Origin of the sequence: Bacillus cereus group sp. BcHK124 (genome assembly GCF_027712065.1) — a bacterium.
GTDB lineage: Bacteria > Bacillota > Bacilli > Bacillales > Bacillaceae_G > Bacillus_A > Bacillus_A pacificus.
This window is the reverse complement of the sequence record NZ_JAQFPJ010000006.1, coordinates 113,914-171,584: the sequence shown is the minus strand read 5'-3', so window position 1 is coordinate 171,584 and position 57,671 is coordinate 113,914. Positions and strand designations below refer to the sequence as shown.

Here is a 57,671-nt window from a genome sequence, read left to right as displayed (position 1 = left end):
AAATCCGGAGCAACCAACACTTTCGCAAATGACGGAAAAAGCAATTCAAACGTTATCAAAAGATAAAGATGGGTTCTTTTTATTTGTGGAAGGAAGTAAGCCAGATTGGGCTGCACATGTGAATGATCCAATTGGGATGATTAGTGATGTATTGGCATTTGATAATGCAGTTGCAGAAGCATTAAGATTTGCAAAAAAAGATGGTAATACGATGCTAATAGCCGTAGCGGACCATGGTAACAGCGGTATTTCTATTGGCAATATGAATACGACAAAAGGTTATAATACTACGCCGGTCTCTACATATATTGATCCATTGAAAAAAGCGAAAATGACACTTGAAGGGACTATCAATAATTTGAAATCTGATATATCCAATGTAGAAGAGGTAGCTAAATTATACGGGTTGGACAATTTAACTTATGATGAAAAAGAAAGGTTAAAAGTGGTTAAAAAGAAAATAGATGTAGGTCCAATTTTCACTACATTATTGGCTAACCGTGCGAACATAGGCTTCACAACAGGAGGGCATACTGGTGAGGATGTATTTTTATATTCATACGGTCCTCAAAAGCCAGTTGGTTTGATTCAAAACACGGACGTTGCAAAGACAATGGCGAAAGCGATGGGCTTTAATTTAGAAGAAGTAACAAACAAATTATTTGTAGAGAGTGAATTAGCCTTTAAGCAGAATGGTGCGACTGTAACAGTAGATAATACTAATGCAGTAAATCCTGTGCTCATAGTAAAACGTAATAATGTAACAGCTCAATTATTTGTTAACAAAAATATAATTCGTATTAAGAATAAAGATTATGAATTAGGAAGTGTTGTTGTAGAAAGCAATGGTAAATTCTATGTACCAGAAGAAGCAAGTCGTTTATTCATAAAGCATTCTCGTTAAAAAAACGCCAATTCCTTAGCTACTACTTAGGAATTGGCATTTTTGTGTAGATGAGATTTCACTTGAAAAAAGAGGAAAGAGAACCACAAATTCTAGAGTGAACTTCTTGTAAATTCACCTATTTATGTTTTTCATCCTAGAAAAAATATTTCTCAACATTTTAGTACTTTAAAAAGATTGAATATTCGTATTATAACGAATATTATATTGCTATCGGCAAAAATCGATAATTTGCAGACACTGGGGAGGAAATACATTGAAAAAGAAAAAGAAATTAAAACCTTTAGCGGTATTAACAACAGCAGCAGTGCTAAGTAGTACGTTTGCTTTTGGAAGTCATGCAGCGTATGCTGATACGCCACCATCTCTACCAATTGATGAACATTTAATACCAGAGGAACGCTTGGCAGAAGCGCTGAAGCAACGGGGAGTAATCGATCAATCTGCATCACAAGCTGAGACATCAAAGGCTGTCGAAAAATATGTTGAGAAAAAGAAAGGGGAAAACCCTGGAAAAGAAATCTTGACAGGAGATAATCTTACGCAAGAAGCTTCAGATTTTATGAAAAAAGTAAAAGATACAAAAATGAAGGAAAATGAACAGGCGCAGCAACCCGAAGTAGGATCAGTAGCTGGGCAAGGTCTAGGATTGAACCCAGGAAAATTAAATGGAAAAGTACCGACTACACCAGCGAAGCAAGCTGAGTACAATGGGGCTGTTCGAAAAGATAAAGTACTTGTATTACTCGTAGAATTTAGCGATTTTAAGCATAATAATATTGATCAAGAACCGGGTTATATGTATTCTAAGGACTTTAATCGTGAACATTATCAAAAAATGCTATTTGGTGATGAGCCATTTACGTTATTTGATGGATCGAAGATTAATACATTTAAACAATATTATGAAGAACAATCTGGCGGAAGCTACACAGTTGATGGAACTGTAACGGAATGGCTTACTGTTCCAGGAAAAGCGTCAGATTACGGTGCTGATGCGGGAACTGGCCATGATAACAAGGGACCTTTAGGACCAAAAGATCTTGTGAAAGAAGCATTAAAAGCAGCGGTAGCAAAAGGTATCAATTTAGCAGATTATGACCAATTTGATCAATACGATCAAGATGGTGATGGAAATAAAAATGAGCCAGATGGAATTATTGATCATTTAATGGTAGTACATGCAGGCGTGGGTCAAGAAGCTGGCGGTGGTAAATTGAAAGATGATGCAATTTGGTCTCATCGTTCAAAACTAGGGTCGAAGCCATATGCGATTGATGGTACAAAATCTTCTGTTTCGAACTGGGGCGGAAAGATGGCTGCATATGATTATACAATCGAGCCAGAAGACGGAGCGGTTGGTGTGTTTGCACATGAGTATGGTCATGATTTAGGCTTACCAGATGAATATGATACAAAGTATTCAGGACAAGGTGAACCAGTTGAATCATGGTCTATAATGAGCGGCGGTAGCTGGGCCGGAAAAATTGCAGGTACAGAGCCAACAAGTTTCTCACCGCAAAATAAAGAGTTTTTCCAAAAAAATATGAAGGGGAACTGGGCGAATATTGTTGAGGTAGATTATGATAAACTTCGTACGGGAATCGGTACTGCAACATATTTAGATCAAAGTGTGACAAAATCAAAACGACCAGGAATCATTCGTGTTAACTTGCCAGACAAAGATATAAAAAATATTGAGTCAGCATTTGGTAAGAAGTTTTATTACAGCACGAAAGGAAATGACATTCATACAACACTTGAGACACCAGTATTTGACTTAACGACTGGAACGGATGCTAAGTTTGATTATAAGGCATTTTATGAACTGGAAGCGAAGTATGATTTCCTTGACGTATATGCGATTGCAGAAGATGGAACGAAGACACGCATTGATCGAATGGGTGAAAAAGATGTAAAAGGTGGTATAGATACAACGGATGGTAAGTGGGTTGATAAATCATATGATTTAAATCAATTCAAAGGAAAGAAAGTAAAACTGCAATTTGAGTATGTAACAGATATTGCGGTAGCTTATAAAGGATTTGCGTTAGACAATGCAGCATTAACTGTAGATGGAAAAGTTGTTTTCTCTGATGACGCAGAAGGCCAGCCAGCAATGACATTAAAAGGATTTACTGTGTCTAACGGATTTGAACAGAAGAAACATAACTACTATATCGAGTGGCGTAATTACGCTGGGTCTGATACTGCATTACAATATGCACGTGGTCCAGTATTTAATACAGGAATGGTTGTATGGTATGCGGATCAAAGCTTTACAGATAACTGGGTAGGCGTTCATCCAGGTGAAGGGTTCCTTGGAGTAGTAGATTCTCATCCAGAGGCAATCGTAGGAACATTAAACGGACAACCTACTGTGAAGAGCAGTACACGTTATCAAATTGCCGATGCGGCATTCTCATTTGATCAAACGCCAGCATGGAAAGTAAATTCACCAACTCGCGGTATCTTTGACTATAAAGGATTACCAGGAGTTGCAAAATTTGATGATTCTAAGCAATACATCAACAGCGTTATTCCAGATGCGGGACGTAAGTTACCTAAACTAGGATTGAAGTTTGAAGTAGTAGGTCAAGCTGAAGACAAGTCTGCAGGTGCAGTTTGGATCCATCGATAAAATAAAATGAAATGAAGAGGAGCTGCCATAAGCTGGTGAAACTGACTTATGGCAGCTCTTTTCTGCTTGTGAAAAAGTTTGTAGAAGTTCATTTTATAAATGAAATGCTCCATTTGTCCAATTATAGCGCTATTTTGGGAGTAAGTAATTTGTAAGTATTGAGTAAGAAAAAAGAGATTTTTATAGTATATAATATTTATTATATCTACTTTTAACACCTGATACTAATAGTATGCTATAATATGAATTAGCAACAAAAAGGAAAGGAATTAGAAAAATGACATTAGAAAATACTAAAAATTTAAAAAAACAAGTTGCTCCGTATGAAAAATCAACGATTAAAAAAAGTGTGTGGCAACTTATTAACACAGTCGTGCCATTTGTTATTTTATGGTACCTTGCTTATAAAAGTTTGTCTGTTTCTTATCTGTTAGCATTAGTTCCATCTTTGTTAGCTGCTGGTTTTATGACAAGAATTTTCATAATTTTTCATGATTGTACCCATTATTCATTCTTTAAAAGTCGACCTGCTAATAGAATAGTAGGGACATGTATGGGGGTGTTAACGTTATTCCCATTTGATCAATGGGGGCATGAGCATGCGATTCATCATGCTACAAGTGGTAATTTAGATAAGCGAGGTACAGGAGATATTTGGACGCTTACAGTCGATGAATATGTAGCTGCACCATTTAGACTTCGTTTAGCATATCGTTTATATCGCAATCCATTCGTTATGTTTGGATTAGGTCCGATTTATGTTTTCTTGCTTAAAAATAGATTTAACCGAAAAGGTGCAAGACAGAAAGAACGTATGAATACGTATTTGACGAATATTATTATCGTTGCTGTAGTAGCAATACTTTGCTGGGCAATAGGGTGGCAATCGTTTCTGTTCGTACACGGTACGATATTCTTAATAGCAGGTTCAGTAGGGATTTGGCTGTTTTACGTACAGCACACTTTTGAGGATTCTTATTTTGAAGAGGATAAAGATTGGGAATATGTAAAAGCGGCAGTAGAAGGAAGTTCATTTTATAAACTTCCAAAAATCTTGCAATTCTTAACTGGTAATATTGGATTCCATCATGTTCACCATTTAAGCCCAAGAGTACCTAATTATAAGCTAGAAGAGGCACACAATAATACGCTTCCGTTAAAAAATGTACCAACAATTACACTTACTACAAGCTTACAATCACTACGCTTCCGTCTTTGGGATGAGAAAAGTAACAATTTTGTTAGCTTTAAAGATGTAAAAAATATAATTAAAAATAATGTTTCTGTTCGGGTGAAATCGGAATTATAATTTCATCGGCTATAAAACTCCCCTTAATCATTTTCGATTTAAGGGGAGTTTTTGTTATATATGACGGATATTGAGGACGTGGAATACTCATATGTATGTATAAATTCAAGGGTACGGTAATCATATTATGTAAATAAGATAAAACATCATTATTTTTTATTATTGTGAAGGATATCATACATATATAATGGAAAGCAGAAGGTAGAGGAGAGTAATGATAAGAACAGAAACAACGTAATAAAATAATTCTTTCAAAAGGGAGGGGACAGGAAAGATGTTGAAATTACAAGGAAAATATAATGAAGCGAAAGTATTTACAAATAACGTTGATGAGACGGCGACTGGGCAGATTATTGATCTTTGTAATCAAGAATTTGTAAGGGATAGTCAAATTCGTATTATGCCAGATACACATGCGGGAGCAGGGTGTACGATTGGAACAACAATGACAATACAAGATAAAATTGTTCCTAATCTTGTAGGGGTAGACATTGGTTGTGGTATGGAAGTTGTTGTAATTGATAAGAAAAAAGAAGAAATTAATTTCGATTATTTAGACGAAACAATTCGTAAATTTGTTCCAAGTGGTTTTCGTATCCGAGATAAAGAACATCGATTCTCAAAAATGATTGATTTTGATGGTGTGAGAGCTCCATTTACATTACAACGCGCTCAAAAAAGTATAGGTACTCTTGGGGGAGGGAATCATTTCATCGAACTAAATGAAGACGATAAAGGGAATGTATATATTGTCATTCATAGTGGTTCTCGTAATTTAGGAAAGCAAATAGCAGAGTATTATCAGAACTTCGCATATGAACAACTCATTGATGTTACATCAATGAAAGATGAGATTATTAAGAGATTAATGAAAGAGGGGAGAGAAAAAGAAATACAAGAAACTTTACGTGGAATAAAGAAGCCTAATATTCGAAAAGAATTAGCTTATTTAGAAGGACAGGGATTCAAAGATTATATGAATGACATGAATATTGCTCAAAAGTATGCTGAGTTAAATCGTAAAGCAATGATTGATGAAATTGTTACGAGAATGGACTGGAAAATTACGGATCAGTTTACTACAATACATAACTATATAGACATAGAAAATATGATTCTACGAAAAGGTGCTATTTCAGCTCAGAAAGGTGAACGAGTCATTATTCCAATTAACATGAGGGATGGTTCAATTATTGCATTTGGTAAAGGTAATGCAGACTGGAATTTTTCTGGTCCGCATGGGGCAGGACGTATCATGAGTCGTAAGAAGGCTAAAGAATCATTCAGTCTAGAGGAATTTCAAAATACGATGACAGAGGTGTGGACTACATCAGTGGTAGAAAGCACAATTGATGAGGCACCAATGGTATATAAGCCAATGGGTGAAATTATCGAAAATACGAAAGAGACAGTAGATATAAAGCATATTATTAAGCCATTATATAATTTTAAAGCGAATTAAAATGATAAAAGACCGCACATGAAGTGAAAGCCATGTGCGGTCTTTTATATAAGCAGGGTATTACATCGTCTCGCTAATTTTAGTCTCACTATTAGTGTTAGTAGAAATTCTTTTCTTAACTTTTAAGTGATAATAAGTGTAGCAAAAGATAATAAATGGTACAGTGCAATAGATTCCAAGTCGTTGTTCTGGGATAAAGATTAGACTGATTAATATAATGCCGTACAATCCAAAACCAAGTATTGGTACAAGTGGATAAAGTGGAGTTTTGAACTTTAAGTCCTCTAATTTTCCGCCGTCTGCTAAATAATGTTTACGGAAAAAGAATTGAGAGACACAAATTGACATCCAAACAATGATTGTTATGACGCCAGAAATGGAAATGAGCCATAAGTAAACCGTTTCAGCAGCTACAACGCTTGTTAAAAGAGAAAAAGCAGAAATAGCAATTGTCATAATTAAAGCATTCAAAGGTATTCCTCGTGATGATAATTTCTTTAAAAAGGCTGGAGCCATTTCATTTTTGGATAATGACCAAAGCATACGAGTTGCCGCGTACAGTCCTGAGTTTGCGACAGAAAGAACAGCAGTAAGAATAACAAAGTTCATAATATCAGCCGCATATGGAATGCCGATATTATCAAAAACAGCAACGAACGGACTTTTTGTTAATCCTGCTTCTTCCCAAGGAATTAAAGCAACGAGAACAAAGATTGCTAAGACGAAGAAAAACATCGTGCGCCATATAATATTTCTAATAGAACGAGGTAAAGTTTTTGCTGGATCTTCACTTTCACCTGCTGCGATTCCGACAAGTTCTGTACCTTGGAAGGAATAATTGACTGTAACCATTGTTAATAGGATAGCTGCAAGTCCATTTGGGAATAAACCACCATGATTTACGAAATTTGATAATAGCGGAGCTGGTTCGTCGCCTTTTAAATCGATAAAACCGAACATAGCGGCGCCGCCAAGAATAATAAAAGCGATAATGGCAGATACTTTTATACTTGAAAACCAAAATTCTGTTTCTGCATAACTACGAGCAGATAGTGCGTTAATCGTGAAGATCGTAACGCCAAATAGTAAACACCAAACCCAAACAGGAATATCAGGAAACCAGCGCTGCATTGTAATGCCGGCAGTTGTAAATTCAAGGCCGGTCGTATTCGCCCAGCTTAACCAATACAACCATCCGATTGTAAAACCAGTTGCAGGATTAATAAACTTAGTGGCATATTCCTGGAATGAACCTGAAACAGGCATGGCTACAGCAAGCTCACCAAGACATAGCATAACGAAATACATTAATAATCCACCAGCAATAAAGGCAAGTACGGAACCACCAGGTCCAGCCTGACTTATAATAAAGCCAGATCCGTTAAATAACCCCGTTCCAATCACACCACCGAGTGCAATCATGAATAAGTGTCTACTTTTCATCGTACGTTTTAATTCATTGTTTGTATTATTTACTTGCGCCATTGTTTTCCTCACTTTCGTAGTTGATAGAATAAAGTTTGATGTTTTTCCGTATTGTGGAATATATTCCGGGATGTGAAATCTTGTTATAATTTTCAGATAATTAAAAAGAAAAGTCAATATTTTTTTGTTTGCGTTTTCAAATTATCGTTCGCAGTATATTTTTATTTTTAGAAAATTGAATAAATAGATTGATTTCATTTCGGATTTTTGTTACATTGATAGGTAATTGAGCGTACTAATATATTACAAGTGAAGTAGAGGTGAGTTATGGTACAGTCCATTGATCGAGCGATAAGTATTATAAAGTTATTAAATTCTACTAATGAAAAAGAGTATTGGGCCATTTCTGATATAGCGGACAGAACACATCTCCCAGTTAGTACAGTACATAGATTACTTAATTCTCTAATCGAGCATGGGCTAGTTATGCAAATTTCAGAAACGAAACAGTACAAAATTGGACCGATGTGGATGGAAATAGGATTACGACAATTGGAGAAAGTAGACTACAGATCTGTGGCAAGAGAAGTGATGAAGCGATTAGCCTCTGAAGTGGAAGAAAGTGTGTATTTGAACATTCCAAATGGAACACATTCTATTATCATTGAAAGAATTGATAGCCCATTAAAAATTCGAGTTATTGATAATCTAGGGGAACAGATTCCTCTTTCGATTGGTGCCGCAAATAAAACGATGCTTGCCAATATGAAACAGAATGAGATGGAATATATTGTTGAGCAGCTACTTTCTGCTTTACCAGAACAAAAGCAAATTCTTCTTGAGCAAATAAACCAAATAAGAAACGAAGGATATGCTGTCAGTTATGGAGAAAAAACAGAAGGGACAGCTTCAGTAGCTGCACCTATTATCGGATTTAATCATAAAGTAGTAGGAGCATTAAGTGTGGGGTTAATTAGTCATCGCATTAATGATGATCGACTTTCTTTTCTTATTAGTAAGGTGAAACAAGCAGCTCATGAAATATCAATAAAAATCGGCAGTACATCAGAACTATAGTTTTGATAGCTGTCGTCATTTTTTATTCATATACTGGAATTCGTTTTCATAATACGGAAAAATAGGGGGATTTATATGTCAAAGTGGCAATCAAAAGAACAATTGATTCAATTATTAAGCGGTCTTGTTGAAATTCCTAGTATTACAGGTACAGAAGCTGAAGTGATATTGCCAGACTTCGTTGTGGAACAATTATCTGATTTACAGTATTTCAAAGAAAATCCGCACCATTTGCAAAAAAATCCGACAGGGGACGGAAGATATTTTGTTACAGCACTAGTAAAGAAAAGCGATCGTACAAAAAATACCGTAATTCTAGTAAGTCACTTTGATGTTGTAGATGTACAAGATTACGGAGTGTGGAAAGAAGATGCATTCAATCCTAAAAAGTTAACGTCTATGTTTTATGCTCATAAAGATGAGCTTCCAGACCATGTACGTGAAGATATAGAACAAGGAGAATGGTTGTTTGGTAGAGGAACAATGGACATGAAATGCGGTCTAGCTTTACAAATGGCAATGATTGAGCAAGCTTGCGAAGGAAGATTTGATGGGAATGTTCTTTTATTGGCTGTACCAGATGAAGAAGTAAACTCGGTAGGGATGAGAGCTGCTATTCCAAGATTACTAGAATTAGCAAGAGAACATGATTTAGAGTATAAAACGGTACTAAATTCAGAGCCTATGTTTGCAAGACATCCTGGTGATCAAAAGAAATATATTTATACTGGTTCTATTGGTAAGGTGTTACCTGGTTTTCTTTGCTATGGTAAAGAAACACATGTAGGTGAACCTTTTGCAGGCTTAAATGGGAGTTATATGGCTTCATTAATAACAGCAGAATTAGAGTTAAATACAGACCTTTGTGATATTGTAGAAGGAGAAGCGAGTCCTCCGCCAACTAATTTACTTCAAAGGGACTTAAAGGAGGATTACTCTGTACAAATTCCGCATCGTGCCGTCACGTTATTTAATTTGTTTTTATTAGAAAAATCAATGACAGATGTCGTTTCATTGCTACGTCAAAAAGTAACGAAAGTAGCAGAGAAAATAGAAGAGCAATATGAAAAGCAAGCATATCGTTTTTCTAAATATAATCCGTTTATACCGCCTAATATGAAGGTGAATGTATTAACGTATGAAGAGCTTATCGCATATGCAATTGAACAACATGGGCAAGAGAAAATAAATGAAATTCAATTTAGCATTATAAAAAATAGAGAAGATAAAGATGATCGTGCGGTAACGATTGATTTAGTAGATAAATTAGCCATCTTATGTAAAGAAAAAGCACCGATGATTGTACTTTTCTTTGCTCCGCCATATTATCCAGCTGTAAGTTCACGCAACAACCAATTAATTAAAGAGGTAGTTGGAGAGATGGAAAAGTATGCAAACTTCAATCATAATATTTCATTTGAAAACCAAAACTATTTTGGAGGAATTTCAGATTTAAGCTATGTGGGCTTACAAAATCCATTACATTCAATGAGTTCACTTGTAGACAATATGCCATTATGGGATAAAGGTTACTCAATTCCACTTCAGGAACTAGAAGAATTTGACGTTCCAGTATTAAATATGGGGCCGGTAGGAAAAGATGCCCATCAATGGACAGAACGTCTAGATGTAAATTACGCATTTGAAATGTTATTAGATATGTTACCGATTTGCATTGAAAAATTACTTGTTTCTAATAAAATTACACAAGTATAGTAGGGAAGGGGAAAATGAAATTATTTTAATATAATTAACAACTAAAACGGCCAAACTCAAGTAAATTCGAGTTTGGCCGTTTATCATGTAGTGCATTTCTAATTACATTCATGTGAATTTATAGTTTTACTTTTTCGTTTGACCAGATAGTTCGACAGACTTTTGTGTACAACGTTGCATAGCTGAAATGATGGCTGTTCGTAAGCCTTTTTCCTCTAAAGTTGCTACAGCTTCTATCGTTGTTCCGCCAGGAGAACAAACCATATCTTTCAATTCACCTGGATGTATTCCTGTTTCTAGTACCATTTTTGCAGAGCCTAATACTGCTTGAGCAGCGAATTTATATGCTTGATTTCTTGGCATACCATCTAGTACAGCAGCATCTGCCATCGCTTCTATAATCATATATACGTATGCTGGTGAAGAGCCACTTACAGATGTTACAACATCCATTAACTTTTCACTTACAATCTCTGATTGACCAAAACTATTGAAAATGTTTAGCACATCTTCTAAATCTTTTTCTGTCACCATTTCATTCGGACATAATGCTGACATTCCTTCTCCAACAAGAGCAGGAGTATTAGGCATTACTCGTACAACTTTTAATTTTTTATTAAAGGCATTTTCAGTACTTTCAATACTTTTACCAGCAGCGATCGTAACGATGATAGCATCGTTTTTTATCACTTCTTTAATTTCGTTAATTACTGATGGGTATAAGTCTGGTTTAATTGATAAAATTAAAATATCAGCATTTTTAGCGACTTCATTGTTGTCAGTAGTTATAGTTATTCCGTACTTTTCACTAGCATTTTCTAAATTCGTCGTGTTTAAATCTGAACACATGATTTTATTTGAAGACACTATCTTTTTGTTTAGCATCCCGCCAATTATAGCCATTCCCATATTTCCGCATCCGATGAATCCAATTTGTTTATCCATAATAATTCAATCTGGCTCCTTTTTAATAAATTATATCATTTCGAAAGTGTTATCTTAATATAACAATAACATCTCTGTGCAATATAAAGAAACATTCTAAGAGAATATATTCCTTTTTGCAACACCAAAAGATAAAAAATTAATTATATTCGACATTATGTAAATATATACACTATAATGTAAGGTTTATGTTTATAAATATGAGTTGAACTTATATCGATTTGTATTTTCATTCAGTAGAGCAATCTTTTCATGCAAGTAACTTGCTACTCTATTTATTTTTTAAAATACCTCTTGACACCAAATCGAACTATATCGCATAATATAAAAAAATTAAACCGAAAATCGTTGAAGGGAAATAGTACATATGTCTTCTTGCGACAGAGAGTGGAATTCACCGGCTGAAAGATTCCTCGTATAGAATATATCGAACCTATCCCTGAGTCTTAAATGAAAGTTTAGGCGTTCGCCTGCGTTATAGGCACCAAGTGGATATCTATGTATATCAATTAAGGTGGTACCGCGGAACAATGACCGTTTCGTCCTTTTTATTTTATTAAGGGCGAAGCGGTCATTTTTATTTTGCTCTTAAATAGGCTACGTGCAGCACTCATAAGAATAGAAATCGCTGCAAGCTGTATGAATAGAAATGTAATGTATAAAAAACTTTGATTTTAGACTTGGGGGATAAAAAAGTGAAGAAACAGCGAATAGTTGTAAAGATTGGGAGCAGTTCTTTGGCGGATAGTCATGGAGGCATTTCTAAAGAACAACTTTCAGATCATGTTGCCGCATTAGCTCGATTGAAAGAGGAAGGGCATGAAGTGTTGTTAATTACATCTGGGGCCGTTGCTGCAGGTTTTTCTGCTCTAGGATACCCTAGCAGACCTGTAACAATTAAAGGCAAACAGGCTGCAGCGGCTGTCGGACAAAGTTTGTTAATGCAGGCATACACGGAGGAATTCCGTAAATACGGTATCGTTACTGCGCAACTATTGCTGACGAGAAGTGATTTTTCTAGAAAAGAACAATATAGTAACGCTTACGCGACGTTAGGAGAGTTACTAAACCGTTCTGCTCTTCCAATCATTAATGAAAATGATTCCATCTCTTTAGAGGAGTTAACGTTCGGTGATAATGATATGCTGTCAGCTTTAGTAAGCGGACTTGTTTCGGCAGATATGCTTATGATTTTTACAGATGTGAACGGTTTATATGATAAAAATCCTCAGAAAAATGAGGATGCGAAAAAATATTATTTCCTTCCTGAAGTTACAGAAGAAATTGCTTCTCTTGCTGGAGATGCTGGCTCAAAACTTGGGACTGGCGGTATGAAATCAAAAATTGATGCTGCAAAGACGGCGCTATCTCTTGGGGTAAGTGTATTTATCGGTACAGGACGTGGACAAGAGAAATTTGTTGATGTTTTGAAGGGGAAAGGTGACGGAACGTATGTCGGAAATGCCCCTCAAAAAGAAATGAAGATGAACAAGCAGTGGATTGCCTTGCATTCGGTTGTTAGCGGTCAAATTGAAATAGACGCCGGAGCAACTACAGCTATCATTCAGCATGGTAAAAGTCTTCTTCCTGCTGGTGTTACAAATGTGTCAGGATTTTTCAAAGTTGGCGATGTTGTAGAAGTAATGACGCAACAAGGGCGCGTAATTGGAAAAGGACAATGCACATATAGTGCAGAGGAATTAAGAGAGATAAAAGGTATGCAAAGTCAACATATTCAAGCAAGAGGCGAAAGGCATAGTTATGAAGTCATCCATAGAGATCATTGGGTTTCACTTTAAGAAGAGGGATCAAAAAGGAGGAAATAAAAATGAATGAAGTGTTAGCAAAGGGAAAAAAAGCGAAAGAAATCGCTGGAGAACTTGTGCTTAAAAATACGGATCAAAAAAACGAAGCACTTGCTGCAATTGCAAATCAATTAATAAATGAAACAGCTTATATTTTAGAGGAAAACAATCGAGATATAGAAGAAGGTAAGGCAAAAGGGTTTTCTGATTCTCTCCTTGATCGCCTTATGCTGAATGAACAGCGTATTGTTGATATGACAGAAGGGATTAAGCAGCTAGTTGAATTACGTGATCCTGTAGGGGAATGTGTAAGTGCATGGGAAAGGCCAAATGGAATATCTATTCAGGAAATGCGTGTACCACTTGGTGTTGTTGGGATGATTTACGAGGCAAGACCGAATGTAACAGTGGATGCTGCTACTATTTGTTTGAAGACAGGAAACGCAGTCATATTACGTGGTAGTTCTTCTGCTATTCATTCTAATAAAGCCATTGTTGCCGTTATTCACAGAGCGCTCAAACAAACAAGCTTACCAGAAGAAAGTGTACAGCTTATAGAAGATACAACGCGAGATAGTGCGAAGCAGTTGTTTACAATGAATGATTATCTAGACGTTCTTATTCCAAGAGGTGGCAAACAATTAATCGATACTGTTGTGAGGGAAGCGTCTGTTCCAGTACTTGAAACAGGTGCGGGAAATTGTCATATTTTCATTGATGAAACAGCGGATAAACAAATGGCATTTGATATTATTATAAATGCAAAAACGCAGCGTCCATCTGTATGTAATGCAATTGAAACGATTGTACTTCATGAGAAGTGGGCAGAGCAATATGGTAGCGAGTTGTTTTCTTCTTTGAAGGCAAGAGGCGTGGAGCTACGTGGTGATCAAAAAGCATTGGCAATTGATTCATCAATTGTACTTGCTTCAGAAGAAGACTGGGGGACAGAATTTTTATCTCTCACGCTAGCAGTTAAATTAGTTTCTTCTATAGAAGAAGCGATTCACCACATAAATACGTATGGATCTATGCATTCTGAAGCGATTATTTCAGAAAACGAGGAAAACGTCAGCAAATTTTTCGTATCTGTTGATGCTGCTGCGCTGTATCACAATGCATCAACTCGTTTTACTGATGGATCTGAATTCGGATTCGGAGCTGAGATTGGCATCAGTACACAAAAGCTACACGTAAGGGGACCAATGGGGCTTCCTGCATTAACTTCTACAAAATACGTCATTCGTGGAAATGGACAAATTCGAAAATAAAAATAAAAGACACTCAATTCGTTTGGGTGTCTTTTATTTTAAAAATTATTTACCATACAAAAAGCCCAACAAGCATAGCGCTTAATAAGGAAACAGCCATTCCGCTCACAAGAAGCTTCCAAACATTTTTCCCGATGACTGATGATTTTTCGCCGCCAAATAATGAATTGTAAGTTCCATAAATCATACCTACCGTACTAAAGTTAGCAAAAGAAGCTAGAAATGTTGTGGCAACCGCAACCGTATGCGGTTGTAAAGACTTTAAGTTTGATTTTAAATCCATCATTGCAACAAATTCATTCGTCGTTATTTTGATCCCCATTAGTTCAGCTACATACATAGCATCACTGCCCGATAAACCGAGTAAAAAAGCGAAAGGACTAAAGATAATAGAGAAGATTTTTTGAATTGTTAAACCCGTTACAAAAAATCCTAAAATCCCATTTAAACATGCTGTTAAAGCTACATATCCAATTACCATAGCTAAAATAACGATAACCATATTCATCCCGACTAACATACTGTTGGAAATAGTAGAAAAGAAATCCTTTTTTTCATGTTTGGAAGGTGAATAAACAACATCTTCTTCTTTCGAAACTTCCACAGGATTTAATACATTGGCTAAAATTAATGCGTTAATACAGTTTAATGGGATTGCGCTGAAAATATATGTTGCTGGAACCATTGATAAATAAGCACCAAGAATGGATCCGCTGACGCTACTCATACTCATAATTCCAAAAGTCAGCAGACGATTTTCTTTTAAAACAGATAATTGATCCCGAACAACAGCAAGCGCTTCGGTGTTCCCTAAAAACATCATTTGAATCGAAAAGAAGCTTTCTAACTTTGGTAAACGAGAAATCTTTGAAATAATTGCACCTACTTTATCAATAATCCAAGTTAAGATTCCAAAGTAAGAAAGAATATCAAAGAACGTGATAACAAAAATGATAGGAAGTAATGCGCTAAAGAAGAAATCAATTGTTTGATTTTCCATAGCAGAAGGAAATGCAAATCGAATTCCTTCATTCGCACATGCCAGTAGCCAACTGAAAAATGAAGCAATTTTATTAATGATAATACTGCCTAGCTTTGTGCCTAACATAAACCACGTAATAAAAAGCTCCAATATGATGAGAATTACAATTGGTCTCCATTTTATATGTTTTTTATTAGGCGAACATAAGTAAACAATTAATATGACAACGAAAATCCCTAACATATTCAATATGAAATACATGTCAACAACTCCTTGAGGCTTATTATTTGTATATAAAAAAGCTCCTATTCTTCTTAATTTAGAATGAATGTATTTCAACTAAAATTTTGTTAATTCTAAAAATGCAGAAGGTAAAATTCGATAAACATAGAATTTAATATATAACAAACAAGGAGGGATAAAAATGGAGGTCTATCACATAACGAGTAGAAAGAGGGAAACTTATAACGTTCAAGTGAAATATTCGATACTTTTCGAATGTGCGCTTGGAATTGCTGCGATTACTCATAAGCGGTTAATTGATACTCTTGAAAAGAGCCAAAATGAATGGGAAGAAATTAAGAATTCATTAACAGAAGAAATGAGAGAGCACTTACAATTTGTCGAAGAACATAATACGTGGAAAGCATTGCTTCAGTTGTTGTATGAAGAAGATTTTCACGATGTATCGCAGTTTCATACTACAATCGATTCACTTTCAGAAGAAGATTTGAAGTATATATGTTTACCGTTTTTAGGGGAGAAGTATGAGGAGAAAAGACGTTTGGCTGCAAGTACAGATGTAACTGCAATACATGAACTAATGGAACTGACAAAAGATCATCAGTTTTTCTCTACTTATATTCGTTTTATATGCGATGTTGATGTACAAGTGCTGAAAGCCCATTTAATTGCTGTTATGACAGGTTGGTATGAGAGCGTTATTCAGAAAGAGGAAGAAGAAATACTTTCTATATTCAAACGAGATTATGAAGCAAAGAATGAAATGAATAAAAAGATGAAACCAGAAGAGTTTGTCGAGTGGGCTACAGGTGGCGTTCATTATATGCCAGAACCAAGTGTTCATCACGTTCTTCTTATCCCGCAAATAACGTACAGACCGTGGAATATTGAGGCGGATGTTGAAGATACGAAAGTATTTCATTATCCAGTTGCAAACGAAAGTATCCATCCTGAAGATCCATATGAACCGAACTATTTTTTAGTTCAAAAACATAAAGCTCTTGGAGATGAAGCGAGGTTACGCATTGTAAAAATGTTGTTCGAAAAAGAACGAACATTGCAGGAAATTACAGAAAGATTGCAACTTGGTAAATCGACTGTACACCACCATTTGAAATTGTTACGTGCGGCGAAGTTAGTGGATATACATGACGGAAAATATGTATTAAGAAAGAAAGCAGTACAGTCTTTAGCGAAAGAATTAGATATGTTTTTGAATAGATAATTAACAACGAGAATGTACATAAAAGGAGGAATATAAAAGAAAAGTTGGTGTGTGAAATTGAAAAATCGCTCGTTCTTGTTTATGTGGATTGGTAGTGCAATCTCAGAATTAGGAGGCAGTTTCGGAACGTTATGTAATTCAATTCTAGTATATGAGTTAACAGGGTCAGAAATGGCTTTAAGTAGTATGTGGTTATTATATTTCATCCCATCACTCATACTGCAATTAATAAGTGGCCCATTTATTGATAAATGGAGCCGGAAGTGGATTATGATATTTTCACAATGGATACGAGCGTCCGTATTTTTATTACCTTTGGTGATGCTAGTTTCGGGTAGTATAGAAGTTTGGCACATTTATGTTGTTCAAATTGTAGTGGGACTTATTACACCCCTTTATACACCTGCAAGTCAAGCAATTACACCGAGCATTGTAGGGAAAGAACAACTTCAAGATGCAAATGCGTACATTGATGGAATGACTCGCCTTATGATGTTTCTTGCGCCAGTATTAGGCGGAGTAGTCATTCATTTGATTGGAACAAAACTTGCATTATCTTTCGTATGTATTTGTTTATTTGTTAGTGGCACTTTCTTACTGTATATAAAAGAAAATAGAGCATCGCAACCCATTCGGAAAACGTGGCTAGAACAATTTCTTCACGGTTTTACATATTTTTTCACAAAACCAATCATCGTTTGGCTCGGTATATTTCTTACTTTCGTGCAATTTGGAGTTGGGGTAACGATGGTTACAAATCTTCCTTATATAAAAGGCGAGCTGTCAGCGGGAATTTGGTTATTTTATGGCCGGTTTCCCTCTTGGCTATGTAGTTGGATCTATACTAGTTGGTAAAGTAACATATAAAAGCCGGCGTATACTTATGCTTGGAGGATTGTTTATAGGGGGACTCACATACATTTCGCTAGGGTTCAATCATAGTATTATCATTGCAATAATAATTGAAGTAATAGCAGGGATTTGTATTGCATTTTTCAATGTTCATAACACAACGATATGCCAACAGTCAGTTCCGAACAATATGATAGGACAAGTATTTTCAGTGCGATTATTTTTCATACGATCCGCTATGCCGTTAGGTGTGCTAGTAGGGGGAATATTGAGTGAAATGTGGGGAGTAAGAGCGCTATACTTTATTATCGGTTCAATTATATGTGTCACTTCTTTAATCGGAATCTTACTGCCATATTTCAAATTTTTAGATGGGGCAGTTGAAGAGAAAACAGCATAATTCGAAAAATCTAAACTTTATAATTGAAAATAATTATCATAATCAACTATAATAGAAGTATAGTAGTATTCGTATTACAATGAAGGAGTGGGATATATGTTTATCGAAACGAAAACATTTACAGTAAAAGAAGGTACATCAAATATAGTTGTAGAACGTTTTACTGGAGAAGGTATTATTGAAAAATTTGAAGGCTTTATCGATTTAAGTGTTCTTGTGAAAAAAGTAAGACGAGGCGACGAAGAAGTAGTCGTTATGATTCGCTGGGAATCTGAAGAAGCTTGGAAAAACTGGGAAACAAGTGAAGAACATTTAGCTGGACATAGAGCGAGCCGTGGTAAACCAAAACCAGATCATATTATTAATGTGGATCACGCAGTTTATTATGTGAAATCATCGAAAGCGGCTTATCAGCAGTCGTAATATATATAATGGTAGAGGATATTTGTTTATTAAGAAACAAATATCCTCTTTTTTTGATTTATAGTAAAATATGGATGTGATAAATGTTTATTTGTAAATGGAGGTAAATGAAGTGAAAAGAATATTACTAATGACATCTTTGGCAACGATATTATTATCAGCGTGTAGTAATAATAATTTGAAAAAAGAAGTATTTAAGAATGAGGAAGAAAAACGTGAAAGCAGTGCAAACATAGTAGAGCAGAAGGAGTATATCATTATTGATAAGAAACATAATGATATATTTCTAAAAGATGCTAGCTCAAATAAAGAAGACAGTGTGAAAGTAAGTTTAAATGATTTAAACTCAACAAAATGGAAGGCGCCTAAAAGAAACGGTATCCTAGATATAGGTGATCATATCTCTTTGGAAAAAGAAGAGGGTAAATATACACCTACATTAGTAAAAGATCTTGTTGGTGAAATAAAATATGATGGTACAATTAAATATAAAATTTTAGAAGCAACTAGTAAATCGGTAAAGTGGTTTCCGCTAAATAAAGAGAACAATGGAGGATATGTTCCGCCAGAGATGGTAAAAGTAGTGAACGCTTCGAAAATAAAAGCTGGAGACATTGTAACGATTCAAGATAAAACAAAAAGCAGTGAAGATGTAATTATATATGAACTGACAATTGTTGAATAAGTATGTAGAAGATGAAAGATATAAGAGAAGTAAAATATATAGGTAACGAATAACTCCTTAATAATGTGTGTGGAGGTTACAAATGTTAGAAGCACAAATATTTAAACATGAACAACATAAAAAATTAGTGCAAACAATAGTAGCGGAAACCTTGTGTACGGAAAAGGTAAATGGATTCATGCTCATCGGATCTGTCGCGAGAGGTGACGCATATCCTGACTCGGATTTAGATTTTTATATTCTTTTAGAAAACGGACAAAAGAAGAAATTTCGTTCTGAAACGAGAGAAGGTATTTTTGTTGAATATAAGTATGCAGATGTTAATCAAATATTAGTAAACTTTAAAAACAATCCGATGGAACTATATTCATTTTTAGAAGGTGAAATTTTATTTGATAAAAGTGGTGACTAAAAAAAATTAAAGGGAATAGCTATATCTGAATTTGAAAACTATCGTGTTTCTAGCGATAAAGTGAAAGGTATTTTTCATTGGTTGCATAGTTCGTTAATTAAAATTCAATCTGCTTTAAAAGCAAATGATGAGTTAAAAGTTTCATACATAGTTCATACGTCAACTTGGACATTGTTAGATGGGATATGGGCTGTTAATAATAAGCCTATACCACCAGCGGGATCTGTTTTGAAGTATATTAAAACTTTATCTATAGTACCAGTTAATTTTGAGGATTATATAAATAGATTGTTTTTAGGTGATACGAAGGACCGTATTAAAGCAGCAATGGAGTTAATTGAGTGGGTGCTTCATAAATAATACTGTGTCGGTAAATCGATATGTTGTTTCGAATCGTCGATATATTGAGAAAATCGTTGATATAATTCAAGTTACGATTGATATATTTGGAAAATCGTTGATATAAATTTCATATACTGTATAAGTAGCAACTAAAAGAGCGTAATCTAGTCAATTTTTTAACTAGATTACGCTCTTTTTAGCCCAACTGTATTTCAAATTCAAGCATAGCTTGATCTTTCCTAAACGGCATATCGAGTTCTTTAAATCGTAAGCTTATTCCAAACAAATTATTAGGAAGGGCAGGAGATACAACGAAATGATGACTCATATGTCCATCAGTGCCGCCACCACCTTCTGACCAACAGTCGTATGTATCATCTATTGATAATTGGAAGAAACTATGAGGCTTAACTTCATTCGTGGAATCCCAATCGCTATATAAATAAATTACACTAGCGTTTGCATATTGCCGAATAAAAGTTACGGTATACATGATACCTTTATATTCATACGTTTTACAAACAGGTATATGTTTTTGGAATTTAGTTGGTTCGACGCGAGGTTTAAATTCACCTTCGTCCATCATGGAAGAGAATAGTGAATTTAGATAGTCTGGATAAAATTCGTATTGCTTTGCCCATTTATAAATCGCTTCATCATGAGGAAAACCTGGGTTACCATCTGAAAGTTCTTTTCGTTCTTTTAATAGAGCACAAATCTTTTCATCGATAGTATATAATCTTTCATCGTAATAATCAGTAGGGCGTTCAAAACCCATTCGTTTCATAATCATTCCTCCTTTTCTTTATTTTAACAAATAAGAAAGGACGATATATTTTTTAATGTAAAAATTAAGTGAAAACTTAAAATCATTTATAAATTAAATATTGTAGATTTAAAATGAAGTTTCATAACAAGGTCTATTTTGCAGAGAAATTAATTATGTATAAAATAACAATAATATATCTTAATGCAAGAAAATCTAGAGAATCAAGCAGGTTTCCCATATGGTACAGTACGAAACGATTATAAGTAGTACAGTGATATAAATAGGAGGTTATCGCTATGACATCTGTATTTAAAGATATGGCGTTCCAGCTAAGAACGGAACGACTCGACCTGAATATGTGGGAGGAATCTGATGCAGTCTGGCTTAGAGAACTAATTGGTGAACGTGGAGTGGAAATGCCAACCGTTGAATCTGTTCGTAACGATCTTATTGAGAAGCGCAAGATAGCAGTTGAAAATGGTATTTCTCTTCTCACGATTCGTAGACGAGACGAAGGCGATTTCATCGGTTACTGTGGCTTAATTATCGGTCGTTCCACGCTTGAAGAGCCGGAGATTGCATACGAGTTGTTCCGCAGTGCTCATCGCATGGGTTATGCGACAGAGGCAGCATCAGCGGTATTGGAGGCTGCGATTGCTACGGGGCGCAAAAGACTATGGTCTACTGTAGGCGCTTGGAATACTGCGTCTTTTCGGGTGTTAGAGAAGTTAGGATTTAAGCGGCATCATAGTACGTTTGGCGAACGCGGTGAGATTGTTTGGAATGTGCGCGATCTATAGAGATCTGGCCAAATTTGAAATAATAAGAAATGTCAAAGAAAGCCCATATGTTAGGTATGGGCTTTTCCTTATAGTAAATATTGATTTTTTATTTATTTAAGTGTAATAGTCTATCTCTCACCTTAATTTTTCACATCATTATATAATTCCAACGCCTCTTTCACATTCAATCCATTTTTCACAATACCATGTATCGCTTGAATCATCGCAGCTGGATGTTCGGATTGCCATATGTTGCGACCCATATCTACGCCGATTGCACCTTCTTGCAGCGCGTTGTACGTAATGTTTAATGCATCTTCAATTGAATCCAGTTTTGGGCCACCAGCAATTACGACTGGGGCAGGGCATGTGCTCGTAATTTTTTCGAACCCTTCGCAGTAATACGTTTTAATAATGTCAGCACCCATTTCAACACATACACGGGAAGCAAGTGCTAGAAAGCGAGCTTCACGTTTTTGTAGTTCTTTCGCAACTGCGGTAATGCCGAGTACTGGCAGACCATAATCGTGAGCTTCTGAAACTACGTTTGCGAGATTCGTAACCGTTTGTGTCTCATAGTCGGACCCGACGAAAACAGACACACCTACGCCAATCGCGTTTTGTTTTACTGCTTCTTTTACAGGTGTAACAATTGTCTCATTCGCTAAATCTTTACCGACGACAGTAGCCCCGCCAGATACACGCATAACCATCGGTGTACTGCAGTTTTCAGGAATGCAGGAGCTAAGTACACCACGCGTCAAAAAGAGAGAATCCGTATAAGGAAGTAAGTTTTTAACTGTTTCAAGTGGCTGTTCAAGCCCATGAATTGGTCCTAAAAAGTAGCCGTGATCTATCGCTAACATAACCGCTCTGCCATCAGGTAAAATTGTATTTAATCGATTTTTAAATCCCCAAGTCATTCGAAATCACTCCTTTGTTAATGTTGGATTTTCCGTTTGTACCGTATCTTTACTTGTTAAATGTGGTGACTTAATAAAAACTGCTTTAAAAGGTTTGTCAGAATGGTTAATAAGATAGTGAGATTCATGTGGGCGAACTTGCAGGACATCCCCTTGTTTAATTGGAACTCTTTCGTTATTTACATAGAAATCTATTTCACCTTCTAATGCATAGAATACCTCTTCGCACGTTGTATGATAATGGTTTTGAAACTCCTGCCCAGGCTGAATGACAACAAGGCCAAGATCAATATTCGGACCTTGTATTAAATATTTGGGCCCGTTATCACCGAAGCGATAGGAGAAGTCATTTTCATTCGCTTTTAACATACAGTTCACTCCTTTATGTAATGTGTTACAGTGCACCAGGCGCAATCCACATATGTGAGGTGAGCCCTTTATCAGCTAAAGCGAGCTGACTGTCATATACAGTTTTCCATGTTTCATAGAACTCTTTATATAGTTCGTGATTTTCAGTAACTGGTTCGAATGTTTGCTCCCACTGTACAAACTCTTCGGCAGTTTCTTCCATAGATGAATATATGCCAGCACCAAATCCAGCAGCAATCGCAGTTCCTAAAGCAGCTGCTTCTTTCACAACAGGTACTTTTACAGGAATACCAAGGACGTCTGATAAAATTTGTGGCCATAGTTTTCCTTTAGCGGCACCACCAGCAAAAACGACTTCAGAAGGGAATGTCCCTGTGAGGTTTTCTATTAATTTTAAGTTTCCAAGTGTAACGAAGGCGGCATTTTCTTCAATAGCACGAAACAGTTCTTTTTTTCCGCATTTGTCAGCGTCTAAACTTAAATTTAAAAAAGAAGGTGCGGCATGACGCCAAGAAATGTAGTTCATAACGTTTGAAAAAGTAGGGATAATGCCATGTGAACCGACAGGTACGTCTTTCGCTTGTTCTTCTAGTAATTCATAAGCATCTACACCGAGTTTGTCAGCAAGTTTCTTTTCCTCTTGGCAAAAAACGTCTCGAAACCAGCGCATAACGAGGCCTGGGAAAAAGGCAATCGTTTCATATTGCCATAGGTTACGTACGACGTGACAATTTACACGAATCGCAGCATATGGATCCGCTATTGGCTCAGTGACATTCACTTCTTGTTGCCAAAAGCTACCTCCGCATATTAATGTTTGATTCGGTTTCACAACTCCAGTTCCGAGCGATGCCATTTGAGCATCCCCGCCCCCGGCGACGACAGGAATTCCTTCACGTAATCCAGTTAATACTGCACACTCTTTTGTAACGTTGCCGATAACGGTACCAGCTTCATTTACTGTTGGCGAAAATGGCAACGTTATCCCGCACTCCTTAGCGACATCGTTATCCCACACTCTATTTTGCAAGTCAAAAATACCAGACGTACATCCATTTGAAGGGTCGATTTGCAGTACCCCGCTTAATTTATATAAAATCCAATCATTTAACATCGTAAACGAATGAATATTGCTATAGACGTCTGGTTCATGTTTTTTAATCCAAAGTAGGCGGGGTAAAGCACCTAATGAAAAAGTTTGACCAGACTTTGTATATAAATCTTTTTCAAGATGTGACCGAATTTCTTTTAGTTCACTAACCTCCGCAGATGCACGCCCATCAACATTTGCACACGCCCATATTTCTTGCCCATCTTGATTATATAAAACAAATCCTTCCCGCATACTTGTAGCGCTAATAGCAAGAATAGAAGAGGCAGGGGTATTACTTTTTTGAAGAACCTCTTTCGTGCATTCTTGTACTAGCTTCCAATTTTCTATTACATCAAAGTTCATAGAGCCTGGATAACGAGGGTCAGATTTGTGAATCCATTCTTTTTGACTTACTGCAGTTTGATTACCATGTAAATCAAAAAGAACTGCTCGAATGCTTCCTGTACCAGCATCGAAAGCTAATAAATGGGACATTAACAATCACCAGCCTTTCGTAATAAGGAGAGGGCAGTTTCCTCATCAGTAATTAATGTATGAATAAACTTTCCTTTTAAGGCACCATAAATTGCATCTATCTTTTCTATACCTCCAGCAACACCGACGACATGATTCATATTGCGCAAAATAGAGAGAGGCGTGCCAATTAGACGATCGTGATGCGAGAGCTCCAATAAATCGCCATTTGTATTATAAAACTGTCCTAAAATATCGCCAGCACCGTTTTGACTACGAATATATGTCATCTCACGTAGTGTTAATTTTTCTTCTTTTACAATCGTAGCGTCTTGAGATAATCCTCCAATACCGACAACAGCCGTATGAGCAAGTGAAGCGACATGAAGCATATCTTTTACACTCGGTTCTGATAGAATACTTTGTGCCATTTCGGTTGTAGATGCTAGAAACGGCGTAGGGATAATGTGAAGATCGCCTTGCATGTAATGTAAATAGTTTTGTTTTCTCGGGAGATAGTGATTTACTCCGCCTGTTAACGTTACGATTGAGAGATTAATAGAACTTTCGAAATGAATGTTTTCTAGCATTTTGCTAATGGTTTCTCCCCAGCCAATACCGAGTAAACCTCCTTGCTGAAGCTGAGTTTCTAAATATTGTGCAGCAGCTTTTCCGAGAGAAGCGTGATAATTGTTTACTGGGGTAGGGATAATAAAAGCATCTTTTAAGTGGAATTTTTTCATTAAGTCACGCTCAATACTTAAACAGTGTAAACCAGTCCCTTTTACGTGAAATGTAACGATACCTTCACTCCGCGCCTTATCTAATAACCTGACGACTTTATTTCTTGAAATGTGAAGAAGTGAAGCGATTTCCTGTTGTGTTAATTGGTCTTTATAATAGTACCAAGCGACTTTCGTTAATAAATTCTCTTCAAAGTTCAGCTGAGTCATACTCTTCATCCCTTTCAACAATTGACCACAGCTTAAACATATGTACCATATATTTTGTTTATTCCAGTTGAAGCGATGAATAGTACGTAGAAAAAAGTGTTCTAGATATAAAAAAAGGAATATACAATGCTACAAAACAAGTAGAACAAATAATCATTTTCTCAAAAAATGTTCTGGATAAAGGCAGGTGACATCATGTGGAGAACGCACCTTTATTACAAGTAAAAAAAATGAGTAAGGCGTTTTTAAATCAACTTGTATTAAAAGAAGTGAACTTACAAGTAGAGCGTGGAGATATATACGCTTTAGTGGGGGGAAATGGCGCCGGGAAATCAACATTAATGAAAATATTAACGGGGTTATATTCGTATGATGATGGAGAAATGTATGTAAAAGGAACGAAGCAACAGTTTTCAAATCCGTCAGAAGCACATCGAAAAGGTATTTATTTAATACCGCAAGAACCGCTCATTTTTCCGCATATGACTATTGAAGAAAATATATGTATCGGGTTAAAAGAAAAGAAAAAGAAACTAAGAGTACAGATTCAGCAATTGATTAGCAGTCTAGGGTGGGATATTGACCTTTATGAGTTAGGAGCATCATTATCCATTGCGCAGCAACAGTTAGTAGAAATCGTTAGAGGATTAATACGAGAAGCCGAGATTCTTATTCTAGATGAGCCAACATCGACATTAACAACTCACGAAATTAAGAGTCTTTTTGTGTTGATGAAAAGTTTACAAGAAAAAGGAATTGGGATGATTTATATTACGCATCGCTTTCCGGAAATCTTTGAAATTGCCAACAAAGTAGCAATACTACGTGATGGAATGATTGTAAGCCAAGGTGATGTATGTGACTATACATATGACATGCTAATGGAGGGACTATTGCCAAAAGGATATAAACAGAAAGAGAAAATAGAAGTAGTTCAAGAGACAGCAAGGACGAAAAAAATATTAGAAGTGGTTGATATAAATGGTCACGCATTCGAAAATATATCATTCACTGTACATGCGGGAGAGGTTGTAGGTGTTGCTGGCATTATAGGATCTGGCAGAACTGAATTAGCAGAAGCGATATTTGGATTGAAAACTATAAAATCAGGGTCTATCTTATTAGATGGAAAATCAATTGATACGTGTTCTTTGCATAAAAGGCTAGACGAAGGACTAGTTTATGTGCCAGAGGATAGGGCGAGGAATGGAATTTTCTCAATTGCTTCTGTTAAAGAAAATATTGCAGCAGCAAGTTTACAGCAAAATAATCGCTTTTTTATAAATCAAGAAAAAGAAAGCGCTTTAGTTAATTCGTTTATAGAACAGTTCCGAATTGTTGTACAGAATATGAATGAAGAACTTGCATCTTTATCAGGAGGTAATCAGCAGAAGGTCGTGCTTGCAAAGTATCTCGCATGTAATCCGAAAATTATTATTCTTGATGAGCCGACTCGCGGAATTGATGCGAAAGCGAGGCTTGAAGTGTATGAGACGATAGAAAAAATGAAAAGGGAAGGACTCGCAATTTTATTAATTTCCTCAGATGTTGAAGAAATTGTTCAATTAGTAAATCGTGTATATGTAATGAGAAATGGGCGATTTGTTTCTCATATGGAAAAGGAACAACTGAGTGTGAATGAAGTTACACGCCTTGCATACGGAGGTGTAGCGGAATGAAACGCATGTTAAAAATGCACGAAACGTCTATCATACTGTTACTACTAATGTATATAGCTATTGTAGGAATGATAAACCCTAGTTTTATTCAATTTAATTCGTTATCTTTACTGATAAAATCAAGCGTTATTTTAGTCGTGCTAGCAATTGGCCAATCGTTCGTCTTATTTACGAAAAATATAGATGTATCAGTTGGTTCAAGTATGGGGTTAAGTGCAGCAGTTTGCGGGATGATGTTAACGAATGGGTATAGTGCATTCTTGTCGATATTTGCTGCTATTATACTTGGGGCTATTATCGGTTTCGTAAATGGTAATGGGGTTGCGAAGTTTCGGGTACCAGCCATTATTATGACATTAGGCATGTTAGGAATTATTAGAGGTGCAATGTTAATTTTCACAGGTGGAAAGTGGATTGAAGATATACCAAATGATTTTAAGAAGCTGTCATCTATCGTCATATTTGGTCTGCCGATAATTGTATGGGTTGTTCTTATTATTTTACTACTACTATACTTCTTTTTAAGAAAAATGCCATTTGGAAGATACTTTTACGCGGTAGGTGATAATGAAGATGGCGCGAGACTTATTGGTATACCTATTAATAAAGTGAAGGTATATGCGTTTATGATTTCAGGAATAAGCGCCGCGCTCGCTGGTTGTCTATTTGTTATGAATATCGGGTTCGTTCCGAATCAAACAGGAACCGGGATAGAACTACAGGTTATTGCAGCTGCTGTACTAGGAGGAATCCATTTAAAAGGAGGAACAGGATCTTTATTTGGAGCTGCATTAGGAGCATTATTTTTAGAAACAATAAGCAGTTCACTCGTCTTTTTAAAAATACCAGCATTTTGGAATAATGCTATTTCAGGTTTTTTATTATTACTTATCATCATATTGGATAGTGTTATGAAAAAGTGGAAGGCAGAAAGGAGGATGAATCTATGAAGTATGTATACAGATGGGAAGGTGTTCTAATTGTATTACTTCTAATAGAATTCATTCTCTTTAGTTTGATAAATGGTGATTTCTTAAATATTAGTAATCTCCTTTTTAGTACAAATGATTTCCTATTTATCGCAATTGCGGCGATACCAATGACTTTCGTCATTGTAACAGGAGGAATTGATGTATCGGTCGGCTCAATAATGGGGCTCACTTCAATCTTGATCGGTGTACTTTGGATGAACGGAATACCTATTTTGTTTGCTGTCATAATATCCTTAGTAATTAGTTGCTTAGCAGGCGCTTTAAACGGACTCATTATAAAAATGACAGATGTCGAACCACTCGTCGTTACACTCGGAACGATGTTTTTATACGGAGGAATTGCACTCGTCATTTCAGGGGGGGCAGGTGCTTCTGGGTATGAAGGAATAAGCGGTTTACCTGACACATTTGTACAACTGGCAAACGGTAGTTTTATAGGAATACCGAATTTATTATGGCTACTGATCGTATTAACAGTTTTATGTACTGTATTATTTCACCGAACTATATACGGGCGCCACGTAAAATTAACAGGTGCGAACGAAAATACAGCCAAATACACCGGGATTAAAACGAAAAAAGTAGTCATCATCGCTTACATACTCTCCGGATTAGGAGGTGGATTAGGAGGCGCTTTCTTAACTGCATATTTCGGTTCCGCACGTGCTGATATGGGAAGTGAAACAATTTTACCAATCATTACAGCAGTCGTATTAGGCGGGACACTTATTACAGGGGGAAAAGGAAGCATTATCGGTACTGTACTGGCAAGTATTTTTATTGGGCTCATGCAGTATGGTTTGCAAATGACGGGTTTAACAAATGAACAATCCAACGTAGTAATTGGTATTATCCTTATTCTTTCAGTTATTATGAGACATTTCAAATTACATCAATTCACATTGGGGAAAAGAAAGAATTTGCATAAGGGGGAAATGTCATGAAAAGAAAATTAGGGATTGTATTAATCGTATGCATTTGTTTAATCGGTTTAATCGCTTGTTCTAGTCAAACCGCAGATAAGAAAAAAGCTGATGATGTGAAATTTGCATTTATCCCGAAATTAACAGGAGTGGGCTTCTTTACATCGGGAGGTGAAGGAGCAAAGGAGATGGGAGATAAGCTAGGCGTACAAGTGAAATATGATGGGCCGTCTGAAGCGAGTGTATCAGGGCAAGTAAAGTATATAAATAATTTTATTAACCAAAACTATGATGCACTTATGGTCTCTTCTACGTCAGTAGATGGTTTATCACAATCATTGCAACGTGCTAAGAAAAAAGGCATGACGGTGTTAACATGGGATTCTGATGTCAATCCGAAAGACCGTTCCTTTTATATAAGCCAAGGAACACCGGATCAACTTGCTAACTTATTAATTGAAATGACTTCTAAGCAAATTGGAGATAAAGGAAAAGTAGCCTTCTTTTACTCTAGTCCAACAGTAACGGATCAAAACCAATGGGTAACGAAAGCGAAAGAAATTATTAAAAAGAAATATCCGAACTGGGAAATTGTAACGACGCAGTACGGTGAAAATAATGCGCAAAAGTCTTTGTCGGTAGGGGAGAATATTTTAAAAACGTATCCAGATATTAATGCAGTCATTTGTCCGGATGCAACGGCACTTCCAGCAATGGCACAAGCAGCTGAAAATTTAAAAATGGATAAAAAAGTAGTCGTAACTGGCTTCTCTACACCAAACGTGATGCGTGATTACGTAAAACGAGGAACAGTAGCGCAATTTGGTTTATGGGATGTCAAACAACAAGGTGCACTCGCAACGTATGTTGCAAATGAAATAGTAGTAAAAGGGAAGAAGTTAAAAGTAGGGGATAGCTTTGAAGTAAAAGGGATTGGGAAAGTGAAGGTAGAGCCAAACTCCATTCAAGGATATGATTATGAGGCAGAAGGGAACGGAATTATCGTACTACCAGAACGAGTCGTATTTACGAAGGATAATATTGATAAATATAATTTCTAGTAACGAAAAAACGTCCGAATGTATCGGACGTTTTTTTCTTTATTAGTTATGAACTGTTTCTTTTTCGTTTAATCCAAGCGTACGCCCTGTAGAAGTGTGAAGGTCTTGGAACAATCTTGGATTTTCTGTTAATGAAATGCCGTAAGAAGGGATCATTTCTTTTATTTTTCCTTCCCATTCTACCATTCGGCTTGGGAAACATTTTTCTAATACTTCAAGCATAACATGAACGGCAGTAGAAGCACCCGGTGATGCACCTAGTAACGCCGCGATTGATCCATCAGCCGCACTAACAACTTCAGTACCGAATTGAAGTGTTCCTTTACCGCCAGCGTCAGTATCTTTAATTACTTGTACACGCTGACCAGCAACTACAATATCCCAATCTTCACTTTTTGCGTTCGGAATGAATTCGCGTAATTCTTCCATACGTTTCTCGTGCGATAACATAACTTGTTGAATTAAGTATTTTGTTAATCCCATTTCTTTTACACCAGCAGCTAACATCGTTAAGACGTTATTCGGTTTTACAGAACCAATTAAGTCAAGGTTTGAACCAGTTTTTAAGAACTTAGGAGAGAACCCTGCGAACGGTCCAAATAGTAAAGCTTTTTTATTGTCTATATATCTCGTATCAAGGTGAGGTACAGACATTGGCGGAGCGCCAACTTTAGCTTTACCGTATACTTTTGCATGATGTTGCTCTACAACTTTTTGGTTTTTACATACCATAAATAGTCCACTTACTGGGAATCCACCGATATGTTTTGATTCAGGAATACCAGTCTTTTGTAGTAGAGGTAGACTACCGCCGCCGCCACCGATAAAGACGAATTTTGCAGTATGATGCTCGATTTTACCACTATTCATATCGTGTACTTTTACTTCCCACAAACCATTCTTCGTGCGTTTAATATTTTCGACACTATGTTTGTAGTTTAGCTCGACATCTTTCGTTTTTAAGTAATCAAACAACATTCGTGTTAATGCACCGAAGTTAACATCTGTTCCAGAGTCAATCTTCGTTGCCGCCATAGGTTCATTAGATGTACGACCTTCCATAATGAGTGGAAGCCATTTTTTTAATGTTTCAGGAGCATCGGAAAATTCCATTCCTTGAAACAGTGGATTTTTTGAAAGCGCTTCAAAACGGTTTTTTAGAAACTGAACATTTTTTTCACCTTGTACTAAACTCATATGAGGTAGAGGCATAATGAAATCTTGTGGATTACGAATTAATTTGCTTTTTACAAGATATGCCCAAAATTGTCTTGAAAGCTGGAATTGTTCATTCACTTTTACAGCCTTACTAATATCTATAGATCCGTCAGATTTTTCGGAAGTATAGTTCAGTTCGCATAGCGCAGAATGCCCTGTACCTGCATTATTCCATTCATTAGAGCTCTCTTCCCCGGCACTAGCGAGTTTTTCAAAAACTTTAATTTCCCATTCAGGTGCTAATTCTTTTAGCAATGAGCCTAACGTTGCACTCATAATTCCTGCACCAATTAAGATAACGTCTGTTTTTTGCTGCATGTTGCTCATGATAATCTCTCCATCCCCTATATTGGCAAAAAAGAGTAGGTGTTTTCTATGTCTAAGCCGTAAAAGAGAAACACCGCCTAGGCCCCACCTAGGTATTTACCTTTTTTGTCTCAATTATATAACCATCTCATACTCTATTATAATAATTAATAGACTAAAATATCTAGTGTTATCTGATAATTTTAAACTATTTAACGTTTTATTCGCCAAAAATCTTATTTAACAAGCTCTTTTAAGTTGGTAAATAGAAAAAAATTACAGTTTGAAATTATCTCGAAAAAGCTTACGTATCCAAAGGTGAGTAGAAGGGATACCTTTTTATGGGATTTTTTGCTTTGTTTATTGTATAATTATTCTGAAATTTTAAAAGGAGGGATACACATGCGTACACAAGAACAAATCGCAAACTTATTTCGAAATTTTTCAATAAAGGAATGTAAAGGGTCAAGTGACTTATATGAATACTTATCAATACAAATTGCTGAAGATGAGGAAGTACTTACACTATCTTCCTACGCTCAAGCAGGTCAACCAGTCCCAAACTTATTATTAGGTGCAGTACATTATTTATTATTAGCAGGGAAAGAACATCATTTAAAAACGTACTATAGTAGCTTAGTTGAACATGCTAATACAGATTTAGATCAAGCTTTTGCTCATTTTAAAGATTTCTGTAAAATATACAGAGAGGAAATCATTACTTTATTACAAACGAAACTTGTTCAAACGAATGAAGTAAGAAGATGTGCGTACTTATATCCAAGTTTCAGTTACATATTCAGCAAAGTGAATAAACCGTTAGCGTTAATAGAAATTGGGACAAGTTCTGGATTACAACTATTTTGGGACCAATATAGCTATTCGTACGGTACAGATGAAACATACGGAAATATAAATTCGAATGTACATGTAACTTCTGAAATAAGAGGGGAGAATGTGCCTCATTTATTAAAAGAAAGTCCACCTGTCGTAGAAAGAATCGGACTAGATTTACATGTAAATGATTTACATAGTGATGAAGATTATTTATGGCTACGTGCACTCATATGGCCAGAACATAAAGAAAGGCTTGAACTGTTTGACCAAGCTGCATCTTTAGTAAAAAATAAATCTGTTCAATTAATAGAAGGAGACGGTGTAGAGCTATTATCATCTATCATTGAACGAATAAGTGAAGAGGCGGTTATCTGTATTTTCCATACACACGTCGCAAATCAAATACCTGAACAAATAAAACGTAAGCTGGAAAAACAAATCCAAGAAATAGGTGCAAAACGTGATGTATTCCACTTATATAACAACATGTGGGACCGGAATCTTCATATTGATTATTATATTAACGGAAACGAATATCGTGAAACAGTCGGAGAAACAGAAGGGCATGGGAGATGGTTTAGTTGGAAGCTTAGGAAGGAGACGCTTTGTTAATATTTGAGAAGTTTTTATTTTCAAGAAATTAGATAATGAAATTCCAGAAAATGAAAGTAACTAGTTACTTTCATTTTTCTTTTGTGATAATATGTTAGTAATTACTTACTTACATATTGAATGGAGGAATATAGATGGGGAAATTAACAGCACGAGAAAAAGTTATGGAAGCTGCTACTTTATTATTCGGGGAAAAGGGGTATACAGCGACAACCATTCGTGAAGTGGCAGAAAAAGCAGGAGTAAGCGAATTAACGATATTTCGTAATTTTAAAAATAAGGAAAATCTTTTTAGGGAGAGTATTATTTTACGGACGACACCAGTTGCTTTGCTAGAGGAAATAGAAGAGCAATTTACTGGTGATTTACATAAGGACCTTACGAAAGTGGCGGAAACATATATTCAAACCAATTTACCAAAGCTAAATTATATTTGGGCTGCGTTAATAGAATCAAGACAAAATAGTGAAATGAAAGCATTACTACATGAGTTGAATTCACATCTAGTGAATCACTTAGAACAATATTTAAAGCAACTTGGTGAGAAGGGACACATTTCCACCTGTAATTACCGTTTGATAGCGAATATGTTTTATGGACAATTGTTTTTATACATTATGAATGTAAGTATATCGGAAGAAGAAATTCAGTTAGAAGAGTATATAGAGACATGTGTAAATTTATTTATGAATGGGATTTTAAATAAATAAAAAGAATAAGGGTGGCAGAAATGAGGAATATATTAGCATTAATAGCTTTAATTGCAGGTTTTTTTATGGCAATTTTAGATTCGAATATTGTGAATATTGCATTACCAGAAATGACAAAGACATTTCATACTTCAATTGATACAATTTCTTGGGTTGCTAATAGTTATAATGTTGCCTTTGTATCGTGTTTATTAATTGCAGCACGCCTGGCGGATCAGTTTGGTCGCAAGAAACTGTATATTATTGGTTTATTGTTTTTTTCTATTAGTTCATTTATGTGCGGTATAGCCACTTCTTTTCATACATTAGTTGCTTTTAGGGTAATACAAGGAGTTTCCGCCGCAGTTATCGTACCAGTTGCTATGCCATTAGGCCTTAATTTAGTACCGAAAGAAAAACAAGGTATGATAGGAGGCGTCATGGGAGCTTTTGGGGGATTAGCAGCGGCGATTGGCCCTTCACTTGGAGGCGTTTTAATTGACAAATTAAATTGGAGTTGGGTGTTTTTTATTAATATACCAGTGAGTATATTATCTTTCATTTTCGTGATTCTTTGTATTAAAGAATCGTATGATCATGCTACAAGCTCTAAAATAGATTGGGCAGGTATGATTACTTCTGCATCTGCACTATGCTTACTCGTATATGCACTCATACAAGTAAATACAAATCATTTAAGCACGATAAGCTTAATACTTCTTTTTATGCTCTCATTCATAGGTTTTATATTATTTTTTATCATTGAAAAGAAAAGTGAAAATCCAATGTTGCCATTAAGAATATTCACAAATAAAGAGTTCTCAATCTCGAATTTTTCTTTATTCTTTGTTGGAATGGGACTAATGAACTTTTTATTTATACTTGCTTTTTATTTTGTTCAAGTAGAAGGTATGTCTGAATTACAGTCAGGTTTAATAATTAGCACGCTAGCGATTGTTTCGATGCTTGTTACAGCAATAGTAACACCACTCGCAGCAAAGCGGGGAAGTTCATTAATAGGTAGTATAGGGCTATTAACATTTATCGTAGCGTCATATTTATTTAGTCAAATAGATTCAAACTTTACTACATGGGATTATATTTGGAGGCTAATAATCGTTGGAATTGGAACTGGGTGCACATTAGCACCATATACAACAACGGCAGTTTTAAGTGTGCCTATTGAAAAGTCAGGTGTTGCTGCAAGTATTTGTAATATTTCAAGAACAGTTGGAAGTATTGTTGGGGTTGCGATACTTGTGATGTTTCTGAATCATCAATTGTTAGTTGAAAAAGAGAAGGTAAATAGGGAAGTAGTAACTGTGATTAAAAAAAGTGATTTGTAAAATTTAGAAAGGGGGGAAGTATTGCAAGCGATAAATAAAAAACAGCAAATCATCTTAAAATCTGATGGAGAGCGAAAAATTTACAAACAAGTAAAGGAGGAATATCAGCAAGGAATAATTCGTAGTTATAATTTAGCATTTTTAATGGGCGCAACTATATTTTTTATCGCATTTATTTTTAATATAGGAAGAGTCTTATTAGAGAAGAAAAGAAGAGGATCGTTTGAATAAAGAAAAAGGCTGTGCGTCATATAGAGCACAGCCTTTTTATAGTGATATGTATTTAATCAAAACCCAGGTAATCCATCAATCTCACAAACTTTCTTGGATGTAAAACCGATATTTAGTAAAATTTTGCGCGAGGGGATGTTGTTCGGATCAATAATTACAATATAGTTTTGGCATAGTATTCCTCCAAACTAAAATTTTTATTGTTCGTCAGAAAAGATTGTCTTTAACACTATTACTTACACTACCATAACCGTTGTTTTCAGTAAAACACGCTCCATCTATTGTAAGATTCCCTGAATGTTGTAATGTATTAAAAGTTCATTGGTACGCTCATTACTAAGTCGTAACATGTCATATATGTATTTTTGGCTATATTGAGGATAGGTTGGTTTTATATATGTTTTAGTAATTGAAAGAAAACTATTAAGTATGAAGAAGGGGATCAAACGTTTATAGGGGATATATAAAGTTATTATATATAGAATTAGAAATAAGAATTTGATAGTATTGGAGTAAGGAGTTTTAATAGCAGTATATTAAGTGGTACTAATATATTGTTGCAAATACTTCCATGAATTTATGGAAGCATTTGATAGAATTCAAAAAAATATAATGGAGGCTCATATGAAAAAAGTAATTGGCGCAGCAACAGCAACTGTTTTCGGATTGGGAGCATTTACTACAACTGCTACCGCAGAAACAATCGTAACAGCAGATGTACTCAACGTACGTGAAAAACCGACTACGGAATCAAAAGTTGTAGAAAAGGTAAAAAATGGGCAAGAATTAAAAGTCATCAATACTGAAGATGGCTGGTCAAAAATTGAATTGAATGGTAAAGAAGTATTTGTAAGCTCGGAGTTTACAAAAGATGTGTATCATGTAACAGCAAATTTATTAAATGTTCGTACGGAAGCAAACACAGAATCAAAAATTCTTGGCAGACTGAAAAAAGATGATGTAATTGAATCAATGAACCAAGTAAAAGATGGATGGCTACAATTTGAGTATAAAGGAAAAACAGCTTATGTAAATGTTTCTTTCTTATCTAGTACAGCACCAGTTGAAAAAAAGGCTGACGAGAAAACGAAGCAAGTAGCGAAAGTGCAAAAAATGGTTAAAGCTAAGGAAGAAGCGAAAACACAGAAGGTAACAAAGGCAAAAGAAACAATTAAACCTAAGGAAGAAGAGAAAGTACAAGAAGTAGTAAAAGTACAAGAAGAAGCAAAAGTACAAGAAGTAGCAAAACCTAAGGAAGAAGAGAAAGTACAAGAAGTAGTAAAGCCTAAGGAAGAAGAGAAAGTACAAGAAGTAGTAAAGCCTAAGGAAGAAGAGAAAGTACAAGAAGAAGCAAAGGCAAAAGAAGAAGAGAAGGCACGAGAAATAGCAAAGGCTAAAGAAGAAGAGAAGGCGCAAGAAATAGCAAAGGCTAAAGAAGAAGCAAAAGCGCAAGAGATAGTCAAAGCTAAGGAAGAGGCGAAAGCCCGAGAAATAGCAAAGGCTAAAGAAGAAGCAAAAGCGCAAGAAATAGCGAAGGCTAAAGAAGAAGAGAAAGCCCGAGAAATAGCAAAAGCTAAAGAAGAAGCAAAAGCGCAAGAAATAGCCAAAGCTAAGGAAGAGGCGAAAGCCCGAGAAATAGCTAAGGCCAAGGAAGAAGCAAAAGCCCGAGAAGCAATAAAGGCAAAAGAAGAGTCTAAAAATAACACGCAGTCCGCTAAACGTGAATTAACAGTGGTGGCGACAGCATATACTGCTGATCCAAGTGAAAATGGTACATATGGTGGACGCGTTTTAACTGCGATGGGGCATGATTTAACGGCTAATCCGAATATGAGAATTATCGCAGTTGACCCGAAAGTAATTCCTTTAGGATCTAAAGTATGGGTAGAAGGTTATGGAGAAGCAATCGCTGGAGATACGGGAAGTGCAATTAAAGGTAATCGCATTGATGTTTTAATGGGCTCAAAAAGTAAAGCTATGAATTGGGGAAGACAAACTGTTAAAGTGAAAATTTTATAATAAATCTAGAATATAACATAATGAAAATAAGACCGACATATTCTGTCGGTCTTATTTTCGTACCATAATATCATTAAGGATCGCATCAAATATATCTTTTTGCGTGAAGTGATCTGTAAAAATAGTTTCCCTAGCAACTTCAATTGTATCGTGCGGATTATACCATTTTTCTAGGGAATCCTCACCAAATTCATGCCTTTTTTCCCTTGTGTTATGTCGTCGAATCGTTTCTTTTAACGATAAATCAAAGTAATATGTATACGCGTTTCCTTCAAAAAAATGTATTAATTCTTTCAGCATATCACCATATCTTCGACTGTTTAAAATACCTTCTAAAATAACAAGTTCACATTTTCCTTTTCCATACTTTGTAATTTCACATAGTAAATCATGTGATAAATTCCCCATCGTATCGTGTACTCTAAGCATATCTCTACGTACAACATCTTGTGATACTAAAAGTGTCCCTTGTCCGAAATATTCTTGTAGTTGCTTTGCGATTGTTGTTTTACCACTTGCGGAGTTTCCTCTAAGAATGATTAATGTTGATTTATGTATAGGATTAGACATAGTGAATTCCCCCAGCATGAATGATTATATAGAAAATTTTAACAAATTAAACGTAGAAAGTGTATAATTAATAAGGATGCAAATAAAAAAGGTGGGGGTTAAATGGAAGGTAAATAGGGCGCAGCCGATTTGGAAACGGACATGGTTTCGCTATCTAGGGGCATTTATAATTTTACAATTACTGTTTATTATTTGTGAAGTAACTGCATGGGCACCAAACTTTAGACCTGGCGGAGAATTTTTTAATAGAGTATTAAATTCTCAATTTTTCACAGAATGGTTCACGCCATATAAAATCCCTCAATTTAATGTGTTTACAGCATTTTTTGCGATTACATTGTTACTATACGCATTAATAGGTGCAATGAAAGATTTCACAAAAAGGAAAAATATAAATAATTAAAAAGAGGTATTATATGCTATTTCAAAAAGATAATGTATCGGTTCGGTACGTAAAAGAAGAGGATGCACCAATCATTTCAAAATGGTTAACAGAACCAGAAGTCCTGCAATATTACGAAGGACGAGATAATCCGCAATCTGTAGAAATGGTACTGGATCATTTCATATATAATCCAAACAGTTATGAAAAAAGATGTTTAATAGAGTTTGATACCACTCCAATTGGTTACATACAAATGTACCCCATTGATTCTGAATGGAAAACATTATATGGCTATGAAGAATCACAATATGTATGGGGAATGGATCAATTTATCGGAGAGCCGACTTATTGGGGAAAAGGCATTGGAACGAAACTCGTTCAGACAGCAATTACATATATTATGGAGAACACGGGGGCAGAAGCCATTGCAATGGACCCGAAAGTAAATAATGAACGTGCAATAAAGTGTTATGAAAAATGTGGATTTAAAAAGGTAAAGGTTTTAAAAGAACATGAACTGCATGAAGGGGTATTAGAAGATTGTTGGATGATGGAATATAAACGTATAGAGGATAGGTGATAGAAGTGAAGGCGCTACTTGTATTAGATATGCAGAAGGGGATTTTAGAGTGCAAGGATTTTTCTGTTGAAAAAGAGTTCATTGCAAATGTTTTAAAACAATTTAAAGCGGAGAATGAACCTATTATTTTCTTAAAACACCGAGATGATAATCCAGAAAGTACATTGTATTATGAATCAACTGGAAGTGAATTAGTAGAAGAATATACCAGGTTTGCGGATTATATAGCCGAGAAGACAACACCTAGTGCGTTTAAAGATACAAGTGTTGAAGATATATTAACGAAACATAAAGTTGATCATGTTGTTATCGTTGGATTTAATACGGAATTTTGTTGTTTATTTACAAGTATCGCTGCTTTTGAAAAAGGCTATAAAGTTACGCTTATTGAAGATGCGACGGGAACTGCTAACGATGAAGAAGTATACGAAATGCCTGGATTAGATATAAAGGATTTCGTTGGATCAATCTTGAATTGGTCCAATGTAATTGAAGTACTGTATTATGATGAATATGTAGAGGCCTATACAAACAAAGGGAGCTGCGCGAAATGAAAAAAGCATTAATCGCAATCGATGTGCAAGCAGGTATGTATACAGCAGGAATGCCAGTACATAATGGGGAAAAGTTTTTAGAAATATTGCAAGAGCTTATTGGAGAATGCCGTTCAAATGATATTCCGGTAATTTATGTGCAACATAATGGACCGAAAGATCATCCGTTAGAAAAGGGTACAGAGGGGTGGAAGATTCATAAGGCAATCGCTCCACTAGAAGAGGATTGTGTTGTTGAAAAAACGACCCCAGATTCATTCCACAAGACGGACCTAAAAGAAGTATTGCAAGACAAGGGAATCGATCATGTTATCATTTCAGGAATGCAAACGCAGTATTGTGTGGATACGACAACTCGCAGGGCGTTTAGTGAAGGGTATAAAGTAACGTTAGTGAGCGATGCACATAGTACGTTTGATACAGAGGTGTTACGTGCTGAAGACATTGTGAAGCATCATAACGTAGTGTTTGGAGCGTTTGCTGATGTCATTACATTAAAAGATTTGAAAGAAACTGTCTCTAAATAAGAGGCAGTTTTTTATCCGACTTTAATGGGCAGTAAGACCCCCACCTCAAAATGCAGCGAAAGCAAAGAGGTTAGGTGGGGGATCAACTGTCCATAAAAGTCCGATTGGTTCAACTAATAATCAGTGGGGGATGAAGAAAACCCCCACTGATTAAAGTTTCACTTTATTAGAGGAAATCATGTCAAATAGTGTCGGTAAGTCGATATCCTTTGTCGAAACGTCGATATATTGAAATAATCGTTGATATATTTGAAAAATCGTCGATATAATTTCACGTACCATAATAAAAACACAAAAAAGGAGCACCACATAATTAAAAAGGGCGCTCCTGCATCAAAATATTACTTTTTCTTATCTTTATCCAATATATTCTGCTCTTCAGCAAACTCTGTACCATATGCAAAGCGGCGATTAATATGAATATTATCGTTGTGGTGCCTTGTGTGGGAGTTAGAGAAGCGATGAACGATTACTTCTGATAATGTGAAGACAATTGCGGAAAGGATGCTTCCCCATGCAATTTGCATATAGTTGTCTAATAAAATATTACCGAAAATCCATACGCTTAAATATGTTAGTAAGAAATCCGACATAATGGCACCAGTATTGCCGATTCGATTTAATATGATTTTATCAACGAACATATAAGATACGATTGTTACAAAGAGACTAAATGAAATAATTTGGACGAACGTTGCAGGGAAAAATAAAGCGAGTCCAATACTAAATGCGATAATGCACGATATAAACTTGATAAGCACTACAGTAAAACCATTCAATATTTACACCTCCGATTTATACATAGTTTTACAATAAATTTAGGAGTTCATACATTGTAACGAATATATTTATATAAAACTTTTTCATGTTCAATCTTTGTCTAAATATTAAAAAAACAAAGAAAAAATGTTATAGTAAAATGAGAGTATATGACATTTTTAGGTAAGGGGGCATCCTGGGTGTGGATTACTTCAGAAGTAGAAATTCCAGACGAGTTAATTGATCATCTTGAACAAGGAAAGTTAGTATTATTTGTTGGAGCGGGAGTTTCTATGAAAGGGAAATCAAACTTACCGAATTTTGATGATCTTGTTGATGAAATTGCGAAAACGTTATATGTAGAAAAACGTGAAATAACAGAACCACATGATTATTATCTTGGTAAAATTGCGAAATCAAAAGATGTACATCAAGTTGCAAGAGATCTAGTTCATATAGAAAAGTCAAAACCGAATCCGCTTCATTATGCAATTCCGAGGTTGTTTCCTTTAGACACGGAAGTTCGTATTGTAACGACAAATTTTGATCGACATTTTACAACTGCGATAAAAGAAATGAATAGAGAATTAAACGTATATTACGCACCTGCGTTACCTACAGGTAGAGCGTTTAAAGGACTCGCTTACATACATGGCAATATAGAACAAGAGAAAGAAGCATTAATTTTAACAGATGGTGATTTTGGAAGGGCTTACTTGACGGAAGGATGGGCGAGAAGATTTTTAGTTGATTTATTCTCGAATTATACCGTTTTGTTCGTTGGATATAGCCATAATGATCCAGTAATGAAATATTTAGCAACTGGTTTACCACCAAGTACAAGGCGTTATGCATTTGTCGCACAAGGAGAAAATACATATCATTGGGAGCATTTAGGAATACGGCCGATTGTATATCCGAATAAAGGTAATAATCATCAGTCGCTCGTTAAAGCAGTAAAACGATGGGCGGAGTTAATGGGTGATAATTATATTACAAAACGAATGCGCATTCGTGACATAGTAACAGTTCCACCTTCTGTAGAGCAGGAACAATTATCATACATAAAACAATCCATTAAAAAAATTGAAACAGTCCGCTACTTCGTTGAATTTGCTCATGATTATGAGTGGGTGGAATGGCTTGAAGCGGAAGGAAAATTACAAAATTTATTTTTAATTACATCAAATTATAACGAGGTAGATGAATTACTTGCAAAATGGTTAGTGGAACAATTTCTTTTTAGTCACCAAAAAGAATTATTTCAATTAATTTTTAAAAATCAATCTAAACTATCTCCGTTATTATGGAGAACAATTTGTAGTTACTTAAGTGAGACGAAAATCGAGATGGACCCATTGTTGTTTGCACGGTGGACACTGCTTTTATTAGAAACAGCTGAAAAAGATAGTAAATCGATCGAAACAATTTCTTACTTACTGCAAAAATGTTCTTTTCCTGAGCATAAAGAAATCGCTTTATTGTTATTAACGTTTATTTTGGACGGAAAACTTAAATTGAAGCGTGAAAGAAAGTGGGGAAATGATAATACGCAAGAATCAATAGAACTTGAGGAGTCGAGTCGTTTACCCGTGTCTACATTTTCTTATGTGGAGCAAATTTGGAATGAAAAGATGAAACCGCATATTTCTTATTACGCCGTTCCAATTATGATGATGGGAATAGAGAAGTTGCGGATGTTATCACTAAGGCAAACGGCACTGAAAAAAAGGGATAAGGAAAATGTGGAAAAAGAGTTTCAGCAAAATGATCTTGCGTTTTTAATTCAAATTGTAAAAGAGTGTTTAGCCTATTTATGTGAAAAGAATGAGAAAAAAGCAAATTATTATATTACTGAAATGATAGAAGCAAGCAGCATACTTCAAAATCGAATTGCCATTGATGCGATGAATAAAAATATATTTGTAAGCGCCGATGAGAAGATGAAATGGTTGTTACAGGAAGAAATTCTTTTAGATGTCACGTATAAACAAGAAGTTTTTCAACTTATAAAAAATCATTACGCACTCTCTTTAGAAAAAACAAAGGAAGAAGTCATTCAAATTGTATTAAAGAACCTTGCAGAGGAGAGGGCATTTGATGTTTGTTTACTGTTAGATTTATTATTCACGTGTGATTCAAATAGTTCATCTACAGCAAAAGGTTATGAGTTAATGAAGCAAAAACATCCACACTTTCATTCTGATCGATACAGTGTAAAAAAGAGAGAGACGACAGAACAAAGTATTACTTGTAATGTAACTGCTGATGGATTATTACAGCTGAAAGATGAAGAAATTATGAAACAAGTTCGCCAATTCTCTCAAGATGGTGTGTTTGAACAACGTCATTTTTTAGAGATGTTATCGAAAGCATGTAAATTGAATACAGAATGGAGTATTTCATTTGCTTATCAATTAGTAGGTATGCACGAAATAAGTAATGAAGTTTGGTTTGTTTGTATTAGAGAGTGGCGAAATAACCGAGGACTGACAAATGAACAAATACAAAAAGTTATTCCTCTGTTGCAGAAATTCGTTAGAAATACTGCATTTCATTGGTTAATTAGTAGCTTTCTATATGAAATTAGCAATCGGTTAGAAGAGTTAGAGGAAAATAGTATACGCAATGTAAAACGGTTTGCTTTTTCAGTATTCCCTCAAGTAATGAAAAGTGACACGGATTTTAAGCTTGGAAAACAAGATTTTTACAATGAATCGATTCAGCATCCTGTTGGGAAAATGACAGCTGTATTATTAAAACTGTTATCATATGATCATTTATACGATCGTAATGTGTATGAATATTTATTTTTATTTGAAGAACAAGTAAGAATTAGTACAGAACGGACAAATTTTATGTTAGCACGTTTAGTAGCGGATATTACATTTCTTTATCATATTGAGAAACAATGGTGCCGAAAATATTTGTTACCGTACTTAGAGTTAAAGAAGGAAAATGAGATTACGAAATATGCATGGGCCGGCTTATGTTACACGCAAATAAATTTACCTTTATTTACAGAAATGAAGCGATTTATTAAGTATGCAGTAGAACATTTAGAAGTATTACATCCGCATACGAGGGAAGCTTTCTTAAAATGGCTCAGTTTTGTATTTATTAAATGTGTACTGTATTGGGAACAAAAAACAGACTGGTTATACCCTTTACTTATACGAGAAAATGAAGAAAATAAAATTAAGTTTATGCAGTTTTTATGCTATTACGTCAAAACGTTAAGCGCAAAAGAGCAACAAAAATTTTGGGCAGCTTGGCTCAGTATATTTTTGCGAGAACGACCGAAAATGGGTGAAATCACAGCTAGAGAATATGTAATGCTTTTACGTATTATTTTATTTATGGATGAAATAGTAGAAAGAGGGTTATCGATAATTTGTAAATCATTTTCGGACGTAGGTGGAAAGGGAAATCAAACGGAGTTAAAACAGTTATTCAATGAAATACTTGAGAAGACAGAGAGTATAAAAATGTATAAAGAGTTGTATGCAAACGTATTTTTTACTTTACTGCAAACGCTTCAGGAAGCGGATTTACTTGAAACGGAAATCATTCAAATAAAAGAATTATTAATCGGGTATAAAGTAGAAAAATGTGTAATAAATGCAATAGATAATGAGATAATTCGCATCGGAATTGTTATGGAGAATTTACAAGAAGAAATGTAGGGCGAAAGTGGAATTTTAAAAAATATATAAAAAGTTGTTGACAGTGTTTTGAAAAGCGTTCTATAATACGAATCATACTTATTCAATTTCAAAAAACATTTGAATAAACAAAGTGCAATGAAGAGATCACAGTAGTGGTTAGTCTTACTGTAACAGAGAGCTGGTGGTTGGTGTGAACCAGTACAGGGATAATCATGAATTACAGTCTTGGAGCATCTTTTTCGTAGTAAAGATAGTATTGTCTTTATGAAGAAAAAGCGGTCAATTGATCGTTAACAGTGAAGAGAGGTAGACGGAAAGATAGTCTACAACTAGGGTGGTACCGCGATAAATATCGTCCCTACTGATTTATTCAGTAGGGACTTTTTGTATTTTAGTGGCCCAACTTGAAAATTAAATATGTATGCGTTGAAAGGAAAAGCAGTAGTTGTTGTTTCCCTGTAACAGAGAGCTGGTGGTTGGTGTGAACCAGTACAAAAACAAGAGCGAATTACAGTCCTAGAGCATCTTTTTCGTAGTAAAGATAGCATTGTCTTTATGAAGGGAAAGACGGTCAGATGATCGTTAACAATGAAGAGAGGTAGACGAAAGAAGTCTACAACTAGGGTGGTACCGCGATAAATATCGTCCCTACTGATTGAATCAGTAGGGATTTTTTGTACAAAAAAGTGGGTTTTTAATTAGTAGATAGTGTCTTTGTACTAATTATTAGTTTAAAATAAGAAGAGGGATCGATTCCACTTTAAATTTGTATAATTGACCAGTTCAGAAAATAGAGAATTTTTCATTCTCTTACTATAACTTTTAAAACATTAGAGGAGGATTTCCAAATGGCAAATCATGAATTAGATCAATTACGTAAACAGGTAGATGAAATTAACTTACAACTATTACACCTTTTAAACAAACGTGGTGAAATCGTTCAAAAAATTGGGGAGCAAAAGCAAGTACAAGGTACGAAACGTTTTGATCCAGTACGTGAGCGTGAAGTACTTGATATGATCGCAGAGAATAACGAAGGACCATTCGAAACATCAACGGTTCAACATATTTTCAAAACAATCTTCAAAGCTAGCTTAGAATTACAAGAAGATGATAACCGTAAAGCATTACTAGTATCACGTAAAAAGAAACAAGAAAACACAATTGTTGACGTAAAAGGTGAATTGATTGGTAACGGAACACAAACGTTCATTATGGGACCTTGTGCGGTAGAAAGCTTAGAGCAAGTTCGCCAAGTAGGGCAAGCGATGAAAGACCAAGGCTTAAAATTAATGCGCGGTGGTGCTTTCAAACCGAGAACATCTCCATACGATTTCCAAGGTTTAGGAGTAGAAGGATTACAAATCTTACGCCAAGTAGCAGATGAGTTCGACTTAGCGATTATTAGTGAAATTTTAAATCCGAACGATGTTGAAATGGCATTAGACTACGTTGATGTAATTCAAGTTGGTGCACGTAACATGCAAAACTTCGATTTACTACGAGCTGTAGGTAAAGTTAACAAGCCAGTATTATTAAAACGTGGATTAGCAGCAACAATTGATGAGTTCATTAATGCAGCGGAATACATCATTGCACAAGGTAACGACCAAATTATTCTTTGTGAGCGCGGTATCCGCACATACGAAAGAGCGACACGTAACACATTAGACATTTCAGCAGTACCGATTTTAAAGAAAGAAACACATTTACCAGTTGTTGTTGACGTAACGCATTCAACTGGACGTAGAGATTTATTATTACCAACAGCAAAAGCAGCACTTGCAATTGGCGCAGATGCAGTAATGGCTGAAGTACACCCAGACCCAGCAGTTGCATTATCAGATTCTGCACAACAAATGGATATTCCAGAATTCCATAAATTCATGGAAGAGTTAAAAGGATTCAAAAATAAATTATCTTAATTCCATATCACATATGCGCTGAAGAGGAAACAGTAGTGCTTATCTCCCTGTTAAAGAGAGCTGATGGTCGGTGTGAATCAGTACAAAGGTAAGCATGAATTACAGCCTTGGAGCATCTTTTTCGCCAAATTTTGGAGGAAAAGACGGTCTTACGATCGTTAAAGAAGAGAGGTAGACGAAAGAAGTCTACAACTAGGGTGGTACCGCGATAAACATCGTCCCTACTGAGCGCTCAGTAGGGACTTTTTTGTACAAAAAAATAGTAAAGGGGCAAGAGAAATGAGATACATTACAGCTGGAGAATCACATGGACCGCAGTTAACAGTTATTTTAGAAGGTGTACCAGCAGGTTTAACGCTGGCAGCGGAACATATAAATAAAGAATTATTAAGAAGGCAAAAAGGGCACGGACGCGGAAGACGTATGCAAATTGAAACGGATACAGTTGAAATTGTAAGTGGTGTTCGTCATGGGATGACACTTGGCTCACCAATTACGTTAATCGTAAAAAATGATGATTTCAAACATTGGACGAAAGTAATGGGTGCAGAGCCAATTTCGGAAAAAGAAAGTAAAGACATGAAACGTACAATTACGAAGCCACGTCCAGGACATGCGGATTTAAATGGAGCAATTAAATACGGTCACCGTGATATAAGAAACGTACTAGAGCGCTCGTCTGCAAGAGAAACGACAGTAAGGGTTGCAGCTGGAGCAGTTGCGAAACAAATTTTAAAAGAATTAGGCGTAGAAATTGCAGGGCATGTACTTGAAATCGGTGGAGTAAAAGCAAAACATATTTCTAACTTGTCAATTGAAGAAATTCAAACGATTACTGAAAACTCACCAGTTCGATGTTTAGATAAAGAAGTAGAACAAGAGATGATGAATGCAATTGATAATGCAAAAAGTAGCGGAGATTCAATAGGAGGCATTGTAGAAGTCATTGCAGAAGGAATGCCGATTGGCGTTGGTAGTTACGTTCATTACGATCGTAAATTAGATGCAAAACTTGCTGGTGCAATTATGAGCATTAATGCATTTAAAGGTGCTGAAATTGGTGTTGGTTTTGAAGCAGCAAGACAGCCAGGAAGTAAAGTGCACGATGAAATTTTATGGGATGAAGAACAAGGATACACGAGAAAAACGAATAATGCCGGTGGTTTAGAGGGCGGTATGACAACGGGAATGCCAATTGTCGTAAGAGGTGTAATGAAACCAATACCTACATTATACAAACCGTTAGCAAGTGTTGATATTGATACGAAAGAAGCATTTCAAGCGAGTATTGAAAGGTCGGATAGCTGTGCAGTACCAGCAGCAGGTGTAGTAGCTGAATCTGTTGTAGCATGGGAACTTGCACATGCACTAGTCGAACAATTCGGAAAAGATCGTATGGAGTTAATTCAACAAAACATTACGCAACATAATAAATACGCAAAAGAATTTTAATAAAAAGGTGGTTTTAACATGCAAGTAAAAGATCAACTATCATCATTACAACCATATAAACCAGGTAAATCACCTGAACAAATGAAAGAAGTGTACGGAGATCATGCATTTGTGAAATTAGCATCGAATGAAAATCCATTCGGCTGTTCACCACGTGTTTTAGATGAGTTGCAAAAATCGTGGTTGGACCATGCTTTATATCCTGACGGAGGTGCGACAACGCTCCGTCAAACAATTGCAAATAAATTACAAGTACAAATGGAACAAGTACTTTGCGGTAGTGGTTTAGATGAAGTCATTCAAATCATAAGTCGTGCAGCACTTAAAGCAGGAGATAACATCGTAACGGCAGGTGCAACATTCCCGCAGTACCGTCATCATGCGATTATTGAAGGCTGTGAAGCGAAAGAAGTTCCACTAAATAACGGTGTATACGATTTAGACGAAATTTCGTCAGCGGTAAATAATAATACGAAAATCGTATGGATTTGTAATCCAAATAATCCGACAGGCACATATGTGAATGACCGAAAATTGACTCAATTCATTGAAGGGATTAGTGAAAATACGTTAATTGTCATTGATGAAGCGTACTATGAATACGTAACAGCAAAAGATTTCCCAGAGACATTACCGCTTTTAGAAAAGCATAAAAATATTCTTGTGCTTAGAACATTTTCCAAAGCGTACGGATTAGCTTCTTTCCGCGTAGGATATGCGATTGGACAGGAAGAGTTAATTGAGAAATTAAATGTCGTACGTTTGCCATTTAACGTATCTTCATTAGCGCAAAAAGCAGCGACGATTGCTTTTGGTGATGACGAGTTTATTGAAGAAATAGTTCGTGTAAATACAGAAGGATTACAACAATACGAGAGCTTTTGTAAGGAAAATGATATTCCATTTTATCCATCGCAAACAAATTTCATCTTCTTACCAGTTGAGAATGCTGGAGAGATTTATGAAGCTTGTGCACACGCAGGATTTATTATTCGGCCGTTCCCAAATGGTGTCCGTATTACAGTCGGAACAAGGGAGCAAAATGAAGGAGTGATTTCAGTGTTACAACAACACTTTGAAAATAAAAAAAGAAAGTCTCGAGATGAGGCAAATGCGTAAGAAGGTAGTATTAATTGGAACTGGTTTAATCGGAGGCTCTCTCGCATTAGCAATTAAGAAAGAGCACGATGTAACGATAACAGGTTATGATATATTTCAAGAACAAGTAGAGCGTGCAAAAGAATTACACGTAGTAGATGAAATAGCAGTAAATTTACAACATGCATGTGAAGAGGCACATCTAATTATTTTTGCTTCTCCAGTTGAAGAAACGAAGAAGTTATTACACAAATTAGCGTCATTTCGGTTACGAGAAGATGTTATCGTAACCGATGTTGGTAGTACAAAAGGAACGATTATGAATGAAGCAGAAGCTTTGTTTTCAAAGGAAATTTCTTTCATTGGTGGACATCCGATGGCAGGTTCTCATAAAACGGGAGTTGAAAGTGCAAAAGCGCATTTATTTGAAAATGCATTTTACATTTTAACACCGATGCATCACGTGCCAAATGAAGATGTGGAAGAGTTGAAAGATTGGTTAAAAGGAACAGGGTCACATTTCCTTGTTTTAAACACAGAAGAACACGATTATGTAACAGGAATTGTAAGTCATTTCCCGCATCTTATTGCAGCTGGATTAGTAAAGCAAGTGGAGAAACATGCAGAAGATAATCCGCTCATTCATCAGCTAGCTGCTGGAGGTTTCAAAGACATTACACGTATCGCATCTAGTAGTCCGAAAATGTGGAGTGATATTGTTAAGCAAAATCGAGAGCATTTAATGGTATTATTAAAAGAGTGGATCTCTGAAATGGAAGATTTATATGATACAGTTTCTAGCGGAGATGCAGGCGAGATTCAAAACTATTTTGCAGACGCGAAAGAATACCGTGACTCTTTACCGGTAAGAAAGAGAGGGGCGATTCCTGCCTATCACGACTTATACGTCGATGTTTTAGATAAAGTAGGGGCATTGGCTCACATTACAAGTATTTTAGCGCGCGAAGAAATTAGTATTACGAACTTGCAAATATTAGAAGCGCGTGAAGGATTACTTGGAGTATTACGTATTAGCTTCCAACGAGAAGAAGATCGTATGCAAGCAACACTCGCGCTTGGAGAAGAAAAATACCAAACTTATGAAACAATTTAAATGAGAAGGTGAAAACGTGAAGGAAAGAACAATTCAACCTGTTAATAACGGATTAAATGGCAACATTACAATTCCAGGAGATAAATCAATTTCTCACCGTGCTGTCATGTTCGGTGCGATTGCAGAAGGAAAAACAACAATTAAAGGTTTCTTGCCCGGTGCAGATTGTTTAAGTACAATTTCTTGTTTTAAAGAAATGGGAGTAGACATCGTGCAAAACGGTGATGAAGTCACTGTAGTTGGTAAAGGATTAGAAGGTTTACAAGAACCGAAAGCTGTATTAGATGTTGGTAATTCGGGTACAACTATACGTTTAATGTCAGGAATTTTGGCAAATACACCATTTTTCTCTTGCGTACAAGGTGATGCATCTATTGCAAAAAGACCGATGAAACGTGTAACAAATCCATTAAAACAAATGGGTGCGAACATTGATGGGCGCGAAGAAGGAACGTTTACACCGCTAACAATACGTGGTGGAGATTTAAAAGCAATTGAATACACTTCGCCGGTAGCAAGCGCACAAGTAAAGTCAGCTATTTTACTTGCAGGACTTCGGGCAGAAGGTGTAACAGCTGTTACAGAACCACATATTTCACGCGATCATACGGAAAGAATGCTCGAAGCATTTGGCGTTAAAGTAACTCGCGAAGGAAAGACAGTGAAACTAGCAGGTGGACAAAAGTTAACAGCGACAGATGTTCAAGTACCAGGTGACGTATCATCAGCTGCCTTTTTCTTAATAGCAGGTGCAATTATTCCAAATAGTAAACTAGTATTACAAAATGTAGGAATGAATCCAACTCGTACAGGTATTATTGATGTTTTAGAGAAAATGGGTGCTACGTTCACTGTAGAGCCAATTAACGAAGGAGCATCAGAGCCAGCTGCAAACATTACAATTGAAACATCTTCATTAAAAGGAATTGAAATCGGCGGAGATATTATCCCTAGATTAATTGATGAAATTCCTGTTATCGCTTTAGCGGCAACGCAAGCAGAAGGAATTACAGTAATTAAAGATGCACACGAATTAAAAGTTAAAGAAACAAACCGTATTGATACAGTCGTAGCGGAATTAACAAAACTTGGTGCGCGCATAGAGGCAACTGACGACGGGATGATTATTTACGGGAAATCAGCTCTAAAAGGTAATACAGTTAATAGCTATGGTGATCACCGCATCGGAATGATGCTTGCGATTGCGGGATGTATTGCAGAAGGAAAAACAACAATTGAAGATGCAGAAGCAGTTGGTGTATCATACCCTACATTCTTCGAAGAACTTCAAAAGTTAGCTAAATAAAGTGATGAGAAGCAGATACGAGATGTATCTGCTTTTTCATATTGGATGTTTGTTAGTAAGCTAGTATAATTTCATTCACCGAACTGTAACGTTTAGAATTATGGTACAATTCAAATAAAGGAGGGAGGAGAAATATATGAACGTTATACGATTAACAGAAGATAAATTTAGAGAAGCATTACGCTTATCAGAATACGCTTTTCAATATAAAGTTGAAGAGGATCGATTGCAGCAGCAACTTACAAGAATGAAGGAAAGTCATGAAGTGTACGGTATTATAGAAGGTAATGACTTAGCGGCAAAACTACACCTTATTCCGTTTCATATATACATAGGAAAAGAAAAATTTAAAATGGGTGGCGTTGCAGGGGTAGCAACGTATCCAGAGTATAGAAGAAGCGGATATGTGAAAGAATTACTTCAACATTCACTTCAAACGATGAAAAAAGACGGATATACAGTATCGATGTTACATCCATTTGCTGTTGCATTTTACCGTAAATATGGCTGGGAACTTTGTGCGAATCTTCTTGTATGTCATATGACAAAGAGTGATTTAGTTATGAAAAAACAAGTGAATGGTACTGTGAAACGTTTCAATAAAGAAAATCACTCAGAAGAAGTCGAGAAGCTTTATGAAACATTTGCAGAACGTTTTTCTGGTATGCTAGTTCGCAATGAAAAATGGTGGTTACAAGCAGTTTATGATGATTTAACATTAGCAATTTACTACGATGAAAATAAAACTGCAGCAGGTTACATGTTATATAAAATAGAAAAATCTAAAATGACTGTAGAAGAATTCGTACCACTGCATAATGAAGCACGAAATGGTCTATGGAACTTTATTTGCCAACATGATTCTATGATTAAAGAACTTGAAATGACAGTAAGTGAAAACGAACAGTTGTTATATACATTGCAAGAACCACGTGTGAAAACAGAAATAAAACCATATTTTATGGGAAGAATTGTAGATGTAGAGCAGTTCTTAAAACAGTATGAGTTAAACTGGAACAATATACAACAAGAAATAATTTTACATATTACAGATTCATTTGCACCGTGGAATAATGTATCGGTGAGACTTGCAAATTATGAAATAACAATTATAGAAGAACCAATGGATAAAGGGATCAAGCTAGATATAAATGCACTATCTACAATATTGCTTGGATACAAACGCCCATTAGAACTAAATGAACTTGAATTAATTAACGGAAGCGAAGAGGAAATACGAGCGTTTGAGAAAATAGTTCCGGTACGAGAAGCCTTTATTTATGATTTCTTTTAAAAAATAGGGCTGTCCAAAATCAAACTTTGGGACAGCTTTCTCTTTGGGTGTTGGTTTTTGTCGGTAAGTTGATATATCCTGAAAATCGCTGATATAATTTTATTCACAAATAAGGGTATACGTAGTCACACACTTGACTTTTATTTTCTGTAATTTATAATTAAAAACGGAATGAATTTTCATTCCTGAAAATAGAGGTGGAAAAAATGGCTAAAAACAAACAAGAGGATATTTTTGATGCTGCGATGCAACTTTTTGCGGAGCGTGGTTACGATGGTACGACAATTCCAATGATCGCTGAAAAGGCAAAAGTCGGTGCGGGTACTATTTATCGCTATTTTGAAAATAAAGAGGCGCTTGTTAACTCATTATTTTCAAAAAGTATGTTACAGCTTTCTGAAATGATAAAAACGGATTTTCCTGTTGAAGCAAATATTCGTGAACAGTTTAGTCATACGTATAACCGTTTATTTGAATTTGCGAGAAATAATGTGGATGCTTTTCTGTTTACAAATTCTCACTGTGATAGTTATTTTCTTGATGAACAAAGCAAGAAAATATTTGATGATTTTATAGGCTTCTTTATGAATATTATAGAAGATGGGATTGTAAAAGGCTTACTCCGTCCGTTACCTCCAGTTGCTTTAATTATTATTGTATATCAACCGTTAGAAAAATTAATTAAAGTAATTGCAACAGGGCAATTAGAGTACTCAAAAGAATTAGTAAAAGAATTGGAAGAAAGCTCTTGGAACGCTATAAGAATCATTTGATTCTATAGCTTTATAAGGACAGGAATGAATATTCATTCCTGAATAGAATTAAAAAATGAGAGTAGGAGAGGGTATTTGTGTAACTAAAGGAATGAACATTCATTCCGAAAAAGTAGTTTAATAGAGTTTATAAAACAATGTAATAGAGTAATAGGAATGAATATTCATTCCGCAACTAACATGAAATTTTAATCGCGGGAGATGATGCAAATGAGCAAGCTGAAAAATTGGAGAAGTTTATCTTTTCTATTATGGATAGTTATTACTATTACAATGATCGTTACGATGCCCAATATGGATAAATTAGTGAAAGAAAAAGGGCATATTACGATTCCTAATACAGAACAAAGTAGTATTGCTGACAAAATGATAAAAGAAATGAATAAAGACGGGACAGAAAAGTATGAGATTATAGCAGTTTTTAATAGTGGTAGTAAAACAGCTTTAACGACTGAACAAAAAGAGGAAATTACAAAAACAATCAACGTTTTGCAAAATGAAAAAGAACAATTAGGAATTAAAGAAGTTGTTTCACATTTAGATAATAAAGATTTAGAGAAACAATTAGTTTCTAAAGATAATACGACTATTTTAACGCAAATATCGATAGATAAAAAGCATGGTGAAATATCGAAAGTTACAAATAATCTTCATAATAAAGTGAAAACGAAAGGGGTAACAACGTACTTAACAGGAAGTGACTTAATCGCGGGCGATTTTCTTACATCCTCTCAAGAGGGAGTGAAAAAGACTGAAGTTATTTCAATTATTTTCATTCTTGTAATATTAATCATTGTATTCCGTTCACCTATTGTTCCAATTGTTTCTCTTCTTACTGTTGGGGTATCATATTTAGTTTCAATGGGGATTATTGCCCATTTAGTAGATCAATTTAATTTTCCGTTTTCTAACTTTACGCAAGTGTTTGTCGTTGTTGTCCTGTTTGGGGTTGGAACAGACTATAATATTTTATTATTTACAAGATTTAAAGAAGAATTAAGTAAACAAGAAAACGCATTTTTGGCTACGAAAGAAACATTTAAATCGGCAGGGAAAACCGTTTTATATAGCGGGATAGCAGTGCTAATTGGTTTTGCATCTCTTGCTTTAGCGAGTTTTAAATTATATCAATCTACTTCAGCGGTAGCAATTGGTGTCGCAGTTTTATTACTAGTATTAACTACGTTAAATCCGTTTTTCATGGTGCTTTTAGGAAAAGGGATGTTTTATCCCGTTAAAACATTTAAAGGTCATGAAGACAGTCGTCTATGGGGATTCTTTGCGAAAAACGCAGTAGTAAGACCATTTGTAGCTTTAATTATCGTATTTGTGATATCGATTCCTTTCATATTAAAGTATTCTAATACACTTAATTACAACGACTTATTTGAAGTAGACAATAAATATGAGTCGAAAATGGGGATTAACGTAATAGAAGAACATTTTCCACCTGGTTTTTCTTCACCAAGTACGTTAGTCATTCAATCGAATAACAAGTTAGATGAGGCGAGTTCGCTTCAAACTTTAGATGAACTAACTGATAAGATTTTGAAAGTGAAAGGTGTTTCAGAAGTATATGCACCGACACGTCCAACTGGTGATAGGATTAAAGAACTATATATAAATAAACAAGCGGGTGAACTAAATACAGGTTTAGGAGATGCCAATGGTGGTATAAAGGAAATTAATGATGGATTAACTACTGCGAAAGATAAGATGGGTAATAAGGACTCAAATAGTCTTGCAAACGTTCAAAAGTTAATTGATGGAACAAATGAAGCGAAGAATGGTGTATCGGCATTAGGAACAGCTTTAAATCAACTATCTAATGGCATAAATGATGGAGCAAAAGGTGCGCAGCAAATTGAGAGTGGGTTAACTTCAGTAAATGAAAATATAAGTATATTATCTCATGCAGCTTCACAACTTCATGCTGGCTATACGCAGTTAGAAAAAGGTTTAAGTTCTTACAGTCAATACTTCGGAAGTATTTCTCAAGCGATTGACGGTGCGAAGAAAGGTTATGAACAAATTGAAATGTTAATGACCAATTTCATCCAAACGAAACCAGAATTAGCAAATGATCCTAACATTCTGCAGACGATAGGAATTGCTAAAGAGGCTCAAAAGCAATTAGGTGGGCTTTCAAATGAATTAAATCAATTAGCAACGCAACACAATGCGGCGATGGGATCATTTAAAGAAGCGAATCAATTGTTATTGAAAGTGGATAATGGCTTAAAAGAAATGAGCAACGGAGTTACTAAGTTACAAAAAGGAGCAGCTGATCTTAAAAATGGATTAAATGAAGGTGCTTCAGGTTCAAAACAAATTGCGAACAAGTCATCTGAATTACAAACCGGATTAACGAAAATAAACGATGGGCAAGGCCAGCTATTAACCGGACTGAAAGACTTGCAAGAACAGATGGGGCAATTACAATCAGGACTATCTAAAAGTACAGAAGGCCTTGAAAAGGTAAGTAACGGCCTAGGGGATGCTCAGAAATATTTAGGAGAACTAAATGAATCAAAAAGCTCTGAGAAATTCTATATTCCAAAAGAAGTTTTGGAGGGAGAAGATTTCCAAAAAGCTTTGAATACGTACATGTCACATGATAGAAAGACTGCTAAAATGACAATCATTTTAGACGTAAATCCGTATTCAAAAGAAGCGATGCCAGTTATTCAAGAAATCAATAAAACGATAGATGGTACTTTGAAGGGGACGGAATTAAATCATGCGAAAACAGCAATTGGAGGAACGACAGCTAGAAACGTTGATTTAAAAGAAGTAACAGGGCAAGACTTCTTACGTACAGCTACAATTATGTTAATTGGAATTGCGATTGTATTAATGATGATTACACGTTCATTATTAAATACCATCTTTATTATTGGATCGTTACTATTAGCGTACTTTGCATCATTAGGGATAAGTGAACAAATTAGTACGCATGTTTTACATGTAGATTCATTAAGCTGGAATGTTCCGTTCTTTAGTTTCATAATGATAGTCGCTTTAGGAGTGGATTATAGTATTTTTGTAATGATGAGATACAATGAGTTAGAAGGGGACCCAGCGACGAAAATTGTAACTGCTTCTCGTCATATTGGAGGAGTCGTATTATCAGCAGCACTTATTTTAGGAGGTACATTTGCTGCATTAATCCCTTCAGGTGTATTAACGCTTATACAAGTAGCATCCGTTGTTGGTGTTGCACTGTTACTATTAGCTATTATTGTGATGCCAATATTGTTACCTGCTTTAATAGGATTAACGAGTAAAATGAAGAATTATGCAAAGAAATTAAGTGAAAGGAAATAAAAGAATCCACTTTTAAAAGTAACTGGTTCCGTTATAGGATAGAAAATATAAAATAACACACAAATTAGGGATGCAAAATCACATATGATTTTGCATCCTTTTTTATATAGTTCACTCAAATAATGGTGGAATATCTTTTTTAAAAGGTAAATGGAAAATTTATGTTAAAATAATGATAGAGATTATGAAAAAATATTCTTAAGTTAACGGTCAGGTTACTTTAAGAAGGATTTTTCAAAGGAAATGTTGAATATCGTATTTTGAAGGAGTGATTGCAGTGGAGTAAGTAATTTTTTAAATCTTGGTTAAATACTTTGAAGGAAGGTATTTATAAATATGAATACAAAACTAATAATAGTAGAAGGTTTACCTGGATTCGGAAAATCGACCACTGCAAAGCTAATAAATGAAATTCTAAACCAAAATAAAATTGAAGTTGAACTATTTTTAGAGGGGAATTTGAACCACCCCGCCGACTATGATGGTGTATCTTGTTTTAATAAATTTGAATTCGATAGATTAGTATCTAACAGTGGAGATTTTAAAGAAGTTCTTCTTAAAAGAGTTTTAAAAAAAGGAAGCAATTATTTATTACCATACAGAAAGATAAAAAATGAGTTTGGTGACCAGTTTTCGGACGAATTATGTAACGATATTTCAAGAAACGATATATATGAATTACCATTCGATAAAAATATTGAATTAATTGCTGACAAATGGAATGACTTTGCTGAAATTGCTCTAGAAGATAATAAGGTTTATATTTTTGAATGTTGTTTCATACAAAATCCATTAACAATTGGGATGATTAAATACGGTGAACAAAAAGAAAAAATAATAAATTATGTAATGAAAATTGCAAAAATCATAGAGAATTTAAATCCAATGTTATTCTATGTAGAACAAGATGATCTTGAATTTTCATTTAGGAAGGCATTAAAAGA

General features: G+C 35.5%; 44 protein-coding genes, 4 pseudogenes and 4 other annotated features (2 of these 52 only partly in view). Of the genes and pseudogenes, 36 read left to right on the top strand and 12 right to left on the bottom strand.

Annotated elements, in window-relative coordinates; translation table 11 throughout:
- The 4 genes from PDK19_RS12350 to PDK19_RS12335 form a co-directional block, all read left to right on the top strand.
- Positions 1 to 904: the 3' portion of an alkaline phosphatase gene (locus tag PDK19_RS12350; protein WP_000497798.1), read on the top strand. Its footprint begins 758 nt before the window's first position; 904 of the gene's 1,662 nt are visible here — the last part of the coding sequence; its start codon lies beyond the left edge, outside the window; the stop codon is at positions 902 to 904.
- 256 nt (positions 905 to 1,160) lie between these two features.
- Positions 1,161 to 3,545, top strand: coding sequence for an immune inhibitor A domain-containing protein (locus tag PDK19_RS12345; protein WP_270707187.1), 2,385 nt, complete (start codon positions 1,161 to 1,163; stop codon positions 3,543 to 3,545).
- Positions 3,546 to 3,822: 277 nt separating this feature from the next.
- A complete protein-coding gene (locus PDK19_RS12340; protein ID WP_270707186.1) occupies positions 3,823 to 4,854 on the top strand; it encodes a fatty acid desaturase in 1,032 nt (343 codons plus the stop codon).
- Positions 4,855 to 5,128: 274 nt separating this feature from the next.
- Entirely contained in the window at positions 5,129 to 6,316 is a 1,188-nt protein-coding gene (locus tag PDK19_RS12335) for an RtcB family protein (RefSeq protein WP_049111682.1), read from the top strand.
- Positions 6,317 to 6,376: 60 nt separating this feature from the next.
- On the opposite strand, the gene PDK19_RS12330 is transcribed toward PDK19_RS12335, so the two are convergent.
- The gene (locus PDK19_RS12330) at positions 6,377 to 7,801 is read right to left on the bottom strand and encodes an amino acid permease (protein WP_000079961.1); all 1,425 of its coding nucleotides are present in this window, start codon (positions 7,799 to 7,801) and stop codon (positions 6,377 to 6,379) included.
- Positions 7,802 to 8,068: 267 nt separating this feature from the next.
- Between PDK19_RS12330 and PDK19_RS12325 the strand changes: the two genes are divergently transcribed.
- Both PDK19_RS12325 and PDK19_RS12320 read left to right on the top strand, forming a co-directional pair.
- Complete coding sequence (locus PDK19_RS12325) at positions 8,069 to 8,818, top strand: IclR family transcriptional regulator (RefSeq protein WP_000250762.1); 750 nt, start codon at positions 8,069 to 8,071, stop codon at positions 8,816 to 8,818.
- Positions 8,819 to 8,893: 75 nt separating this feature from the next.
- Complete coding sequence (locus PDK19_RS12320; protein WP_262722930.1) at positions 8,894 to 10,534, top strand: M20 family metallopeptidase; 1,641 nt, start codon at positions 8,894 to 8,896, stop codon at positions 10,532 to 10,534.
- Between the two features lie 126 nt (positions 10,535 to 10,660).
- Here the strand turns inward: PDK19_RS12320 and proC are convergent, their stop codons facing one another.
- Positions 10,661 to 11,479 (bottom strand): pyrroline-5-carboxylate reductase, encoded by an 819-nt coding sequence (proC, locus tag PDK19_RS12315; RefSeq protein WP_262722929.1) that lies wholly within the window; start codon positions 11,477 to 11,479, stop codon positions 10,661 to 10,663.
- 339 nt (positions 11,480 to 11,818) lie between these two features.
- Positions 11,819 to 12,029, top strand: a binding site (T-box leader).
- A 145-nt stretch (positions 12,030 to 12,174) separates the two neighbouring features.
- On the opposite strand from proC, the gene proB reads away from it, so the two are divergent.
- Both proB and proA read left to right on the top strand, forming a co-directional pair.
- Entirely contained in the window at positions 12,175 to 13,278 is a 1,104-nt protein-coding gene (gene proB / locus PDK19_RS12310) for a glutamate 5-kinase (RefSeq protein ID WP_000744725.1), read from the top strand.
- Between the two features lie 29 nt (positions 13,279 to 13,307).
- Entirely contained in the window at positions 13,308 to 14,555 is a 1,248-nt protein-coding gene (proA, locus tag PDK19_RS12305) for a gamma-glutamyl phosphate reductase (RefSeq protein ID WP_270707182.1), read from the top strand.
- 49 nt (positions 14,556 to 14,604) lie between these two features.
- Here the strand turns inward: proA and PDK19_RS12300 are convergent, their stop codons facing one another.
- A complete protein-coding gene (locus PDK19_RS12300; RefSeq protein ID WP_000273608.1) occupies positions 14,605 to 15,798 on the bottom strand; it encodes a NupC/NupG family nucleoside CNT transporter in 1,194 nt (397 codons plus the stop codon).
- A 163-nt stretch (positions 15,799 to 15,961) separates the two neighbouring features.
- Between PDK19_RS12300 and PDK19_RS12295 the strand changes: the two genes are divergently transcribed.
- The 5 genes and pseudogenes from PDK19_RS12295 to PDK19_RS12275 all read left to right on the top strand — a co-directional run bounded on the left by PDK19_RS12295 (position 15,962) and on the right by PDK19_RS12275 (position 20,137).
- Positions 15,962 to 17,005, top strand: coding sequence for an ArsR/SmtB family transcription factor (locus PDK19_RS12295; protein ID WP_000454569.1), 1,044 nt, complete (start codon positions 15,962 to 15,964; stop codon positions 17,003 to 17,005).
- Between the two features lie 81 nt (positions 17,006 to 17,086).
- Positions 17,087 to 18,257: pseudogene (locus PDK19_RS12290) on the top strand (MFS transporter).
- A gap of 96 nt (positions 18,258 to 18,353) precedes the next feature.
- Positions 18,354 to 18,680 carry a heme-degrading monooxygenase HmoA gene (gene hmoA, locus PDK19_RS12285; RefSeq protein ID WP_000469503.1) on the top strand — a complete coding sequence of 109 codons (327 nt, stop codon included), beginning with the start codon at positions 18,354 to 18,356 and terminating at the stop codon, positions 18,678 to 18,680.
- 97 nt (positions 18,681 to 18,777) lie between these two features.
- Positions 18,778 to 19,365, top strand: coding sequence for a hypothetical protein (locus PDK19_RS12280; RefSeq protein WP_049113929.1), 588 nt, complete (start codon positions 18,778 to 18,780; stop codon positions 19,363 to 19,365).
- Positions 19,366 to 19,447: 82 nt separating this feature from the next.
- Positions 19,448 to 20,137 (top strand): annotated as a pseudogene (locus PDK19_RS12275) (nucleotidyltransferase domain-containing protein).
- 178 nt (positions 20,138 to 20,315) lie between these two features.
- Here PDK19_RS12275 and PDK19_RS12270 read toward each other — a convergent pair.
- On the bottom strand, positions 20,316 to 20,912 hold the full coding sequence (locus PDK19_RS12270) for a hypothetical protein (protein WP_070806326.1): 597 nt from the start codon (positions 20,910 to 20,912) through the stop codon (positions 20,316 to 20,318).
- 272 nt (positions 20,913 to 21,184) lie between these two features.
- Between PDK19_RS12270 and PDK19_RS12265 the strand changes: the two genes are divergently transcribed.
- On the top strand, positions 21,185 to 21,688 hold the full coding sequence (locus PDK19_RS12265; protein ID WP_000204934.1) for a GNAT family N-acetyltransferase: 504 nt from the start codon (positions 21,185 to 21,187) through the stop codon (positions 21,686 to 21,688).
- A gap of 122 nt (positions 21,689 to 21,810) precedes the next feature.
- Here PDK19_RS12265 and lsrF read toward each other — a convergent pair whose 3' ends face one another.
- Genes lsrF through PDK19_RS12245 form a run of 4 tightly spaced genes read right to left on the bottom strand, consistent with a single transcriptional unit; the run spans position 21,811 to position 25,482 of the window.
- Complete coding sequence (lsrF, locus tag PDK19_RS12260) at positions 21,811 to 22,593, bottom strand: 3-hydroxy-5-phosphonooxypentane-2,4-dione thiolase (protein ID WP_000219783.1); 783 nt, start codon at positions 22,591 to 22,593, stop codon at positions 21,811 to 21,813.
- A 6-nt stretch (positions 22,594 to 22,599) separates the two neighbouring features.
- On the bottom strand, positions 22,600 to 22,962 hold the full coding sequence (locus PDK19_RS12255) for a cupin domain-containing protein (protein ID WP_263703639.1): 363 nt from the start codon (positions 22,960 to 22,962) through the stop codon (positions 22,600 to 22,602).
- Between the two features lie 25 nt (positions 22,963 to 22,987).
- Positions 22,988 to 24,550, bottom strand: coding sequence for an autoinducer-2 kinase (gene lsrK, locus PDK19_RS12250; protein WP_270707179.1), 1,563 nt, complete (start codon positions 24,548 to 24,550; stop codon positions 22,988 to 22,990).
- The gene (locus PDK19_RS12245) at positions 24,550 to 25,482 is read right to left on the bottom strand and encodes a sugar-binding transcriptional regulator (protein WP_270707178.1); all 933 of its coding nucleotides are present in this window, start codon (positions 25,480 to 25,482) and stop codon (positions 24,550 to 24,552) included. The genes lsrK and PDK19_RS12245 overlap by 1 nt, the downstream gene beginning before the upstream one ends.
- Before the next feature lie 197 nt (positions 25,483 to 25,679).
- Between PDK19_RS12245 and PDK19_RS12240 the strand changes: the two genes are divergently transcribed.
- From PDK19_RS12240 to lsrB, 4 genes are read left to right on the top strand one after another with little or no spacing between them, the layout of a single operon-like run.
- The gene (locus PDK19_RS12240) at positions 25,680 to 27,161 is read left to right on the top strand and encodes a sugar ABC transporter ATP-binding protein (protein WP_270707176.1); all 1,482 of its coding nucleotides are present in this window, start codon (positions 25,680 to 25,682) and stop codon (positions 27,159 to 27,161) included.
- A complete protein-coding gene (locus PDK19_RS12235; RefSeq protein ID WP_263703635.1) occupies positions 27,158 to 28,111 on the top strand; it encodes an ABC transporter permease subunit in 954 nt (317 codons plus the stop codon). The genes PDK19_RS12240 and PDK19_RS12235 overlap by 4 nt, the downstream gene beginning before the upstream one ends.
- On the top strand, positions 28,108 to 29,097 hold the full coding sequence (locus PDK19_RS12230) for an ABC transporter permease (protein ID WP_270707174.1): 990 nt from the start codon (positions 28,108 to 28,110) through the stop codon (positions 29,095 to 29,097). The genes PDK19_RS12235 and PDK19_RS12230 overlap by 4 nt, the downstream gene beginning before the upstream one ends.
- Positions 29,094 to 30,137, top strand: coding sequence for an autoinducer 2 ABC transporter substrate-binding protein LsrB (lsrB, locus tag PDK19_RS12225; protein ID WP_000823651.1), 1,044 nt, complete (start codon positions 29,094 to 29,096; stop codon positions 30,135 to 30,137). Before PDK19_RS12230 ends, lsrB begins: the two co-directional genes overlap by 4 nt.
- A gap of 42 nt (positions 30,138 to 30,179) precedes the next feature.
- Here the strand turns inward: lsrB and PDK19_RS12220 are convergent, their stop codons facing one another.
- A complete protein-coding gene (locus tag PDK19_RS12220; RefSeq protein ID WP_000069165.1) occupies positions 30,180 to 31,682 on the bottom strand; it encodes a malate:quinone oxidoreductase in 1,503 nt (500 codons plus the stop codon).
- Positions 31,683 to 32,063: 381 nt separating this feature from the next.
- On the opposite strand from PDK19_RS12220, the gene PDK19_RS12215 reads away from it, so the two are divergent.
- The 3 genes and pseudogenes from PDK19_RS12215 (at position 32,064) to PDK19_RS12205 (ending at position 35,376) form a co-directional block, all read left to right on the top strand.
- The gene (locus PDK19_RS12215) at positions 32,064 to 33,110 is read left to right on the top strand and encodes a DUF2332 domain-containing protein (RefSeq protein ID WP_049111535.1); all 1,047 of its coding nucleotides are present in this window, start codon (positions 32,064 to 32,066) and stop codon (positions 33,108 to 33,110) included.
- A gap of 134 nt (positions 33,111 to 33,244) precedes the next feature.
- On the top strand, positions 33,245 to 33,820 hold the full coding sequence (locus PDK19_RS12210; protein WP_000517412.1) for a TetR/AcrR family transcriptional regulator: 576 nt from the start codon (positions 33,245 to 33,247) through the stop codon (positions 33,818 to 33,820).
- A 20-nt stretch (positions 33,821 to 33,840) separates the two neighbouring features.
- A pseudogene (locus tag PDK19_RS12205) lies at positions 33,841 to 35,376 on the top strand (MFS transporter).
- Positions 35,377 to 35,432: 56 nt separating this feature from the next.
- Here the strand turns inward: PDK19_RS12205 and PDK19_RS12200 are convergent.
- Positions 35,433 to 35,531: pseudogene (locus tag PDK19_RS12200) on the bottom strand (GNAT family N-acetyltransferase); the annotation flags it as partial.
- A gap of 469 nt (positions 35,532 to 36,000) precedes the next feature.
- Between PDK19_RS12200 and entB the strand changes: the two are divergent.
- The gene (gene entB, locus PDK19_RS12195) at positions 36,001 to 37,395 is read left to right on the top strand and encodes a cell wall-binding protein EntB (RefSeq protein WP_270707172.1); all 1,395 of its coding nucleotides are present in this window, start codon (positions 36,001 to 36,003) and stop codon (positions 37,393 to 37,395) included.
- 51 nt (positions 37,396 to 37,446) lie between these two features.
- Here the strand turns inward: entB and PDK19_RS12190 are convergent, their stop codons facing one another.
- Positions 37,447 to 37,965: a kinase gene (locus tag PDK19_RS12190; protein ID WP_049111065.1), complete on the bottom strand. Its 519-nt coding sequence runs from the start codon at positions 37,963 to 37,965 to the stop codon at positions 37,447 to 37,449.
- Positions 37,966 to 38,056: 91 nt separating this feature from the next.
- On the opposite strand from PDK19_RS12190, the gene PDK19_RS12185 reads away from it, so the two are divergent.
- Genes PDK19_RS12185 through PDK19_RS12170 form a run of 4 tightly spaced genes read left to right on the top strand, consistent with a single transcriptional unit; the run spans position 38,057 to position 40,011 of the window.
- Positions 38,057 to 38,368, top strand: a complete 312-nt coding sequence (locus tag PDK19_RS12185) for a YfzA family protein (RefSeq protein ID WP_239665594.1) — start codon at positions 38,057 to 38,059, stop codon at positions 38,366 to 38,368.
- A gap of 13 nt (positions 38,369 to 38,381) precedes the next feature.
- Positions 38,382 to 38,930: a GNAT family N-acetyltransferase gene (locus tag PDK19_RS12180; protein WP_049111068.1), complete on the top strand. Its 549-nt coding sequence runs from the start codon at positions 38,382 to 38,384 to the stop codon at positions 38,928 to 38,930.
- Between the two features lie 5 nt (positions 38,931 to 38,935).
- Complete coding sequence (locus PDK19_RS12175) at positions 38,936 to 39,484, top strand: isochorismatase family protein (RefSeq protein WP_014893633.1); 549 nt, start codon at positions 38,936 to 38,938, stop codon at positions 39,482 to 39,484.
- Positions 39,481 to 40,011: a cysteine hydrolase family protein gene (locus PDK19_RS12170; protein ID WP_270707171.1), complete on the top strand. Its 531-nt coding sequence runs from the start codon at positions 39,481 to 39,483 to the stop codon at positions 40,009 to 40,011. The genes PDK19_RS12175 and PDK19_RS12170 overlap by 4 nt, the downstream gene beginning before the upstream one ends.
- Positions 40,012 to 40,352: 341 nt before the next feature.
- On the opposite strand, the gene PDK19_RS12165 is transcribed toward PDK19_RS12170, so the two are convergent.
- Positions 40,353 to 40,790 (bottom strand): YndM family protein, encoded by a 438-nt coding sequence (locus tag PDK19_RS12165; RefSeq protein ID WP_001013099.1) that lies wholly within the window; start codon positions 40,788 to 40,790, stop codon positions 40,353 to 40,355.
- A gap of 150 nt (positions 40,791 to 40,940) precedes the next feature.
- On the opposite strand from PDK19_RS12165, the gene PDK19_RS12160 reads away from it, so the two are divergent.
- The 10 genes from PDK19_RS12160 to PDK19_RS12115 form a co-directional block, all read left to right on the top strand.
- Positions 40,941 to 44,456: a DUF4020 domain-containing protein gene (locus PDK19_RS12160; protein WP_270707170.1), complete on the top strand. Its 3,516-nt coding sequence runs from the start codon at positions 40,941 to 40,943 to the stop codon at positions 44,454 to 44,456.
- A gap of 108 nt (positions 44,457 to 44,564) precedes the next feature.
- Positions 44,565 to 44,801: a binding site (T-box leader), on the top strand.
- Positions 44,802 to 44,855: 54 nt separating this feature from the next.
- Positions 44,856 to 45,091: a binding site (T-box leader), on the top strand.
- 195 nt (positions 45,092 to 45,286) lie between these two features.
- Positions 45,287 to 46,363: a bifunctional 3-deoxy-7-phosphoheptulonate synthase/chorismate mutase gene (locus PDK19_RS12155; protein ID WP_001273581.1), complete on the top strand. Its 1,077-nt coding sequence runs from the start codon at positions 45,287 to 45,289 to the stop codon at positions 46,361 to 46,363.
- A 9-nt stretch (positions 46,364 to 46,372) separates the two neighbouring features.
- Positions 46,373 to 46,589: a binding site (T-box leader), on the top strand.
- Between the two features lie 53 nt (positions 46,590 to 46,642).
- Positions 46,643 to 47,815: a chorismate synthase gene (gene aroC / locus PDK19_RS12150; RefSeq protein ID WP_001269403.1), complete on the top strand. Its 1,173-nt coding sequence runs from the start codon at positions 46,643 to 46,645 to the stop codon at positions 47,813 to 47,815.
- 18 nt (positions 47,816 to 47,833) lie between these two features.
- Positions 47,834 to 48,934 carry a histidinol-phosphate transaminase gene (gene hisC / locus PDK19_RS12145; protein ID WP_270707169.1) on the top strand — a complete coding sequence of 367 codons (1,101 nt, stop codon included), beginning with the start codon at positions 47,834 to 47,836 and terminating at the stop codon, positions 48,932 to 48,934.
- Complete coding sequence (tyrA, locus tag PDK19_RS12140) at positions 48,927 to 50,027, top strand: prephenate dehydrogenase (protein ID WP_001228144.1); 1,101 nt, start codon at positions 48,927 to 48,929, stop codon at positions 50,025 to 50,027. The genes hisC and tyrA overlap by 8 nt, the downstream gene beginning before the upstream one ends.
- 16 nt (positions 50,028 to 50,043) lie before the next feature.
- Complete coding sequence (aroA, locus tag PDK19_RS12135; RefSeq protein ID WP_270707168.1) at positions 50,044 to 51,333, top strand: 3-phosphoshikimate 1-carboxyvinyltransferase; 1,290 nt, start codon at positions 50,044 to 50,046, stop codon at positions 51,331 to 51,333.
- A gap of 136 nt (positions 51,334 to 51,469) precedes the next feature.
- Positions 51,470 to 52,627, top strand: a complete 1,158-nt coding sequence (locus tag PDK19_RS12130; protein ID WP_270707167.1) for a GNAT family N-acetyltransferase — start codon at positions 51,470 to 51,472, stop codon at positions 52,625 to 52,627.
- 206 nt (positions 52,628 to 52,833) lie between these two features.
- On the top strand, positions 52,834 to 53,400 hold the full coding sequence (locus PDK19_RS12125) for a TetR/AcrR family transcriptional regulator (protein ID WP_001107304.1): 567 nt from the start codon (positions 52,834 to 52,836) through the stop codon (positions 53,398 to 53,400).
- Positions 53,401 to 53,610: 210 nt separating this feature from the next.
- Positions 53,611 to 56,727 (top strand): MMPL family transporter, encoded by a 3,117-nt coding sequence (locus PDK19_RS12120; protein WP_270707166.1) that lies wholly within the window; start codon positions 53,611 to 53,613, stop codon positions 56,725 to 56,727.
- Between the two features lie 336 nt (positions 56,728 to 57,063).
- Positions 57,064 to 57,671, top strand: the 5' portion of a protein-coding gene (locus tag PDK19_RS12115) for a hypothetical protein (protein WP_001093184.1). The gene runs 241 nt beyond the window's last position; only the first 608 of its 849 coding nucleotides appear in the window; the start codon lies at positions 57,064 to 57,066; its stop codon lies off the right edge, out of view.

What these genes read in the sequence shown, in the direction of transcription:
- PDK19_RS12340 (WP_270707186.1), top strand. Translation starts at nt 3,823, where the DNA reads ATGACATTAGAAAATACTAAAAATTTAAAAAAACAAGTTGCTCCGTAT.
- PDK19_RS12335 (WP_049111682.1), top strand. Translation starts at nt 5,129, where the DNA reads ATGTTGAAATTACAAGGAAAATATAATGAAGCGAAAGTATTTACAAAT.
- PDK19_RS12330 (WP_000079961.1), bottom strand. Translation starts at nt 7,801, where the DNA reads ATGGCGCAAGTAAATAATACAAACAATGAATTAAAACGTACGATGAAA.
- PDK19_RS12325 (WP_000250762.1), top strand. Translation starts at nt 8,069, where the DNA reads ATGGTACAGTCCATTGATCGAGCGATAAGTATTATAAAGTTATTAAAT.
- PDK19_RS12320 (WP_262722930.1), top strand. Translation starts at nt 8,894, where the DNA reads ATGTCAAAGTGGCAATCAAAAGAACAATTGATTCAATTATTAAGCGGT.
- proC (WP_262722929.1), bottom strand. Translation starts at nt 11,479, where the DNA reads ATGGATAAACAAATTGGATTCATCGGATGCGGAAATATGGGAATGGCT.
- proA (WP_270707182.1), top strand. Translation starts at nt 13,308, where the DNA reads ATGAATGAAGTGTTAGCAAAGGGAAAAAAAGCGAAAGAAATCGCTGGA.
- PDK19_RS12300 (WP_000273608.1), bottom strand. Translation starts at nt 15,798, where the DNA reads ATGTATTTCATATTGAATATGTTAGGGATTTTCGTTGTCATATTAATT.
- PDK19_RS12295 (WP_000454569.1), top strand. Translation starts at nt 15,962, where the DNA reads ATGGAGGTCTATCACATAACGAGTAGAAAGAGGGAAACTTATAACGTT.
- hmoA (WP_000469503.1), top strand. Translation starts at nt 18,354, where the DNA reads ATGTTTATCGAAACGAAAACATTTACAGTAAAAGAAGGTACATCAAAT.
- PDK19_RS12280 (WP_049113929.1), top strand. Translation starts at nt 18,778, where the DNA reads ATGGAGGTAAATGAAGTGAAAAGAATATTACTAATGACATCTTTGGCA.
- PDK19_RS12270 (WP_070806326.1), bottom strand. Translation starts at nt 20,912, where the DNA reads ATGATTATGAAACGAATGGGTTTTGAACGCCCTACTGATTATTACGAT.
- PDK19_RS12265 (WP_000204934.1), top strand. Translation starts at nt 21,185, where the DNA reads ATGACATCTGTATTTAAAGATATGGCGTTCCAGCTAAGAACGGAACGA.
- lsrF (WP_000219783.1), bottom strand. Translation starts at nt 22,593, where the DNA reads ATGACTTGGGGATTTAAAAATCGATTAAATACAATTTTACCTGATGGC.
- PDK19_RS12255 (WP_263703639.1), bottom strand. Translation starts at nt 22,962, where the DNA reads ATGTTAAAAGCGAATGAAAATGACTTCTCCTATCGCTTCGGTGATAAC.
- lsrK (WP_270707179.1), bottom strand. Translation starts at nt 24,550, where the DNA reads ATGTCCCATTTATTAGCTTTCGATGCTGGTACAGGAAGCATTCGAGCA.
- PDK19_RS12245 (WP_270707178.1), bottom strand. Translation starts at nt 25,482, where the DNA reads ATGACTCAGCTGAACTTTGAAGAGAATTTATTAACGAAAGTCGCTTGG.
- PDK19_RS12235 (WP_263703635.1), top strand. Translation starts at nt 27,158, where the DNA reads ATGAAACGCATGTTAAAAATGCACGAAACGTCTATCATACTGTTACTA.
- PDK19_RS12230 (WP_270707174.1), top strand. Translation starts at nt 28,108, where the DNA reads ATGAAGTATGTATACAGATGGGAAGGTGTTCTAATTGTATTACTTCTA.
- lsrB (WP_000823651.1), top strand. Translation starts at nt 29,094, where the DNA reads ATGAAAAGAAAATTAGGGATTGTATTAATCGTATGCATTTGTTTAATC.
- PDK19_RS12220 (WP_000069165.1), bottom strand. Translation starts at nt 31,682, where the DNA reads ATGAGCAACATGCAGCAAAAAACAGACGTTATCTTAATTGGTGCAGGA.
- PDK19_RS12215 (WP_049111535.1), top strand. Translation starts at nt 32,064, where the DNA reads ATGCGTACACAAGAACAAATCGCAAACTTATTTCGAAATTTTTCAATA.
- PDK19_RS12210 (WP_000517412.1), top strand. Translation starts at nt 33,245, where the DNA reads ATGGGGAAATTAACAGCACGAGAAAAAGTTATGGAAGCTGCTACTTTA.
- entB (WP_270707172.1), top strand. Translation starts at nt 36,001, where the DNA reads ATGAAAAAAGTAATTGGCGCAGCAACAGCAACTGTTTTCGGATTGGGA.
- PDK19_RS12190 (WP_049111065.1), bottom strand. Translation starts at nt 37,965, where the DNA reads ATGTCTAATCCTATACATAAATCAACATTAATCATTCTTAGAGGAAAC.
- PDK19_RS12180 (WP_049111068.1), top strand. Translation starts at nt 38,382, where the DNA reads ATGCTATTTCAAAAAGATAATGTATCGGTTCGGTACGTAAAAGAAGAG.
- PDK19_RS12170 (WP_270707171.1), top strand. Translation starts at nt 39,481, where the DNA reads ATGAAAAAAGCATTAATCGCAATCGATGTGCAAGCAGGTATGTATACA.
- PDK19_RS12160 (WP_270707170.1), top strand. Translation starts at nt 40,941, where the DNA reads ATGACATTTTTAGGTAAGGGGGCATCCTGGGTGTGGATTACTTCAGAA.
- PDK19_RS12155 (WP_001273581.1), top strand. Translation starts at nt 45,287, where the DNA reads ATGGCAAATCATGAATTAGATCAATTACGTAAACAGGTAGATGAAATT.
- aroC (WP_001269403.1), top strand. Translation starts at nt 46,643, where the DNA reads ATGAGATACATTACAGCTGGAGAATCACATGGACCGCAGTTAACAGTT.
- hisC (WP_270707169.1), top strand. Translation starts at nt 47,834, where the DNA reads ATGCAAGTAAAAGATCAACTATCATCATTACAACCATATAAACCAGGT.
- tyrA (WP_001228144.1), top strand. Translation starts at nt 48,927, where the DNA reads ATGCGTAAGAAGGTAGTATTAATTGGAACTGGTTTAATCGGAGGCTCT.
- PDK19_RS12130 (WP_270707167.1), top strand. Translation starts at nt 51,470, where the DNA reads ATGAACGTTATACGATTAACAGAAGATAAATTTAGAGAAGCATTACGC.
- PDK19_RS12125 (WP_001107304.1), top strand. Translation starts at nt 52,834, where the DNA reads ATGGCTAAAAACAAACAAGAGGATATTTTTGATGCTGCGATGCAACTT.
- PDK19_RS12120 (WP_270707166.1), top strand. Translation starts at nt 53,611, where the DNA reads ATGAGCAAGCTGAAAAATTGGAGAAGTTTATCTTTTCTATTATGGATA.